Source organism: Actinopolymorpha alba DSM 45243 (assembly GCF_000373925.1).
GTDB lineage: Bacteria > Actinomycetota > Actinomycetes > Propionibacteriales > Actinopolymorphaceae > Actinopolymorpha > Actinopolymorpha alba.
Window position 1 is genome coordinate 1 of record NZ_KB892720.1, and the last position, 55,935, is coordinate 55,935.

Consider the following 55,935-nt stretch of genomic DNA (forward strand, 5'->3'; position numbering starts at 1 on the left):
GGCGATCTTCCCCGAGGTGTTGAAACTGCGGGGCGGGCTGCTACGGCTCTATGTTGAAGCCGAAATCATCAAGGTGGACCCGGAGGCGGCGAAAGAACGCCACAAGAGGGCNCGCGAAGACCGTGGCGTGGCCGTCTATCCCGATGAGGACAACGTCTCCACCATCCGCCTGCACGGCATCCCCCACGACAAGGCCGCGCAAGCTTGGGCATACCTCGACGCCATCGCCCGCACCATGAAAACCGGCGGAGACGAACGCACCCTGCCGCAGTTGCGGGCCGACATCGCCATCTCCCTGCTCTCCGGCGAAGCCGACGTCCTCATCTGCGACAGCGCTCCAGAAGTCGGCACAGAGAGAAACCCTTCCGGCGAGGACTGCGACTGCGAGAACGGTGCCGGGGAGGACGGCGGGGACGCCGGCCCTTGTCAAGGTTCCTTTGACGACCTGCTCGACGAGCAGGACAACGCCGACCGCCCCGCCCAAGGCGAAGCTGAGGGTGCGCGGGACGATTCTGCTGCCGAGTCAGATGGGTGCCGGCACACCGCGTGCGACCACGACCACCACCTTTCGGGCTGCCCGTGTGAGGACTGTAAACCCGCCACCTACACGCATCCGTTGGACCGGCCCAGGCCGCAGGCCCGCGACGACAGTGCGGCCGGCAAAGCTGCTGGTGAAAGCGGCGCCGATCGGGAACCAATCCCGGAGCAGGAGATCCCGGCCGCGTTCCGGTCCTGGAGAGCGGCGGTCAAGGCGAAGCTTCAGCTGAACGTGCCGATCACGACCCTGTTCGAGCTGGCGGAGCGGCCAGCGGAGCTGGGCGGGTTCGGGCCGGTGCTCACCGAAGTAGCGCGGCGGTTGATCGCGAACCATCTCGATAACCCGGATGCGATGTTCACGATCGGTATCACCCACCCGGTGACGGGGCAGTTGTTGAGTTTGCATCCGATGGCGCAACGTTTCTTACGCGGTCTTCCGGCGGAGTTCGTGCAGTCGTTGAACCAGCGCTGCACCTGGATGCTCTGTAGGCGCCCAGCCATCAACTGCGACCTCGACCACACCAAGCCCTACTCCGAGGGTGGCGAAACCTCGGTCAACAACGTGGCACCACTGTGCCGTCGACACCACCGCGTGAAAACCGAAGGCGACTGGAAGGTCGAGCAGACCAGTCCGGGCCACCTTCGATATACCGATCCGCACAGCCGGGAGTACCAGGTGACTCCGCCACGCCTCACCGACCCCGTAGAACCAGACAATCCAGATCCCCCACCCTTTTAGCCAACGCGGGGAAGCGGACAAGCGAACAAGGCAGCAGGCTCGAGAACCCTTATAGAAAAGGGATTTCGAGCCTGCTGGCATGCCTGCTCACGGTCACCCGGTTCCACGAAAGCCGGCGCGACGTCACTCCTGGGATTTCGGGCGTACGGCAGACTTCTGGCGTACATCGATCATCAGGCTGAACGCGAACGCCAGCACGATCGCAACCGCACCCACGATCACGAGGCCGGTGTCGCCGAGCACATCAAGCTTCACGACGACAACCAGGGCGACGAGCGCGCTGACCACCCCCGCCGCGATCTTCCAGTCGTCGCCGATAAGGAAGTCGTACCAGAACCACCCGAAGGACTTGAGGATCTTCACTTCGCCACCTCATCGCCAGCACGTCCGAGGGCCCCCTCGTCCTCCCGGCCCGGCCCACGGACGCGGAGCGTCGCGATGAACACCCGGCTGAGCATGAACCACACAACGATCAGGACCAGGATGGCGAGGTCGCGGCCCGGCCAGACGAGACTGTCCCGACCTGGTTGGAAGATCCCGACCCCCTGGACCACCCAGTACGTACCAAATGACGCGAGCATCAAGCCGACGCCGTACTTCAGGGCATTCTCGTTGATCATCGAGAGTGGGCGTCTCACCGCCACCGCCAGCCCGAGGACGGCAACCACCGCGGCGACCGCGCCCACACCCGCGGCCGGCACGTTGTCAGCGTTCAGGCCGAAGGTGATCACAATGAACACCACCTCCATGCCTTCGAGAAGGACCCCTTTGAACGACACCATGAAGGAGAACATGTCGAGGTCACCACCGGTCGGCGCGGCGGCCCGCGCCGCCTCCGTCTCCTCCCGGTAGATCGCGTTCTCGTCGTGGATTGCCTTACGTCCGGACGAACGCAAGATCGCCTTGCGCAGCCATTGCAACCCGAAGATCAACAACAGGCCGCCGATAACCAACTGCAGCGCCGCCTCAGGAATCCAGCGCCCCAGGGCATAACCCGCGAGAACCGTGAGGATCGCCAGCGCCGCGAGCGCGGTGGCGGTGCCGGTCAGAGCCGACCGCCAGCTCCGCGTGAACCCCATCGCCATCACGATGGTCGTCGCCTCGACCATCTCCACGAAACAGGCGGCGAAGGTGGTCGCCACAAGTCCCCACGTAGCAGGAGTCATGGGGCACTTCCCTCAAACCAGAAGTGAAACGAATGTTGTATGCAACGCTAGTTACAGGAGGTTGAGCCTGTCAAAGCTCTTGCGTCCCCTACGCTGCGCAGGTGGCTCACGATCGACACCCGCTCTCCCGACCCGCACTCATCGAACGCCTCACTGCCGCGATCATGTCCGTCGAGCGCCCGCATCCTGTACGCGTCGCCGTCGACGGTCCGGATGCGGCGGGCAAGACCACCCTCGCGGACGAACTCGCCTCAGCGGTAGGCAATCTCGGTCGTCCGGTCATCCGCGCGTCCATCGACAGCTTCCACCAGCCCCGCGAGATCCGCTATCGCCGTGAGGATTCGCCGGAAGGCTGTTACCACGACACCTTCGACTATGACGCGCTGCGGAAGGAACTCCTCGAACCGCTCGGGCCCGACGGAGATCGCACCTATTGCCAAGCGATCTTCGACTACCAGACTGACCAGGCCCTAGCCCGAACACACGATCGCGCACCAGACAACGCGATCCTGCTTCTCGACGGCGTGTTTCTCCTACGCCCAGAGCTGATCGACATCTGGGATCTTCGGATCTACGTATCCGTCACGCCGGAGGAAACGCTGCGCCGAGCCCTCGAGCGCGACGCCGTGCTCTTTGGCTCCCGCGAAGAGGTCGAGCGGCGCTATCGCAGCAGATACCTTCCAGCGCAGCAGCTCTACCACGCCGACGCCCGTCCCCTCGACAACGCCGACATCGTCGTCGACAACGACGATCCCGCGCGACCGGCGGCAGCACGCCTCAGCCAGTCTGAGCGATCATGATCCAGCTGGCCTGAATATCAGGGCTCCGGGTCGCCTTTTATGGGAACGATGACCCGAACGCGACGCCGCGGTCCGTGGCCGGCCAGCGGGGCACGCCCACGCTAGGGTTGGCGGATGGCAACGTCTTCCCCGCATGCGGCCAAGGTCGTCCTGATTGGGCCGGCCGACGCCGACAAGGTGGTCGCGGCAGCCGACTGTTTCGATCATCAGCCACGACCGGACGCCACCCAGCGCTTTCTCAACGCAGCTGACCATCACCTGTTCATCGCATACGTGGGCGACGAACCAGCCGGGATGGTCACGGGCGTGGAGCTGACCCACCCTGACAAGGGCACCGAGATGTTCCTCTACGAACTCGGTGTGCGGGAGGAGTTCCGTAACCGCGGCATCGGGCGGGCTCTGGTCCGCGCGCTCGCCGAGCACGCGGCGGCGCGGGGCTGCTACGGCATGTGGGTCCTCACCGACGACGACAACCCCGCGGCGGTCCGCGCCTACACCGCGGCCGGCGGCAAACTCGGGGGTCACCCGCGTTCGATCGACTGGACGTTCCAGGCGACCTAGGTGGCGCCGGGCTGATCCACCCCCGCGTTGTCTCCGCTCCCTCTCAAACTGTCCCCGCTTCTCCCGGAAAGGATGTCTCATGCCCAGGCCGCCCCTACCCGCGAAGTACGTCGACCTGCTCAAGAAACCCAACCCCGCCGTGATGGCGACGGTCCGGCCAGATGGCATGCCCGTCACCGTCGCAACGTGGTACCTCTGGGACGACGGCCGGATCCTGCTCAACCTCGACGCCCGCCGCAAGCGCCTCGAACACGTCCGCGCCAATCCCCGCGTGTCGTTGACGGTGCTCGACGGCGACTCTTGGTATCGACACATCAGCGTCCAGGGCACCGTCACTCTGGAGCCGGACGACGACCTGAGTGGCATCGACCGACTCGCCCAGCACTACACCAACAAGCCGTACCCCGACCGCAAGCACCCGCGAATCACCGCCTGGCTCACCATCGAGAGCTACCACGTCTGGGGCTGATCCATCGCCTCAGGCACGGGACGGACGTTAGGCGATGATGATCTCGACGCCGTACTTCCGGCACACGTCCACGATGGCTCGGGGCGGCTCAGCGTCGGTCACGAGCACATCGACCTCGGCGATCGAGGCGAGCGCGACGGTCTCGGTCCGCCCGAACTTCGAGTGATCCATGACGGCCACCACCGTGTCGGCGATGTCGATCATCGCCCGGCGTACCTCCGTCTCCTCGATATCGAAGTAGCTGAGACCCCGCTCCGGCGTCAGCCCTCCGCATCCGACGACGAACGTATTGACGTGGAGCCGCTTCAACGCGTCCGTCGCGAACGAGCCGACGGTGCAGAGTTCGTGGACAAGGACGCCGCCGATCAGCATCACGCGGTTGGGTGAGCCCCGGAACTCAACCGCGGCGTTGATGGAATTCGTCACGATGGTGAGGCCAGAGCGCTCGGCGAGGGCCCGCGCGACCTCCTGTGCGGTGGTGCCAGTGTCGATGCCGACGCTCTGCCCCTCACCGACGAGAGCCGCCGCCTGCTTGGCGATCCGGTGTTTCTCGTCCGCGAATCGCACCGTGCGCGACTCGAACGCCGACCGCTCGACGCGGACCGCGCCGCCGTGGACCCGGCGGAGCACCCCCTCCTGCGCGAGCTTGGCGAGGTCACGGCGGATCGTCATCTCGGAGACGCCGAACTCCTCCTTGAGTTCGGACACGTCGAGTCGTGCGGTGCGAGCGAGCTGGCGAAGGATCGCCTCCCGCCGACGCCCCGCCTCCGCGCCTGGCGTACCGATCGTCATCTGCAGTCTCCCCGAAGCCACGTACGACCGGTGGTCGATCCGGCCTGGTACTCGATCCAGCATGGTCGATCTGGCATGGTGGTCGATCTGGCATAGGTGTTCGACCGAACGCCGTTGTCGACACCTCCGCTAGGCACCAGCTGGCTCAGCCTCGACGGCACCGTCGTGCCCCTGCCTCATCGAACCACTTTCCCTGGTCATCGGGCCGCGCGAGCACCGTGGTTGACCGTTCTGGCCAAACCGTTGACGCCTCCTCCGCGCCGTCCTAGTTTGCCGTTCGTTCGCACATTCAGCGATGTTCCGTCGATCGCGTTCACCGGACGAACCTCAGCACGACGAGTACGCGGAGACGATTCCCACCTCCGCACCTCCCGCAGGACCAGTTCGCATCTCCGCATCTCGGTCACCGCACCAGCCAAATCCGGCGCGCTCAGCGGACGCACCATGCTCCACCCCGACCCACAACTCATCTGGCGAAGGATGGCGACGACATGGGGGTTGTCGAAAGTCACGGCGGCAGTCTGTCCCGGCGGACGGTATTAGGACGAGGAGCGCTGATCGCCCTCGTCGGATTCACAGGTTCCGGATGCAGTGCGTTCTCGATGAAGCCGAGCAACGGCACACCTGGCAAGACGCCGCCGGCGTCGGCCGGGCGGGAAGCTCCAGCCCTTGCCGCACTGGTCAAGGAAGGGAAGTTACCACCACTCAAGGAGCGCCTCCCGAAGGCGCCACTGACCATCGAGCCTCTCGATGGTGTGAGTACGTACGGCGGGACCTGGCAGGACCTGCTTCTTGGCACCAACACCACCGACCTTTATCGCAAGCTTGCCTACGACACGCTTGTCCGTTGGGATCCTGACTGGCGAAAGGTGATCCCGAACCTCGCCGAATCCTGGGAGGTCAGCACCGACGGGCGGGTCTATACGTTCCACCTGCGTGCGGGTGTGAAGTGGTCGGACGGGCATCCGTTCACCACTGACGACATTGAGTTTGCCTATGAGGGAATCATTTCTGACCAGGAACTCACGCCAACAACGTCCCGCGAGTTCGTGAGTGGCGGACAGTTGGCGAAGTTCAAGAAGATTGACGACCACACGTTCAGTCTCACGTTTGTCGAACCGAACGGGATGTTTCTGGAGCGCCTCGCGGCGCCCGGTTTTGCCACCTCCCGGATCATCCTGCCGGCCCACTACCTGAGGGAGTTCCATCCGAGGTACGGCGCCAACGTGGAGGCGAAGGCCAAGGAGCAGGGACATGACAACTGGCGCGACCTCATGTTGAGCAAGGGCGGAGGCGGCACGATCTCGGCGCAGTACTGGGCCAGTACCGAAATTCCGACGGTCTTCGCCTGGCGGGTTTCGCGTCCGCTCGACAGCACGAATCGACTCGAACTCGAACGCAATCCCTACTATTGGAAGACCGACGCGGAGGGGCGCCAGCTCCCCTACATCGACCGGATCGCGTTCGACGTCGTGAGCAACCCAGAGGTGCTCCTCCTCAAGGGCAGCAACGGCGAGGTCGACTTCAACGCCGATCCCTTCACAATCGCCACGCTCAAGAACAAACCAGTCCTCGCCCGGGGGCGTGAGAAGGGCAAGTACGAGTTCGTCAACGTGACCGACAGCCGCAACAACTACGTCATTCTCGCGTTCAATCTCAATCACCGGAACCCCGCACTGCGCACGACGTTCCAGAACAAGGACTTCCGGATCGGGCTGTCGTATGCGATCAACCGGACCGAGATCATCAACGCGGTCTTCCAACGTCAGGGACGATCGTGGCAGGCGGCTCCCCGCAAGGAGTCCGTTTACTACCAGGAAGACCTGGCCACGCAGTACACCGCGTACGACGTGGACAAGGCGAACCAACACCTCGACCAGGCAGGTCTTCGCCGCCGCGACGGCGACGGCTTCAGGCTGGGGCCCAACGGCCGCCGGCTCACATTCGCCGTCATGGTCGGCGGCGACTCCCCGGAGTGGGTTTCGACGGTCGACCTCATCCGGGGATACTGGCGAACGGTCGGCATCGAGGCACAGATATCCACCGTGGCCAGGGAGCTCATGATCGAGCGCCAGCAGGCGAATCAGTACGACGTCCTGGCCGGCAGCGGTATCTCTGGGATGAACGACGCCCTCCTGGACCCGCAGTGGTACTTCCCCTACCGCGCCAGCACCGGCTTCGCCCCCGCCTGGGGTGCGTGGTACGAAAGCGGCGGCAAGGACGGTGAAGCTCCGCCCGCGGCGGCTCGTGAGCAGATGCGGTTGTACGACGAGATCATGAAAACCGTCGATCAGGGTAAGCGGCAGGAGATGTTCCTGCGCCTCCTCGATATCTCCCGCCAGGAGTTCTACGTCATCGGCACCGTGCTTCCCGAAGGCAACTACGGCATCGTCAGGAAGCGGTTCCGCAACGTGCCGAAGCACCTCATGTATGGCTGGCTCTATCCGATGCCCGGACCCACCCGGCCCGAGCAGTACGCGATTTCCGGATAGTTCGATCGCTGGGGCTGCTGCCCTGGCAACGGGGTGCTTGTGGAGCGGGTCAGCGGAAGCCGTACCGGCCGTAGAGCCGGACGAACCGCGCGGGCAGCAGCCGCGCCCGCTCCACGAGACCCTCCGATGTGCGTTCGAACACCGTCACGTCCTCGTCACCGCCCAACCCGATCGGTTGGACAAGCCGGCCACCCACTCTCAGCTGATCGATCAGCGGAGGTGGGACCTCGGGGAAAGCGGCAGACACCAGCACGGCGTCATACGGCGCACCCTCCGGCACACCGAGGGTGCCATCACCCACGAGCACGCGCACGTTGTTGACGCCTTCTCGGGTGAGGTTCGCACGGGCTTGCGCGGCGAGGTCGGGCCAGTGCTCGATGCTCGTCACCGCGTGCGCCAGCTGGGCGAGGAGTGCGGTCTGGTAGCCGTAGCCGGTCCCGATCTCGAGGACGTGCTCGGCTCCGGTCAGGCCGAGCCCTTCGATCATGCGTGCCGACAGCGACGGTTGCGTGGTCACCTGGCCATGTGGAATCGGGATGGGTACGTCCTCGTTCGCGGCGTTCGCGTGACTTCGGGGCACGAAGCCAGCGCGCGGGACCGCGATCATCGCGGCCAGCACCCGAGGATCCTCGACGCCCGCGTGCCGGGCCGCCTCGACGAGCTGCTGCGCGGCTGCCGGCATGACCGCACCTCCGTCCCAGCTTTATGCGGAGCTCCCCCCGTGATGTGCCAATCGTCCAATATCTGGGAGGCTGAAGAGTGCGAAGAGCCGTGGGTCGACGAAGTTCGTGACGTGTGCGATGCCTGCGGTTGTGAGGGTGAGCACCTGGAGCGAGGTGAGGTGGTGAATGCCGTCCTCACTGCGTAGGTACGTCGCGAACGCCGGCTGTCCGTTCGCATACGTACGAACCAAGCGCAGGTCGCCCGGTTGGGCGGCGCACTGCGTCGCGAGGTGGCGGCTGACGGTCTCAGACCCTTGGAACCACGCAGCGAACGGTGGCATCTCCCAGGAGACCTCGTCCGTGAACAGTTCGGTGAGGGCCACGACGTCCCGACCCTCAAACGCCGTGACGTAGCGGTCGAGAAGCTCCCGCTGGGCCGCTGAGGTGGGCTCAGCGAGCGCATCCTGGCGCGGCGATACCCGCTCAAGGTGGCTTCGGGCGCGCCGCAGTGTGCTGTCCACAGCGGTGGTCGTGGTGTGCAGCATCTCGGCGACCTCGGCCGTGCGCCATTTCAGCACGTCCCGCAACAGGAGGACCGCACGTTGACGGGGTGGAAGGTGCTGGAGGGCGGCGACAAATGCCAGCCGAATGCTCTCTCGCGAGGTGACGATCGCCGCGGGATCGGATCCTTCAGCACCGACCAGAGCGTCTGGTATGGGCTCGAGCCATGGTACGTCGGGCATGGTCGCGGCGTCGTCCAGGTCCGTGGTCGGGCCGCCGAGCCCGGTGGGGAGCGGTCGTCGACCACGGTTCTCGAGCGCGGTCAGGCACACACGGGTCGCGATCCGGTAAAGCCAGGTTCGTAGCGATGACCGTCCCTCGAACCCGTCGTACGAACGCCACGCGCGCAGGTACGTCTCCTGGACCAGATCCTCGGCGTCGTGCACGGATCCAAGCATGCGGTAACAGTGCGCCAGCAGTTCGACGCGGAAAGGGTTGGTGAGGGACGAGAACTCCTCGCCGCCCGGATCGTCCGGCATGACCAGGTCGTTCGCCCTCTCCACGCGCCGACTGTACTGCTGGCGAGCACCCAGAGCGAAGAGTCGTCCTCGGTACGAAGGACCCGGGGCAAGGAAGAAAGTCACCGCTCACCCGACGGATTTTCCCCGGCTGGCTGGTCCATTTCCATGAGGCAGGTGAAGGTTCGCGCACGTGCGCGCGGACCGCGTACGTCGCTGCCCTGGTTCGTACGACCTCGAAGGAAAGGATCACCGATGCGGGAAGCGACCACGCCCGGACCGCAAACGCGGGCGGGGCGGCGGGAGTGGATCGGGCTGGCCGTGCTGGCGCTACCGACACTGCTGTTGGCAATGGACCAGAGCGTGTTGTACCTCGCGCTGCCGCGCCTGAGTGAGGATCTGGGAGCCAGCAGCACACAAGCCCTGTGGATCATCGACATCTACGGGTTCATGTTGGCTGGTTTCCTGATCACGATGGGCACTCTGGGCGACCGGATCGGACGCCGCAAGTTGCTGTTGACAGGGGTGGCCGCGTTCGGTCTGGCCACCGTGCTGGCCGCCTACTCCGCCAGTCCGGGCATGCTGATCGCCACCCGGGCGGTGATGGGTATCGCCGGAGCGACGCTGATGCCCTCGACACTGGCGTTGATCAGCACCATGTTCAAAGATCCCAAGCGGCGCGGTGTGGCGGTGGCTCTCTGGTTCAGCTGCCTGATGGTGGGAAGTGCGCTCGGTCCGGTGATCGGCGGGGCAATGCTCGAAAGCCTCTGGTGGGGTTCGGTGTTCTGGTTGGGCGCGCCGGTGATGGCGCTGCTGCTCGTCCTTGGGCCAGTGCTGCTACCCGAGTATCGCGACCCGGCGGCCGGTCGGATCGACCTGGCCAGCGTCGTGCTGTCCCTCGGCACGATCCTGCCGATCATCTTCGGCATCAAGGAACTGGCGAAGGGTGATCCGGACGCGGTACCGGCGCTGAGCATCGTGGTGGGGGTGGCGGTCGGGGTGGCGTTCCTGCTCCGGCAGCGCCACCTGCCCAACCCGCTACTGGACCTGCGCCTGTTCGACAGTCGTGCGTTCACCGCCGCATTGCTGATCCTCCTGCTCGGCTCGTTCGCGATGGGCGGGGTCTACCTCCTCGTCAGCATGTATCTCCAAGTCGTCGAAGGGCTCTCGCCACTGCGAGCGGGCCTTTGGCTCGTCCCCTCGGCCGTCGCGATTGTCGTGGGCTCCATGCTGGCGCCGGCGATCGCGCAGCGGGTCCGGCCGGCGTACGTCATCGCGGCTGGCCTGCTGGTGGCGGCGGTCGGATACTTCCTGATCACCCAGATCTGCGGCGCCGGCGGACTTCCCCTTCTGGTGAGCGGGTTCGTCCTTGCCTTCTTCGGTTCCGGCCCGATGGGAGCGCTCGGCACCAACTTCGTCGTGGGATCCGCTCCGCCAGCGAAGGCCGGGTCGGCGGCATCGGTTTCGGAAACCGCCAACCATCTCGGAATCGCCTTGGGCATCGCCGTCCTGGGCAGCCTCGGCTCCGCTGTCTACCGCGGCCAGCTGGCCGGTCCGCTCCCGGCCGGCATACCAGCCGAGGCTGCTGGCGCCGCGCGCGAGAGCATCACCGGAGCCGTCGCGGCGGCCGAACGGCTGCCGATCGGGCCCGCTACCGAACTGTCGCACACCGCGCATGCGGCCTTCACCGCCGGACTGAATGCCGCCGCTGCTGTCGGCGCCGTCCTCTTCGTGGGGCTCGCCGTCCTCGCGGTGGTCGCCTTCCGTCACCGCCACCCGGGCGGCGACTCGCACTCACATCTGCCGTAACGAAACGGCATTCGATCAACAGGAGACACCGTGGCGAAAGTTCTGCTCGACATGGCAATGTCGCTGGATGGGTTCATCGCTGGACCGAACGATGAGTACGGAGGGCTCCATGACTGGTTCTTCGGCACCGGAGATGACAGCGCCAGCGCCATTGTCAAAGAGTCGATCGAAACTACCGGCGCGATAGTGATCGGCCGGCGGACCTACGACATCGGCGACCGTGATGACGGGTTCGCGCAGACCCCCTATCAGGTGCCGCACTTCGTGCTCACGCATCGGGCCCCGCACAAGGTGGCCAAGGGAAACCTGACGTTGACTTTCGCCACCAGCGGTCTCGAAGCCGCTATCCAGGAAGCGAAACTCGTCGCTGGCGACAGGTACGTCACGATCGGGGGCGGCGCGGACATCGCCCAGCAGTGCATAAGAGCGGGACTCGTCGACGAGATACAGCTCCATGTCACGCACGTACTCCTCGGCGCCGGCATCCGCTTGCTGGATTTGGGTACGGGGCGCATCGACCTGGCACGAACGAGAGTGATCGAGTCGCGTGGTGCGACGCATCTTCGGTTCCGCGTGCTGAAATAGGGTGGCGCAACCCCGTCCACGACCGTCTGTGCCGCGGGGCGCAGGAGATTAGTTTGAGTTACCCAGGAGATCCCGCAGCTCCAGGGCGCGGAGCGGCCTGCCCTGCCCGTTGAGCGTGAAGGTCGTGTTGACGTCGTGCCGTGGGCCCTGCCCCACGATCTGCCAGTGGATGTCGCCCCAGGTGACGTCGACCTTCGGCTTCAACGGCTGGTCCGGTGGCGTTGTGCTGACGTACTTGTGCGTGATCGTCTGGTTCGGATAGGGCTTGCCGCCGTCGGGCGTCGTCCGTTTGGAATTCGGGCGGCCGTCACCGAAGTCCCATTCGAACTTCGTCGGACTGGCCCAGATCTCGACCTGAACGGTTGGCGCCTGGGGAAGCGTGACCACCTGGTGGTAGGGCGCGTCGTCGGCCCAGAAGATGGTGTCGAGGTTGACCAGCGTGCGGCCGTTGGTCGGCTGGATGTTGGCGACGGGCCTTTGGACATGTGTCTTGAGCCAGTCGAGCACCATCTGGTCAGACACGACCTGCATCTTGTTGTAACGGATGGGCTCGTCGTAGGCCATCATGAGCGCGGGCCAGGAATAGACCTCCTCCTCCGGCGGCGTGTGGCCGAAGCCCAGCGTTCTGACCTCGGTCGGAGTGACCTTCTCGACCAGCTCGATGTGCCCGGAGTTGTGGACCGCATCGCCCGGCTGCAACTCGCTCCAGCTGATCGGATGGGCGATCGCGTACATCGACGTCCAGGCGGTGTATCCGGGTGGATCGCTGTGCCAGGCCATGGTCACGAAGCCGGAGCAGTCGGTGCGGTAGTGGGTGCCGTGCCGGTCGGGGTAACCCCCGCTCTGGCAGTAGTTGAGCCGGGCGTCGATCCAGTCTCGGCCTCGGGCGATCGCCTCGTCAGGCGTGATCGGCTTGTTGCGGTCGGCGGCTGTGCGGTTGTAGCCGTTGTCAGGCTTGTGGGGCGTGGCCGCCGGCGGGTTGCGGTTGGGGCCGTCACACGGGAGGCCGACGGCCTGCGCTGGCCGCGCCGGCACCGGGACTGCCGCGCCAACGAGGAGGAGTCCAAGGAGTAGGAGAGCCAGCGGAACGACACGTGTCCCCAGAGGACCTGACGTACGAGACATGCGAACCCCGTCACCCGCCTGTCCTGCCGTGCGCAGTGGAACCGTTGCGCGGAGCCTGCGGTCAGTAACGGGCAAGACTCTACTGAGTGACCCCGCCTCGGCGAAATACTTGTCCACAACCCGAGCCAGTAGGGTTCAGCGCATGCGAACTGTGGCACGGGGACCGCAGCGATCAGTTGTCGCCATCGTCCTGGCCGTCCTGTCAGCTGGTCTGGCCAGCGGGTGTAACGCTGGCCAGAGTTTCGAACCCTCCAGGCTCGACAGTTCCGATTCGACCGCGGAGCAGACGCAGAGCCCGACGCCAACCGTCACTGCCACACCGACGACGACAGCGCCCACAGCCCAGGCGCTCGACGTCTGTGCCCTCGTCTCCGCCAGTCGCGTACAGGAGATTTTCGGACGCCCGAAGGCCCCGACGGTCGACAAGCCCACGGGGCGTCAGGATCCCGGTGTCCCAGGCATGGGCCCGGTCTACCGGTGTACGTACCGCTGGGCGCCCGGGCAGACCTCCGAGATCGTCAAGGTTTCCTTGACACCTGACTCCGGGCAACCAGATGCGAAGGCCTTTGTCGACACGGTTCTCGGGCCCGACCACCAGCAGGTCGACGGGGCCGGCGACGTCGCTGCCATCAACACCAAGGAGACCTTCGGCCACGGACTCGCGGCCGTCGTCGCCGCCTCCAAGAACGGTAATACCGTCGTGGGTGTCATGCTCCTCGGACCGCTCGACACGAAGCCTGAGGCCTTTGCCACCTTGGCCAACGAGTTCCTGACGAAGCTGCGTTGAGATTGAGAACGACTGTGCGGGCCCCATGGCTGGCATGAGACCCGCACAATCAATGGTCACTCCTGCTTATGCTTCGTCGTCGTTCACTCCCCATAGCGGAGCGATCTGCGCCTCGGCGGCACTTTGCTGGGTGGCCGCGCTGATCGAAGCGATCGGGCCAGCCCAGTGCAGGCCGTACTGGTCGAAGCGGTTCCGACCCTTGGAGTAGGACGCGGACGCCTGCTTTCGCAGGTAGGACTGGTACGGCCGATCCTTCAGGGCGGCGTTGAGTTCGCCCAGGTTGCGCACGTACACGCCCTTGAACGTCGGACCGTCCCCGCCACAGCCGTTCTGCTCGCAGGGCTCGGTGAGGACTCCACCCGGATTGAGATACGCGCTCCGGGTCGACGCATCGGCCAGAACCTTCGCCCGGTCAAGATATGACCGGTCGTTCGTCGCTGTCGCGAGCTCGGTCAGCGCGCCGAGAACGATGCCCTGGTTGTAGGTCCAGGTGACGTCGCCGTTGTTCTGGCAGGTGGCCGAGTTGAGGCCATCGTTGATGAGATTCTCGGAATTGATCATCCCGCTGGCATCAAACCACTGCCAGATGTTGAGCGCCTGGTCGAGATACTTCGTGTCGCCGGGGATCCGGTTGTGCAGGCTCGCCGCCGCCTTGATGAACAGCTCGTTGGTCACGGCGTTCTTGTAACGGCGGTTGATGTTCCACACCACTCCGCCACCGCAGACGTCGTCCCGCGAGCTCCACATGTAGTCGGCGTCGAACTTCGCCGTCTCGAGATAGCGAGGATCACCGGTCAGGTCGTACGCCCTGATCCACGCGAGCGCCCACCACCCAGTGTCGTCGATGTAGTCGTTGGTGAAGTTTCCACCCTGGGCGTGGAGGTTCTTCTCGTAGGTGTTGGCGATGATCCATTCGTACGACCGATCGCCGGTGGCCAGTTGGTAGTCGATCACCGCGGTGAGTGCGTTCGCGGAGTTCCACCAACCAGTCGTCTTCCACAAACCGGTGTTGGCGTTGTAGAGCTTGACCAGCGCGGCGACGGCACGCTTGGTCGGCGTACCTTGGGTCGCGGGTTTCTCGACCTTCGTCCAACCGGAGCAGACGATATCCGGTCGGTTGCCGGCCTTTCCGCAGGCACGGATGACACCGACGCGGCCGCCAGCCTTGTCGTTGACGCCGAACATCGTGGTGGTCGTGCCGCGCTTGCCCGCGGGAATCGTCGCATAGCCGAGCCTGCTGTCGGCGACGGTCGCACCGCCGTCGAAGGACCGGTCGAGCCACACCTCGTCGGTGGGGTCACCGTTGTTGATGGACGCCCAACCCATCGCGTCCCTATCCGAGATGTGCAACTCGATCGAGCGGCCGTAGATGCCGGTGCCGTCGGCCAACCGGTCTTCGGTGGCCTCGCTCACCGGGGCGCCGTCACAGAGTGGATCGCAGATGTCTGCCTCCGCGGGGTTGGCTGGCGCCGCTGATCTGGTGGTGGTCGCGGCGCCCGCGTTGGGGACCGTGACTGACCTTGAAGGTGTGGTCTGCGCCTCAGGTGATCCCGAGCCGGTCTGCGCTGCCGCAACGCCGGACAGCATACCGAGGCCGATCGCGAAGGCACCCGCCGTCGTCAGCAGGAACCGTGTGGGCAGGGCAAGAGATGACGTCGTCAAGAGCTCCTCCAGAAGGATGCGGAAAGTCCGCCAACCTCGTCGGGGGGACTCCCGGGGACGCTAGGCCCTGCTCAGAGGGCACACAAGATCCACGACCGGACATGACCGGAGGCGGATGCCCGACCGCTGGCGATCCCTGGTCCGCGGAGGGGGTTGGTCGCCCAGGAGATTTCAGAAACTGTCGGCGAGCCGGAACGCGAGCTCGGTCTCCCAGTCGTTCATGTCTGGCACCTCGGCGGGGTTCGAGTGATAGAACTCCAGGCGGCACCCCCACCTGTCCCCATCAGCCTCTTCGGACATGTCCCACCTCAGACCGCGCTCGGCCGCCCACTCCAGGAGGGCGCCGGTGACGCCGACGAGCTGGTCGGGATGGCCGACGTGGGTGACGGTGGCGTACCGTCCAGCCGGCAGGACGCCCGGCCTGATCTCGCCTTCGCCCTCGACCGCCGAGTTGACGGGGAAGCCCACCTCGATCTCGAGCTGGCGCTCCATGTCGATGCGGTTGTACTTGAAGAACGGCGGACCCGCGGGCTGGATGCCGCGTGCTCCCAGCCAGGCGAAGATGTCGGGGATGCGGTCGGCGATCTCGGCAATGGTGTCCATCGAGACGACGCCCAGGATGCCGACGTACGGCTGCTCGGCGCGGTCCACGATCTGTGGCTCCGGTTGCATGGTTGCTCCCATGGCTTGATAGACGGTGCGGCTCGGTGAGACTCATCGGTTGGAGTACCCGCGGAGCGGGGGCCGGTCTCCGCCACCTTGCCGGCCGGGTCGGTCAGCGCGAGACCAGCAGCAGCGTCTTGCCAGTGACAGCGCGCGCCTCGATCGCGGCGTGCGCGTCAGCCGCCCGCTCCAAAGGGAACGTCTGCCCGATCACGGGCTTGATCCGACCCGCCGCGGCCTCGGTCAGCGCGCGTTCCGCCAACCGCTTCGCGTCCTCGGGTCCGAAGCGCACCTGCTCGATCCCGCGTACGGTCACCCCGCGACGCTCCGCCTCCACTGGGTCGACCACGGCGAAGCCACCCGCGGGGCTGCCGTGCGCGGAGAACCGAGCCCCGGGCGCCGTCAGGTCGAACGCCGCCAGCCCGATCTCACCGCCGACACCGTCGAACACCACATCGACGCCGGCACCGCCGGTCGCCGCGCGAACGCATTCTGGCCAGGAAGGTTCGGAGTAGTCCACCACGGCGTCGGCACCCAGGCCCGCGAGCAGGTCCAGCTTGCGCGTCCCTCTCGCGGCTCCGATGACCCGTGCCCCAGCAGCGTGTGCGAGTTGTACGAGCAGGACGCCGAGCCCACCGCCCGCCCCGGTGACCAGGACCCACTCCGTGGGCCGGATGTCCGCCGCCTCCACAAGTCCGAACGCCGTCGTCCCATCGTGAAGAAGCGCGGCCGCCACCTGAAGGTCCAATCCCTCGGGCGCCCGAATCAACGCCTCGACCGCGGCTAGTGCCTGCTCGGCGTACCCACCGAAGTCGATGGTCCTGGTGGCCACCTGCCGGCCGATCCAACCAGGATCCGCCCCCGCTCCAACGGCCCGCACCCGCCCGGCGACCGCGCCACCCGGCACGTACGGCGGCGTCACTGTGAAGTACTTCCCGGCCCCGCCGCGGCGGATCTGCGTCTCGACGAACAACGTGTCCGCCACAGCCACGTCAACCACGACTTGCCCAGGTCCGGCCACCGGATCCGGCACCTCCGTGGGCACAAGCACCTCCGGGCCGCCGAACGCGATCGCCTGTATCGCCCGCATGCCCACCGCACTCCCTTCAGGTTGCGACACCGGAAGTCTTGTACCTCAACCAAACCTGAGGTCAAGAAGGTGCGGGGTACGTCACGCCACGGCCACCCGGTGCGCGCGCCCGGGGTGGGGGCACGTGGTGACCGCGGTCGCATGGCATCATGAGAGTGCCGCCAGGCGGTCCCCCTCGCAGCAGTTCCGCGGGACCCGCCGGCCCTCGATCTGAGTGGCCGGAAATCTGCGCCGGCCCAATCTGACGGCCTGCGATCTGAGCCGATGCTGGCTTGAGCCGATCCGCGCTCCCAGGCATCACCCGGCGGGTGCCCCTTCTCGCGGCTCCGCCCCCTCATCACTGCGCCTCCCCCACCCCTGCCCGAAAGGAGCCCCTATGCGATCCGAACTGGAAAGGTACGCCGAGGACCTACTCGGTCCGTGTCGTACGACAAAGGACTGCTCGTGGAACCACGGCGGCTCCCGCGTGATCAGGGTGCGCGACGCCGAGGGGTCGAGCTGGTACGTCAAACAGCATCCCCACCAGGAGTTGCACACCCGCGAGGTCGCGGCCTACCAACGGTGGGTACCCGCGCTGGGCAACCGGGCGCCGTGGCTGCGCGCGTACGACGACGAGCGACGCCTGCTCGTGCTGTCAGAGGTTCCGGGCGACACGTTCGTCAGCGTCGACACCGGCGTCGACCCCGGCGTCGACGCGGGCCACCGCACCGACGTGGACGTGTACCACCAGGCGGGCACGCTGCTGCGGCGTTTGCACGACGCGGAAGCACTCCCTCCGTACGGCGACTACGCGGCCCGCAAGCAGGCGACGTTGGAGTCGTGGGCGGCGCGCGCCGACGGCCTGCTCGACCGCCGCGAACTCGACTTCGCGCGTTCCGAACTCCGGTCTCTGGACGGCATCCCGGAGCCAAGCCTCGTGCCCTGCCACCTCGACTACAGTCCGCGGAACTGGCTCGTCGCCAGTGGGCGGGTCCAGGTCATCGACTTCGAATGGGCGGGACCTGAGGTCTGGGTATCCGACCTTGCCCGGCTCTACTTCGGCCCGTGGCGCCAGCGCCCGGATCTTCGGGACGCGTTCCTTGCTGGGTACGGCCGCGACCTGGACGGCGACGCTCACGGCATCCTGCTCGCCGGGCACGCACTCACTGCGGTCTGGCACGTGATCTGGGGGCACACCCACGGGAACGCCAGCTTCGCGGCGAGTACCCGTCAAACCCTGCAAGCCCTGATGCGCAGGGAATTCAGCTGGTTCTAACTCTCCGCGGGGAGACCCAGCTTCTGGCGGAGGTGGCGCCGCCGCGCTTCCAGCGACTCGATGAGCGCCTCCTGCTCCTCCACGGTGGTCAGCGCCGACGCCAGGTCCGCTGGGTCAGTGGGCGAGTCCCAGCGTTCCGCGATCCGGCGGCGAACGTCGTTGATCGACCTCCGCAGCTCCGCGAGTTCCTCTTCCACGCGCTGGAGTGCTTCGTGGACTGCCGCCTGCGAGTCGCCGGCCATCCCCCTGCCTCCCGATCTCCATACGTCAGGTCAGAACCGACTCCAGGTTCTTCGGCACACTCGCTCTGACGTCTTCCCATTCCCCTTCGGTGATGTGGGCTCGGAGTGCCTGCAGAACCGTATGGATCAAGGGCTCCACCCCACCGGGAGCCTCAAACCGGCATTCTCGGCGGATCCGTTCCAGGAACTCCTCCCGCCCCATCTTCACGGGTACCTTGTGCGGCTCCCAACCCTCGTAGTAGATACCGCGGACGAGCATCGGGAGTTGAGCCGCGAGCTGGGCGGCCTGCTCGACGGTCAGGCGGTCGCGCAACGTGTGCAGCAATGCTCGGAGTGCGGCGTACGACTGGTTCCGGCGTTCCCTGGGCCAGCCATAAGCCTCTTCGATGAGATGAAGAATCCGATTCGTTTTGTCCACCGTCGTGTTGAACGACGCGAAACCGGTTTCAGCCATGTCGTGTTCCCATTCCCTGTCGTCTCATCCGTTCTATCGTGTCGTCTCATCCCGTTCTTTCGTACGCCCATATCGACCCGGCCTCACACCGCGAACGGATAGGTCTCTGGCGGCTCTCCGCGCTCCCACCCGGTGGTGCGTTCGAGCGGCTCGACAGCTCGGGTTTCGTCCAGGTGGATCACCGCGTCGAACTGCTCCGCCGCCCGGCTGTGGAAGTAATGGCTGCGGCGTTCGGTGTCGGGGTGGTAGACGACACCGACGGCCCGCTCGAGCCGCGGCGACCGCAACGCCTCAGTCGCGCGGCTCGCACCGTCGAAGGTGAGCAGGAACTCCTTCTCGCCCGTCTCGTGGAACAACTCCTCGACGCTGTCGGGAAGTGCCGGGCGTAGCCATTTGCGATTGACCGGTCCGTCCCAGTCGTCGGCCGCGGTCACCGTGCCGGTGTACGTCGTGAACCCGATGGAGACGCAGTCGCCGGGGTGTCGCTCGCGGACGAGCTGACCGAGGTTGAGCTCACCCTGTGCGGCGAGTTCGGTGGCCCGGGCGTCACCGATGTGGGAGTTGTGTGCCCACACGACGATCTTCGCCTGCTCTCCACGCTGCCGGCCAAGGTGCTCCGCGAGCGCGTCAAGGGTGTCCACCATGTGCCGGCCACGGCGGTTCCAGGAGTAAACCCGCCCGCTGAACATCGTCCGGTAGTACTCCGCCGCGGTCTTCACCGTTTGAGCGTTCTGCTCGGCATAGAAGAATTCGTCCTCGGCGGTCAGCCCGCCTCGGCGGGTGTACTCGAACTCATGCCCCCGAAGGTCGACGAGTTGCGCGATCATTTCGTCCTCGCACGTCTCGCCCGCGCCGAACGCCGCCGCGAAACCGTACGCGTGACCGTCGTCGCCGCTCACGTGGTCGAAGCAGGAGTAGCGCTCGCGGGCACGCGTCGCGGCCTCGGGATCGACCCGGTCAAGGTAGGCGATCACCTCGTGCATCGAGCGGTAGAACGAGTAGAGATCCAGGCCGTAGAAACCGGTCTTCGCGCGTTCGTCCCCCAGCCGGTCGTTGTGGTCGCGCAGCCATGCCACGAAGTCCAGCAGCACGGCGTTGCGCCACAACCACGTCGGGAACCGCGTGAAGTCGCCCAGCGACTCCTCCGCCGTCGCGTCACCGCCACGGCCGCGGACGAAGCGGTTCACGCGGTACGCATCGGGCCAGTCAGCCTCGACCGCCACCGCGCAGAAGCCCTTCTCCTCGATCAGTCGCCGGGTCATCCGCGCTCGCGCCTCGTAGAACTCATGGGTTCCATGGGACGCCTCGCCCATCAGCACCAGGTGCGCCTCGCCGACGAGACCGAACAACGCCTCGTCGCTGGGAACCCCTTGCTCCACTGGCGTGGCCGCCAACCGGATCGCGGCCACGTCGGTCGCACCGATCGCCGCCGGCCGGCTCACCCCGGCGGCCCTGAGAAGGTCCCGGACATCCTCATCGGTGGTCTGGGAGAAGTCCCAGTACGCCTGGCTCACCGCGGCGTACTGAGCGGGCGTGGTCGCGCAGACCACCTCGTCCACGAGTGCGGACAGCTCCTCGACGGTCGACTGGGGCGCCGCGGGTACGCCAACGACGATCCTCGCCGCCCCGAGCTTGCGCAGCGCCCGGATGGCCGCCCGCATGCTCGCACCGGTGGCAAGACCGTCGTCGACCAGGATGACCGTCCTGCCCGCGCCCTGCAGATCGCTCGGAACAGTCAGCCTGGGACGGCCTTCGCGGTACGCCCGCTCCCGGCGGAGGAGTTCGCGTCCCTCCCGTTCGACGACCTGCCGGACGTTCTCCGGCGAGATGCCCAGACCGCGAATGACGTCATCATTGAGGACAACCACCCCACCGGAGGCGATCGCCCCCATCGCCACTTCCTCGCGACCGGGAACTCCGAGCTTGCGGACGACGAACACGTCAAGCGGGGCACCAAGCGCGGTCGCGACCTCGTACGCCACGGGCACTCCGCCCCGGGGAAGTCCCAGGACAACGAGATCGGGCTGATCGCGATATCGCTCGAGGGACCTGGCCAGCACGCGACCGGCGTCCCGGCGATTCTGGAACAGGTGTTCAGGCATGTCTGCCTCCTGCTCAATAGCAGGCCGACACCATGCGCCCCGGCGTCGCCGCAGCCTGGAAGAAGGACAACGGAGGGCGTACGGCCGGTTTCTTGCGAGCCTACCCACCGCGCTCCGCCGTGATGCGGGAACGTTCCTCGCAGGCTGCGCCATGGCGGGGAGCCACCCAAGGGGGTGGGGCCCGGGTTGTCACAGGTTTCTCGGCTAATTGACCGAGAAACCTGTGACAACCCGGCGAGGCCTAGCGTGCTGGGGACACTAGACGTCGACGAGGCTCTTCTTACGGCTGACCAGCACCTCGTCGATCAGGCCGTACTCCACCGCCTGCTGGGCGGTGAGGATCTTGTCGCGCTCGATGTCACGGGCCACCTCGTCGATGGGGCGGCCGGTGTTCTCGGCGATCATCTCCTCGAGCATGCTGCGCATCCGCAGGATCTCGTTCGCCTGGATCTCGATGTCGCTGGCCTGACCACGCCCGCCCTCGGTGTAGGGCTGGTGGATGACGATCCGGCTGTACGGCAGCGCCGAGCGCTTGCCCGGCGCGCCCGCGGCCAGCAACACCGCCGCCGCCGACGCCGCCTGCCCCAGGCACACCGTGTGCACGTCGGGGGTGATGTAGCGCATCGTGTCGTAGATCGCGGTCAGCGCCGTGATCGAACCACCCGGGCTGTTGATGTAGATCTGCACCTCACGGTCAGGATCCAACGATTCCAGACACAACAGCTGGGCCATCACCGCGTTCGCGATGTCGTCCGTAATCGGCGTACCGAGGAAGATGATGCGGTCCTCGAACAGCTTGCCGAACGGATCGACCTGCCGGTAGCCGTAGGGCGTGCGCTCCTCCCAACGCGGGATGAAATAGTCCATCCGCGGGGACAGGTCAGGGGTGCTCATCGCGCTGATCCCTCCAGAATGCTTATGCGAGGTCACGAAACAGGTCCGCCAACGGCGACCTGCCCCGCATATGTCACCACGTTGTCGATGAAGCCGTACTCCCGAGCCTGCTCAGCGGTGAACCAACGGTCGCGGTCAGCGTCCTGCTCGACCTGCTCCACCGTCTGACCGGTGTGCAGCGCGGTGAGCTCCTGCAGTTGCTTCTTCAGGTGCAGGCTCTGCTCGGCCTGGATCTTGATGTCGGACGCGGTGCCACCAAGGCCACCGGACAGCTGGTGCATCATGATCCGCGCGTGCGGCAGTGCGAACCGCTTCCCCTTGGTGCCCGCGGCGAGCAGGAACTGCCCCATCGACGCCGCCAGACCCATCGCCAAAGTCGCGACATCGTTGGAGATGTACTGCATCGTGTCGTAGATCGCGAGCCCCGCGTCGACCGAACCACCAGGGCTGTTGATGTAGAGCCAGATGTCCTTTTCGGGATCCTCGGCGTTCAGGAGCAGCATCTGGGCACAGATCGCGTTGGCGTTCTCGTCACGCACCTCCGAGCCCAAGAAGACGATCCGCTCCTTCAGCAGCCGCTGATAGATGTGCTCGTCAAGGCCGCCCTGACCGTAGCCCGGCGCCTCCTGCGCGTACACGTTCATATCCTCCGCCTACGTCCTCGGCCCGTGCCCCGCGCATCACCGCGGGTCCGGGCACGCCGATCGTGCGATCTCCCTTGAGGCTAGGCAGGTCGCCGCGAAACCGTCCTCCTTGTTCGCTCACGGCGGATTCCCTCCTACTTGGACCGGCGGATCCGCTGGTCGGCGATCGGCGCGAGCACCGCGCACAGGACGGCGAGGAGGATCGGCAGGAACCTGATGCCGACGGCATCGTCGAAGATCAGCATGCCCAGGATCCCGATGATCTCCGACAGCACGATGCCGGCGATGAATCCGCCGACCAGGGCCAGGGCGGCGACGGCGACTGTTCTCATCGTGAACTCACTTCCTTGAACTCGACGGGCGGGGCGGATGGTTCGTTCGGCGCGGCGCTCCTGCGACGCCGTTGGGAGCAGGCTGGGGAGCAGGCTCTTGAGTACGCCAGGGACGCTAGGAACGCCGATCACCTGCCGACAACGCACGCCAGAGCGATCCCGCCCTCCCCCCACGGGGGGACAGCGAGATGCCGCTCGGGGGCGATCCGGTGAGCCCGGCGCCGGATTACGCTCCCTCCCATGACGCGGAGGAATCTCGTCGTCGACGCGGGTATCGCGGCGCTCGTGCTCGGCATCTCCCTGGGCGTGCTCGCCTCGCAGGGCATCGGGATGCCCGACCCCAGCAACCGCGATCTCGACGCGCGCGGAGTTCTCCTCGTCCTGGCGTCCGCACTGCCGCTGGTCGCCCGTCGCATCTCCCCGATGACCGTCTACGCGGTGGTGAGCGCGGCGAGCCTCGCCCTGCTGGTGTTCGACTACCCGCTTGACGTCCCGCTCGCTCCGCTGGTCGCGTTGTACCAGGTCGCGGTGGCGTTCAGCGGCGACCCGCTCCGGCGGTGGCGCTGGACCGGAATGGCCGCCGCCGCGGCGTTCGTCCCCGCCACCGCGGCGGCCTACGCGGCGACCGGCGAGACCGCACGGCCGGTACCCGACCTGCTGATCGTCGCCGCGATGGTCGCCGGAGTGTGGGTCGCCGGCGACCGGACCCGCCTACGCCGCCAGCGGGTGGTCGAGTTGGAGGAACGCGCACAGCGGGCCGAGCGCGAAGCCGACCGTGAACGCCGGCTCGCCGCCGCCGAGGAACGCACCCGGATCGCCCGCGAACTGCACGACTCCGCGGGCCACGCCATCAACGTGATCCTCGTCCAGGCCGGAGCGGCCCGGCTGCTGCACGAGCGCGACCCGGAGGGCTCCCGCCGGGCGATCGTGACGATCGAGGAACTCGCCCGGGAAACCGTCGGTGAGATCGACCAACTCGTCCGCGCCCTCCGCGAGGACGACCGCACCGAGCCGGCCCCGCCAGCCGACCCGGCCGCCCTCGAGGAACTCCTCGAACGCCATCGCGCGAGCGGCCTCGCCCTGGTCACCGACCTCCGCGGCCCGCGCCCCGCGCTTCCCCGCAGCGTGGCGTGGGCGTCGTACCGGATCCTCCAGGAGGCGCTCACGAACGCCGCACGGCATGGCCGCGGCAGCGCGGAGGTGGCCGTCGGGTTCGGACCCGGGGCCGTAGAGATCACCGTGACGAACGCCGTCGCCGCCGGTCCCGCCGGTCCCGCCGTTCCCGCCGTGCCGAACGGCCCGGTCCGGGAGGGCGGTGGGCACGGCATCGTGGGCATGCGGGAGCGGGCCACGCTCCTCGGCGGCACGCTGGAGGCCGGCATCGAGCGCGGGATCTTCCGGCTCCACGCCCACCTCCCCTACAGCGAGGTGACGTCGTTATGACCGCAACCCTCAGGGTCCTGATCGCTGACGACGACGACCTCATGCGGGCCGGGCTGCGCGCCGTCCTCTCCAGCGACGAGACGGTGGAGGTGGTCGGCGAGGCCGCGGACGGGGGCGACGCGATCGAGCAGACGCGGCAGCTCGGGCCTGACGTCGTACTCATGGACGTCCGGATGCCGAACCTCGACGGCATCGCCGCGACCCGCGAGATCGTGGCCGCCGTTCCGGACGCGCGGATCCTCATCCTCACGACGTTCGAGGACGACGACTATGTCTTCGGTGCCCTGGCCGCCGGCGCGTCCGGCTTCCTGCTCAAGCGGACCCGCCCCGAGGACCTCATCGCCGCCATCCACACGATCGCCGTCGGCGACTCGCTCCTCTCGCCGTCGGTGACCCGGACGGTGGTCGACCGGATGGCGCGGATGCCGCAGCCGGACCCGTCGGCCCCCCGGCGCCTCCGCGAGCTCACCCCACGCGAGCGGGACGTCCTCGAACTCGTCGCCCGCGGCCTGTCGAACACCGAGATCGCCGCCACCCTCGTGGTCGAGGAGTCGACGGTCAAGACGCACGTGAAGCGGATCCTCGCCAAGCTGCACCTACGCGACCGGATCCAGGCGGTGATCCTGGCGTACGAAACCGGACTCGTCCGCCCAGGCGAGGCGGCCTCCCCTCACCACGCCACGGGAAGCTCGGCCAAGCCGCCGGTCAAGAGGTGGCTTCGGTGACGCAGGTCCTCGGCGGGCACCGCCAGCCGTAGGGTCGGGAACCTCCGGAACAGCGTGCCGAACAACACCTGCAGCTCGATCCGGGCGAGCGGCGCGCCGAGACAGAACCTCGGGCCGTGTCCAAACGACATGTGCGGGTTCTCGGCCCGGCTCTGGTCGAACGTCCCGGGCACCGGGAAGTGCCGCTCGTCCTGGTTGGCGTGCCGCAGGTCGAGCACCACGAGGTCACCCGCCCTGATGGTGGCGCCGTCCACGTCGATGTCGGCGCTGGCGTACCGCGGCAGGCCGATCGCCCGGGGCGTTTCTCCGGGGCACGTCGTGTCGGTCGGCGGGATCGGGAGGCCGAGCCGCAGGATCTCCTCGACCGTGCTGTCGACCAGCGCCGGATCGTGGCGCAGCTTCTCCTTCTGCTCAGGGTGGGTGAGCAGGAGTACGACGCCGGTGTCGATCGCGTTCACGGTGGTCTCGTGGCCGGCGAAGAGGAGCCCCGCGGCCAGCTGCGCGGCCTCGACGTTGTTGTAGACAGGACTACCGTCCTTGTCCGCCGTCACCAGGTCGGTGATGACGTCCTCGGCGGGCTCGCGGCGCTTCCTGTCAACCAGAGCTTGCATGTATTCCCACAGCGCGATCAGCCCAGCCATCGAGCGCTCTCCGTCGGTCATGTCGGCCGCGTCGTCGGACCAGCGCCGGAAGTCCGCCCGATCCTCGAACGGCACGCCCAGGAGCTCACAGATCACGAACGCCGGCAGGGGAAACGAGATGGCGTCGTGGAAATCGACCGGCCGGGTACGGCGTTCCATGTCGTCGAGCAACCTGTCAACCAGCTCTTGCACGCGTGGCCGCAGGATCGCCAGCCGGCGGGCGGAGAACGACCGCGTGAGGAGCTTGCGCATCTGCTGATGGTCGGCCCGCTCGGTGGGAGTCGTCTGCACGGGCCGGCCGAAGATCATCGATTCGGAGTAACGCGACGCCTGATCGGGCTCGGCGTGGGATCTGCCGAGACGTGGATCGGCGAGCAACCGCTTCACCGTGTCGTACCCACTGATCTGCCAGGCGGGGTCGCCCGTATGGGTGGTTGCTCGGCTGACGGTCGCGTTCATCGATCACCTCCGGACTAACGGCCGCGCCGCGGGCCCAGTGGCTCACTGGGTCAGCGGCGCGGTCAAGCTGATGAGTACTCGCAAGAGTACACAACTAAGTAAACAACTCAAGGTATACACCTATGCGAACACATGAGGGTCGAAAGGTGAAAGGGTGGCAGCGTGCCGATCAGCCACGAGCGTCCTCTCCAACCCCGTGTCGGGGGCCCACCCCCGCCGCCGTCCGACGTTCTCGACACCCCGGGCACGGTCCGGCGCCTCCGCCGGGCCGAGCGCCGGGACCAGATCCTGTCCGCGGCCACGCAGGCGTTCGGGCGGTCGGGGTTCGCCGCGACCAGCCTCGACGCGGTGGCGACCGAGGCCGGGGTCAGCCGGGTGATCCTCTACCGGCACTTCGAGTCCAAGGCAGACCTCTACCGCGCCGTGCTCGACCGGGCGAACGCGCGCCTCGCCGCGGCGTTCCCCGACGGTCAGCCGTTCACGATGGCCTCGATCGACGCGCTGCTCGACGCGGCGACCGCCGATCCGGCGGGGTTCCGGCTGCTGTTCCACCACGCGGCCCGAGAGCCCGCGTTCCGGGAGGAGATGGACCGCTTCCGGGAGACCGCGGTGGCCATCGCCCACGACCACCTGGTCGACCTGATCCCCGACGACTCGTGGGCGCGGTGGGCCGCCCAGCTCGCACCCACCGTCGCGATCGACGCGGTGATCGCCTGGCTCGACGCCGGCCGCCCCGACCCGGGGCAGGCAGCGGACCGGATCCGGCAGCTGCTGGCGGGTCTGATCCAGGCAGCCGCCGCGAGGCCCACGGAACGCCCGTAGTCCGCGGGACGAAGGCTTTGGCGAAGGGCGATGCGACAAGTGGGGGTGGTCCCCTGCAGAATGCTCGGCGAAGTCGAATCGAGAGCAGATCAGGACGTGACGATGGCTACTCAGGACTCGGCGGCTGTTCAGGACTCGACCGCTGTTCAGGGCTCGGCTGCCCAACAGGTGTCGGCTGCCCAGCAGACGGCCGCGATCGATCAGCGCATCGCCGAGGAGCTTGGCGTACGCCATGGCCAGGTCAAGGCGGCGGTCGATCTGCTCGACGGCGGCGCCACCGTGCCGTTCATCGCCCGCTACCGCAAGGAGATGACCGGCGCCCTCGACGACGCTCAGCTCCGCACGCTCGAGGAACGCCTGCGCTACCTCCGGGAGTTGGAGGAACGCCGCGCCGCGATCCTCGACTCGATCCGCGAGCAGGGCAAGCTGGACGCCGCGCTCGAAGCGCAGATCCTGGCCGCGGACTCCAAGGCCCGGCTCGAAGACATCTACCTGCCGTACAAACCGAAGCGTCGTACCAAAGCGCAGATCGCACGGGAGGCCGGACTCGAGCCGCTCGCCGACGCGCTCCTCACCGATCCGACCCGCGCCCCCGAGGCGACCGCGAAGGACTACGTCAATTCCGACCAGGGTGTCGCCGACACTGCGGCTGCTCTCGACGGCGCGCGGGCCATCCTGGTCGAGCGGTTCGCCGAGGACGCCGACCTCATCGGCACGCTCCGCGAGCTGCTGTGGTCACGCGGCCAGCTCGTGTCGCGGGTGCGTGAGGGACGTGAGGAGGCCGGCGCGAAGTTCGCCGACTACTTCGAGTTCGCCGAGCCGTTCACCAAGCTTCCGTCGCACCGGATCCTCGCGCTCTTCCGCGGCGAGAAGGAAGAAGTCCTGGGCCTGACCCTCGAGCCTGAGGAGGAGGGTGCCGACGCGGCCATCGCGGCCGTTGACCGCGCACCAAACTCCTACGAACGCCGGATCGCCGAACGCTTCGACATCGACGACCGCGGCCGCCCGGCCGACCGTTGGCTGGCCGACACAGTGCGCTGGGCCTGGCGCACCCGCGTTCTCGTCCACCTGACCATCGACCTGCGGATGCGGCTGCGCCAGGAGGCTGAGGACGAGGCGGTGCGAGTGTTCGCGGGCAACCTGCGCGACCTGCTCCTCGCCGCTCCTGCCGGCACTCGCCCCACCATGGGGCTCGACCCGGGGTTCCGTACCGGCGTGAAGGTCGCCGTGGTCGACGCCACAGGCAAGGTGGTCGCAACGGAGACCATCTATCCGCATGTGCCGGCCCGGCGCTGGGACGAGTCGATCGCGATCCTCGCCCGGCTCGCGCACGCCCACCAGGTCGAGTTGGTCGCCATCGGCAACGGCACCGCCTCCCGCGAGACCGACAAGCTGGCCGGCGACCTGATCAAGGCGCACCCGCAGCTGAAGCTCACCAAGGTGGTCGTCTCAGAGGCGGGGGCGTCGGTCTATTCGGCCTCGGCGTACGCCTCGAACGAACTCCCCAAGCTCGACGTGTCGCTGCGCGGCGCGGTGTCCATTGCCCGCCGGCTGCAGGACCCGCTGGCCGAGCTGGTCAAGATCGACCCGAAGTCCATCGGTGTCGGGCAGTACCAACATGACCTGTCAGAGGTGAAGCTCTCGCGGTCCCTCGACGCCGTGGTCGAAGACTGCGTCAACGCGGTGGGCGTCGACGTCAACACCGCCTCCGCACCGTTGCTGACCAGGGTTTCCGGCATCGGTTCGGGCTTGGCCGCGAGCATCGTCGCCCACCGGGACGCTAACGGCCCGTTCCGTTCCCGAACGGCGTTGAAGGACGTGCCACGCCTTGGCCCCAAGGCGTTCGAGCAGTGTGCGGGCTTCCTGCGCATCCCGGCGGGTGACGACCCGCTCGACGCGTCGAGCGTCCACCCCGAGGCCTACCCCGTCGCCCGCCGGATCGTCACCTCGACCGGCAAGACCCTCACCGAGTTGATCGGCAACTCCTCCTGGCTCCGCCAGCTGTCACCGAAGGACTTCGTCGACGACACGTTCGGCCTCCCGACCGTCACCGACATCCTTACCGAGTTGGAGAAGCCAGGTCGCGACCCGCGTCCGGCGTTCAAGACCGCGACGTTCGCCGATGGTGTCGAGAAACTCGGGGACCTGGTCGCCGGCATGGTGCTGGAGGGAGTCGTCACCAACGTCGCGGCGTTCGGGGCCTTCGTCGACGTCGGCGTCCACCAGGACGGGCTCGTGCACGTGTCGGCCATGTCGCGGACCTTCGTGAGCGACCCGCGTGAGGTGGTGAAGCCCGGCGACATCGTCCGGGTCAAGGTGCTCGAAGTCGACATCGCCCGGAAGCGGATCTCGCTGACCCTGCGGCTGGACGACGAGGTCAACCCCGCCGGCAGCGACGGCGGGCGTACGAGCGGACGCGGCTCGGGCACACCCTCCGGCGCTGGGCGGCGCGGCGGCGGCAAGCCAGGCGAACGCCGGGGCGGCAACCGCCAGGAGCGCGGGCGCTCCGGCAATGACTCGGGTGCCGGAGCGGGCGGCAGCATGGGCAGCGGCGCGATGGCCGACGCTCTCCGCCGCGCCGGTCTGATCGGTGGCGGCAACACCGACAAACGCAAGCGCTGACCTGCTCTGCGTTCACCTGACCGGACATCGTGGAGACCGAGCGGTGCTATAGGCCCGCTCAGTCTCCACGTTCTGCCCAGCTGATCGGGAGCCTGTGCGGTCGGGTGATTGTGCCGGTCAGCGCAGGCCGGCACGGTCGAGTTCAGCGAGCAAGGCGCGCTTGCGCTTGTGCGTTGCTCGAAGCTCGATCAGATATGCCCCGAACTCCTTGGTCTGTCCGCACCGTCGCGCGAGGGATTTCGCCTCTTTGAGCAGCGCCGCCGCGTCGCCGTAGGTAGCCCGCTTCTTGGTTTCCATCGCCGCCTCAGCCGCGGACTGAATGATCGGTATCGCATCGGCGGGGTGGGTTCTGCCGCGTTCCCGCGCCAACCGGAGCCGGAGCCGACTACGACATCCGCCAATCCTTGCCGCCGACCAGGCAGCGTCGACGTCACCTTCCCAGAGGAGGACCTCGACCAGCGTTGAATGACCGGCGGGCTCGAGGTACGACGGGCCGGAGATCTCCTTGGCACGAGGCTGGCCGCGTAACAGTTTCAACGCCCGCTTTCGCCACGTCGCCCACGCGTCACCGGCCGCGGCCTGCAGCGTTTGGTACGCCTCTACCGAAGGGCGGTCGGCGAAGTTTGCCCAGAGGAGTTCGATAGCGTCACGCCGCCGGCCCGCACGGAGGTGGCACTCGGCGGCGAGGGCACGCAGTCGCGAGTCCGGCTCGAAGTCCTTGAGTCCACGTCGCAACCACTCCAAGGCGTCCTCGTCGCGACCGTCAGCGCAGAGCCGCTCCGCGATCCGCCAGATGTCGTACGAGCTGTCGACATCCCGGGCGAGCACCTCCACCAACGCATCGGTCCCGCCCTCACATTCGGCGAGCCGCTCCATGAGGCGAGTGATCGTAAAGCCACTGCCGTACTCGTCCCGCTTCTTTGCCGGCAGCCCTCGCCACGCGGACTCCACCAGCTCGCGATAGCGAGCCATACCGGCCGGTCCAAGCACATTGGCATAGGTCGGCAATGCGGTCAGAAAGATCTCCCAGTCGCTCGCGAGCGCCAGCTGGGCGAGGCGTTCGGCCAACTTAACCGGGTCCGGCCTGGCAGCGACACAGGCGGCCAGGTGAATCTCCTCGGCCCGGTCGATCGCCGCCCGCAGGCCTCCATCGGAATCATCAACCAACTCGGCCGAATCTTCGAGTAACTCCAGGGCGTACTCCGCCAAACCGACCACAGCGGCGGCGGATCCCTGCTCGATCAGTTCCTCGACCTGGTCGAGCGCCTCATCGACATCCCGAAAGTACGCCGCAGCCTCCCGGTAGCTCACGTAATCAGCGACCTCAGCCGCCTGATGGAGGCGGCCCCGAAGCTTCGTGTCGTCGTACGAACGACCTGGATCCCGGCCGGCCGCACGTTCGAGCCGGGCCAGCAGCAACGGGTCGGAGGCGGCGGCGTTCAGTAGTTCATCGGCGAGCCAGGCCGAGTCCTGGCCCGCGAGGAACTCCCGCAGCCTGCTGTCCGCGGTTGTCTGACCGCCCGAACCGACCCGCTTGCGAATGCGACGACCTACCATGCCGCCCTATTCTGCCGACACACTCACCACGCGGACCTGCTGCGCCGCACCTCACCCAGAGACGCTCAGAGACCGGCGCGAGCAAAGCGTTCGAGCAGGCTCGGCTTCGTGTGATGCTGGCGGCGTAACTGATCGAGGCGTTCGGCAACCACGTCCACGCGTCCTTCGCGCTCGCCCAACGCGCGTAGATCGGTGAGGAGTGCGACTGCTTCGTCGTACTTCTTCGGCTTCTTCGTGTCGATGAGTTCGCTCACCCGCTGCCACGCGGGTTCCTCCTGCGCCGCGAGGGCCCGCAAGCGCTCGTCGCGGGCAACAACGGCCGCCCGCTCCTGGCGGTCCCGTTCCCGCGCCTGGCGCTCCTTGGCGCGCCGAGCGCGGTGCATAGACCGGCGTTCCGCGGCGAGAAGCAGGTCCCCGACCATTCGCCCCTCAGCCTCAGATTCGTCAGGGATCGCCTGATCATCGTGGAAGCGGCGCACGAGCTCGGCACTCACGTGTGCATCGTCGCCGCGAACCATCCGCAGGAGGAGTGCGTCCTTATCCTGCGCGGGGAGAGCCTCAATCCATCGGCGGAGCTCTCCCTCGCTTGCAGCTGTCGAGCGCGGCTGAGGGCTGGCCTCCGATGCCACCGCGAGCAGATCCTCGTCAAGGCGAAGGAAGTCCACGAACGCTCGTAGCGATGCGCTCAGCGTGGTAAGACCGGCCGGCACCGGCGGCTCCACCTCGTCATCGTCGAGTGCACCCGCCTGCACGCACAGCAGCCAGGCGAGATAGAGGAGGCGTCGATCACCAGCGGCCAGCTCACCGCGGACCGGGATGATCGAGGCCAACCAACCGTCGCCGCCGTACTCGAAGTCTCCATCCTCATCCTCGGAAGCCAATGCGAGGATCACGTGGTCGCCTTCTGCCCACACCGAGGCCGCCTCTCCGGGACAGTAGGCCTGAGCAGCGTCGAGGTCGAGCAGTTGAGAGGGCAATCGGATCATCAACTGGCGGGTTCCCCAGTTGGCGAGATAGAGAAAGGCGTCGAAGTACTTCTCCATCAATGCTGAGGGGTTGCCGCGGAAGTTACCCCAGTCGTACGTGTTGACAAAACTGGTTGGAGTGATGGTCGCGCGAGTCGAAAGCGCGCGCAACTCCGCCAACTGACGATCGTCCAGCGCCTGATCCACGGCCAGAAACTGATAGTACTGGTACTCACTCATGCGGTCCCCTTGCAATGCGTGGCCGACGGCCGCCAAGCCTAGCCGGGTCCACGGGCAAGCTACTCACACACACGACGGCGGCGCGGACACAATTCCCGCCGTGGAGAAGAACTTCCGGCAGGGAAAGTGCTCGCGCCACCGACTATGTGGTCGAGGTTCGCGTCTGCGATCAGCAGGCTCGCGCTGTTACCGCAGGGCTCCCATGAGCTGACTGCAGGCCTGCTCGCACCGGCGGCACGCCTCGGCGCAGATGCGGCAATGCTCGTGTCGGCCCGCGTGCCGCTCGCATTCCTCCGCGCACGCACGACACATCGCCATGCAGGCTTCCAGGATCGTGCGCGTCATTGCGGGGTCGTAGCCGGTCTGGCGGGAGAGGATGCGTCCGGTCGTGTCACACACATCCGCGCAGTCCTCGCAGGAACGAATGCACTTGCGCAGCGTCGCCATGACCTTGTCTGACTCAGCCATGCAGGCGTCCGCGCAGGCGGTACATATCTGTGCACAGGAATAGCATTCCTCGATGCACCGGGCGAGCATGTCGCCATCCATTTTCGCCATCTCGGCCGGATACGCCCGCAGCATTTCACTGACGACCATCACTGTCCCCCACTTCCGGCGTTCCCGCCGCCGTGGCCGTCGGCCACAGCTTCACCAGCGGCACGCTCTCGTAGCGGATACCCGTCGCCGCGGATCCACACGCGCACAGAGCTGACGCAGCCTGGGTGACACGAACTCGAGCGACCGACCTCGACCGCATTGCGGTGGACGTTAATCCGACCGAGAATGCCTGCCCATCACCACGAAACGTTCACCACCAAGCCAATCTCCGCGATATGTTTTTCTGCGCCATCAGCAAACACTCCGCACGGTTCGGTCACTAACGCATGCGAGATCTTCATTTTGACAGACAGTTTCTTATCAGCGCCATTTCTGGGTAACGCAGCAGCATTTCTGAGCAACACCGAGGGATTTTGCCGTGGACATCACCCGAATTCGATCGCTCCTCATCATCGCGGTCCTGTCGTTGGCCGCGATCGCGCTCGCCCTGGTCCTCGGACTGTCAGGGCTCGCCTCCGCACACCCGCCAGCCGCCCGTTCGGCCATGCCCACGATCCCAACCTTCGCCACCTCGCCGGCCGCGACAGACCCGTCCGAAGAGGCCGCCCGCGCGATCGAGGCGCGGTACCAGGCGCTTGGCGGACCCACCGGCGTACTCGGACCACCCACGTCCGCGGTCACACCGGTCACCGGAGGCTACTTTCGCTGGTTCATGAATGGGCGTATCTACTACTCCACCGCCGCGGGTGCCTGGGAACTCACCGGTGTCATGTTGGACCATTTCCTGGCGCTCGGTGGGCCTGACGGGTCGCTCGGACTCCCGACGAGCACGACGTACCAATCTGGCAGTGCAACCGTCCAGAACTTCGTCAAAGGGCGGGTCTACTTCACCAGTTCGAGAGGACCCCACGCCGTTCTCGGAGCGACACTGGCACGTTATCTGACCCTGGGCGGCCCGAGCGGTCCCCTGGGAGTACCGAACAAAGGTGAGTACGCCGGAAAGAAGGCCGGCGTACGCGTGACGAACTTCCAGCACGGCCGGATCTGGTATTCAGTCAGCACCGGCGCATGGGAGGCGCTCGGGCCGATCCTCCACAAATACCTCACGATCGGCGCCGAATCCTCGTGGATCGGACTCCCGACCAGCGCGGCCAAACCCGGACCGAATGGCACCTGGCAACGTTTCCAGAACGCGACGATCCAGTATTACCCCGCCAAGCGGGCGGCGTACGTCAGGGTTCCCTGGTCCACCGCGATGACGGTTCCCACCGCATCAGACCTGCCCTACACCTATCGCAGCGGTTGTCCCGTCAAGCCGGCCAACCTGCGGATGATCCGGCTGCCGTTCCGGAACTTCTCCCTTGACGATCAGTACGGCACGATCGTGGTGCGCTCCAGTGTGGTGCCGGAAGTCACCGCCGTCTTCAAGTCCGCGCAGGCCAACAACTGGGCGATTCGCCGTATCGTCCCTGTGGACAAGTACAAGGGCAGCGACGAGGCGTCCATGCGAGCCGACAACACCTCGGCGTTCAACTGTCGCAAGGTCACCGGTAATCCTTACCGGCTCTCCCAACATTCGTACGGCAACGCAGTCGATATCAACACGTTCGAAAATCCGTACGTCACCGCCACCAAGGTCTATCCCGAAGGCTCGGAGACCTATCTCAACCGTAACAACAAGCGCAAGGGAATGATCCTGCGCGGCGATCCGGTCGAATCGGTGTTCCGTGGCTTTGGCTGGCCGTGGGGCGCGCGGTGGAGGTACCCCGACTATCAACACTTCTCCGAGAACGGGGCCTGACCGGTGATCCAGATCCGCCAGGTGGTCGCCGCGCTCGCACTCGCGGTGGCGGTGGCCGCGACCGCGGGCTGCGGCGCCTGGCCGGCGACCGAGACCTCGACATCCGCGAATCCGCCGGCACCAGTCGCAACCGAGCGGCCCACCAGGACCGACGCGCCACCCGCGGCCGCCTCGGCGCCGTCGTCCGCACCAGACCCTCGGCTCCCCACTCCTCCGGCGACAACCTCGGGTCCGTTGACCGCGGCCAACCTGCCACCGGCCAGCCGGATCGGCCCGGGTTTCCAGCCGTACTCCGAACCAGACGCCGCCGAGGAGAGCTTCGTCTCCAACGGCGCGCCGGTGCGCGCCCGGAAGCCAGGTGACGTCGCGCTCTCCATCGTGCCGCTTGGGTGCCCCGGCCTGGATCGCCTCGATCCGCTCCCCGTCCCTCGGCACGCACTGGAGCAGACCTACCGGACACCCGACGGCCGGGCCGCGGTCGCGCTCGCCCTGGAGTACGCCCATGAGGACGCGGCGGCCGCGCTGGTCAGCGGGCTGGCAAAGATGCTGGAGCTCTGCACCTCCCCGGCATCGCGGACAGGACTTACCACCCCGCGGCTGGTGGCCGACCTGCGACAACCGGACGTTGACACGTTGTTCGACGTCCGGCGTGAGGTTGGGCCGGGTGCGGACGGCGCGCGTTGGGACGAGACCGTCGTACGAACTGGCCGGCGGGTCGGGCTGGTTATTGTCGAGCGCCGAGCCAGCGCTATGCCCCTCGACCAGACCACCATGGCCACCGCTCTCCGGATGCGCCTGGGCACGTAAGGTGACGCGCGGCTCCGTGACGATCACTTCCGAATAAGTCGAAGCATGGTAGGCGTTCACACGATATTCACATTGGCGCACATGCCTCGAAACAGCGCATTGCGACCCTCGGCATGGCCGGCAGCCACGAGTCGGCCTGATGGAGGGATTCTCGTTGAGTTACAAGGCCGAGTACATCTGGATCGACGGCACCGAACCCACGGCCCGCCTGCGGTCCAAGACCAAGATCCTGCCCGACGGTGCAGACCTTCCCATCTGGGGGTTCGACGGATCGAGCACCAACCAGGCCGAGGGCCGGGCGTCCGACTGCGTCCTCAAGCCGGTCTTCTCCTGCCCGGACCCGATCCGGGGTGGTGACAACAAGCTCGTCATGTGTGAGGTGCTCCTGACCGACATGACGCCGCACCCGTCCAACACCCGGTCGGCGTTGGTTCCGGTGGCTGGGAAGTTCGGCGCGCAGGAGCCGCTGTTCGGGATCGAGCAGGAGTACACCTTCTTCCAGAACGACCGTCCTCTCGGCTTCCCGGCGGGCGGATTCCCTGCCCCACAAGGCTTCTACTACTGCGGTGTCGGCGCCGACGAGGTGTTCGGGCGGGAGATCGTCGAGGCGCACCTGGACGCATGCCTCGCCGCCGGCCTGTCGATCTCCGGCATCAACGCCGAGGTCATGCCGGGCCAGTGGGAGTTCCAGGTCGGGCCGCTCAGCCCGCTCGACGTTGCCGACCAGCTCTGGGTCGCGCGGTGGCTCCTCTACCGCGTCGCCGAGGAGTACGGCATCGCCGCCACGCTCGACCCCAAGCCGGTCAAGGGCGACTGGAACGGCGCGGGCGCGCACACGAACTTCTCCACCAAGGCGATGCGGGAAAGCTACGAGCCCATCATCACGGCCTGCGAGGCGCTCGGCGAGAAGGCGCAGGAGCACATCAAGGGATATGGCGCCGAGATCGAGCACCGGCTCACCGGCCTGCACGAGACCGCGCCGTGGAGCGAGTTCAGCTACGGCGTCTCCAACCGTGGCGCGTCGGTCCGCATCCCGTGGCAAGCCGAGGTTGACAAGAAGGGCTACCTCGAGGACCGCCGCCCCAACGCCAACTGCGACCCGTACACCGTGACCCGCCTCATCGTCGACACCTGCTGCGAAGCGCTGGAGAAGGCCGGCCACGTGTGAGCACGCCCTGATTCGTTCGTACTACCCGTGCGACACCGCGCGGGCGTACTCCTTGAGCCGCGGTTGGGCGGTCGTACGCCGATACGACCCGTCAGCCGCGGCTCTTTCCTTGCGTGGACTTGCCTCTAGCGGGTGGAGACGGCCTTCAGGGACAGGAAATCTGCGACCTTCGCCAGCGAGAGCACCTGGCGTACGAACACCGCCGGCATCCCGGCGCGCGTTTCGTCATGGAAGACCCGCGGCTGCGACAGGGTGTATCGCCGGCCCCGGCTGAGCAGCTCGCAGCCACCCGCGGCTTCGACGTTCATCACCCAGTCGGCCTCCGGACCATAGGTGAGGGCGATGACGAACCCATCCTGCTGGCGAAAGACGTTCACGGGCGTGCGGAAAGTGCGGCCAGACCGCCGCCCCTGGTGAATGACCAAGCCGAATCCTGGCAGCCATGGCGCGACGAACCTGACGATCCGGTTGATCCCAACCCGGTTGGCCCGGGCAACGGCTCTGGGCAGCGGCATCGCGACAACTCCTCAGGTGTGGAATTTGTCGTACGCCGGTCAGCCTAGCACCGCAACTCATCACCTGTAGAATTTTTCGTCGATGACACGAGGACGCAGGCCCGGCCAGAGCGGCACCCGCGAGGAACTCCTACGGGTGGCACGACGCCAGTTCGCCGAGAAGGGGTTCGACCAGACCTCGCTGCGGGCGATCGCCCGCGACGCCGGTGTGGATGCCGCGCTCGTCACCCACTTCTTCGGGTCCAAGGAGGGCCTCTTCCGCGCCACGATCGAGTGGCCGGTCGACCCTGACGACCTGGCCCGCCGGATCATCGGCTCCGGCCCGCGCGGCATGAGCCGACGCCTGACGCGGGCCTTCCTCGAACTCTGGGAGGACCCGCCCACCCGCACGCCCCTGCTCGCGGTGATCCGCCGGGCTGCCACCCAGGAGGAGTCCGCGCGACTGGTGCGGGAGTTCCTGCACGAGCGGGTCTATCGTCAACTCGCTGTTGCGCTCGGTGGTGGCGAGGATGCCGCACTCCGCATCGACTTCGCGATGTCGCAGCTGATCGGGCTCGCGGTCCTTCGGCATGTGCTCCGGATCGAGCCGATCGCCTCCCTGCCGCTCGACGAGGTGGTGGAGCAACTCACCCCGGTCGTGACCCGCCACCTTCGAGCCCGGTAACCAGTCGCGAATCTGAGGCCGGCTGGATCTCAGCCTTCTCATATGTGACAAACCTCAGGTGACGCACAGCCGGGTCTCAAGTCCACCGGCCAGAGTCGGGGACATGAACGAAGCCATGACCCCGCACAGCACTCCGGCTCCACCTGCGACGCCGTACGCGTCAACGTCGGCCACGCCAGCGACGGCTCAGCCGAACCTCCCCATCCCTCCCGCCCGGGAGATCCCGCCTCAGGCCTCGGCCGCGGCTGCGGCCCCAACCCCGACCGCGCCACCACCACCGCCGGCTGCGCCGCCCGTGCCCCCGCCCGCGGCCGCGCCCCCTGGGCCCGGTGACCATCGGTGGAACCGTGGCCGCAGGACCGGTGCGCTGGTGGCGGCCTTCGCCGCGGTCGCGATCGGCGCCGGGGCGCTGGGTGGCGTGGCCGGTGGCCTGGTGATGTCGGATCGCACCGTGGTCGCCGACACAGGTCTGGCCACGTCGACCCAGTCCGTCGCAAATACGACGACCAGCGCCTCCACCGTCGCCCAGATCGCGAAGAGTGTGTCGCCAAGCGTCGTCGAGATCAACGTGTCTACGTACGCCGGCCGCGCCACGGGTTCGGGCGTCGTCCTCTCCGCCGGCGGTCGGATTCTCACCAACAACCACGTCATCTCCGCAGCGGCCAACGGTGGCACGATCACGGTGACGTTCAACGACGGCAGCAAGGCCAGGGCCTCGATCGTCGGCACCGACCCCAGCAGCGACCTCGCCGTCATCCAGGCCGAGGGAGTGAGCGGACTGACCGCCGCGAAACTCGGCGACTCCTCCAAGGTCCAGGTCGGCGACCAGGTGGTCGCGATCGGTTCTCCAGAAGGACTCCAGGGAACGGTCACCTCGGGCATCGTCAGTGCACTCAACCGCGAGGTCACCGTCGGCTCCAGCGACCCGACGCCGAACGGACCGTTCAGCCGCACCAGCTCCGCCGACCAGAGCGTCACATACCATGCGATCCAGACCGATGCGTCACTCAATCCGGGGAATTCCGGTGGGCCATTGATCAATGCCGCCGGTGAGGTGATCGGAATCAACTCAGCGATCTATTCACCGGCATCGAGCAGCAGCGAAAGCGGAAGCGTCGGACTTGGATTCGCCATCCCGATCAATCAGGCCAAGACCATCATTGACCGGATCGAAGCGGGTGGGACCAGCTGAACTACCTGGAACGAAAGCCTTGGAACGAAGGCTGGAACCACCGCGGGCGCCCGTGGGGTTTCCGATCCACCCCGCACCGGGGCAATGCGGAAACCCCCTCGTGCCCGCGTAGCATGGTCTGATCACGAGCCAGCGGCGTTTCACGCCGAAGCATTTCGTAGTTCGCCGTGGAGTGCCATGGCCACTGACCCTTGGGGCTTCCTCCACCACCAACGCGTGGATTTCCATACCCGCCCGATCGCGGAACGCCTGCGGGACTGGCGGTTCGTGCTCGAGCCACCCGCACCCGAGGTGGTCCGATCTCAGGCGGAGCGCTGCATGGACTGCGGGGTGGCGTTCTGCCACGCCGGCTGTCCACTCGGCAACCTCATCCCCGAGTGGAACGACCGGATCGCCCGCGACGACTGGCGGTCCGCCATCGAGTCACTGCACGCGACCAACAACTTTCCGGAATTCACCGGCTGGCTGTGCCCGGCGCCCTGCGAGCCGGCCTGCGTCCTCGCGATCAACAGCGAACCCGTCACCATCAAGCAGATCGAACTGTCGATCATCGAACGCGCCTGGACCGAGGGATGGGTCTCGCCCCGGCCGGCGCCCACCCACACCGGCAAGCGGGTCGGGATCGTCGGCTCCGGCCCGGCCGGTCTCGCCGCCGCCCAGCAGCTCGCTCGGGCCGGACACGACGTCACCGTCTTCGAACGCGACGACCGGATCGGCGGTCTACTGCGGTACGGCATTCCTGATTTCAAGCTGGAGAAATGGGTCGTCGACCGGCGGCTCGCCCAGCTGGCGACAGAAGGGGTGCGGTACGAAACCGGTGTGAACGCCGGGTTCGACCTGACCGGCGACGACCTTCGACGGTCCTTCGATGCCGTCATCCTGGCCACCGGCGCCCACCTGCCACGCGAGGTCGGGCTGCCCGGGCGGCATCTGGCCGGCATACACCAGGCGATGTCGTACCTTCCGATGGCCAACCACGTCCAGGCGGGCGATCTCGACCTCCCGGCGATCACGGCGGCGGGCAGGCATGTGGTGATCATCGGCGGCGGTGACACGGCGGCCGACTGCCTGGGTACGGCGAACCGGCAAGGCGCTCTTGACGTCCACCAGCTCGACCACAACCCGCGCTTCCCTCAGCAGCGGAACGAGACTGTGAACCCCTGGCCGCAGGTGCCGCGGGTTCACAAGTCCTCGCCCGCGCACGAGGAGGGCGTGGTCGAGGGTTGGTCCCGGGAGGCGGTGGAGTTCCTCGGCGACGAACGCGGACGGGTCCAGGCGATCCGGCTCGTCACGGTCGAACGCCGCCAGCGGGCCGACGGCCGGCGCGCGTTCGTCCCGGTGTCCGGCAGCGAGGAGGAGATTCCCGCTGAGCTGGTCCTCCTCGCGGCCGGCTTCACCGGCACTGACGTACTCACCCTCCTCGACCAGCTACGGGTGGCGGTCGATCCTGACCTGGGCACGATCGCGCTCGGCGCGAACTGGGAGACCTCCACGCCCGGTGTCTTCGCCTGCGGCGACGCCCAGCGCGGAGCGAGCCTGATCGTGTGGGCGATCGCGGACGGCCGGGCCTGCGCCGCCGCCGTCGACGGCTACCTCACGGGCCACTCCCACCTGCCCGCCCCGGTCACGCCGTTCAGCCGTCCGATGTAGGGGCCACGCGCTCCGCCCCTACCCGCGCGGTCCCTTGCCCGTCAGGCGTTCCCACAGGAACTCGTACACCAGCGCCTGCATGAACGCGCGCTGCTCGTTGTCAGCGGCCGCGCCGTGCCCGCCCTCGATGTTCTCGTAGTAGGACACGTCGAGCCCCAGCTCCCGCGTCCGCGCCACCATCTTGCGCGCGTGGCCCGGATGCACCCGGTCGTCCCGGGTGGAGGTGACGAAGAGCACCGGTGGGTACGTCTGGTCGGCGCGGACGTTGTGGTACGGCGAGAACCCGCGGAGGAACGCCCAGTCGGCCTCGTCATCCGGATCGCCGTACTCCGCCATCCAGGACGCACCCGCGAGCAGTTGGTGGTAGCGCCTCATGTCCAGCAGCGGAACCTGGCTCACGACAGCGCCGAAGAGCTGCGGGTAACGGGTCAGCATGACGCCCGTCAGCAACCCGCCGTTGCTGCCGCCCTGGACGCCGAGGCGGGACGCGGTGGTGATGCCACGCTGGACAAGGTCACGCGCCACCGCGGCGAAGTCTTCGTACGCACGAAGTCGGTTCTCGCGCAACGCCGAACGATGCCAGTCGGGGCCGTACTCCCCGCCGCCGCGGATGTTGGCCACGACATAGGTGCCGCCGCGCGACAGCCACCCGCGTCCAAGCGCACCGCTGTAACCAGGGGTGAGCGAGATCTCGAATCCGCCGTAGCCGGTGAGCAGTGTCGGGCCGGGCAGCTCGCCGCCCGCATCGCCCTCCTCGGCCGGCTGACCGCTGGGTTTCACCAGGAAATAAGGGATCTGGGTGCCGTCGTCGGAGGTCGCGAAGAGCTGCTGGACCGACATCCCTTCCGCGTCGAAGAAAGCCGGCGCCTGCTTGAGGATCTCGACCTCTCCGCCGAGGTGGCCGTACCGCAGCGTGGCCGGCTCGGTGTAGCCACTGGAGTTGAGGAAGTACTCGTCACTCTCGTCAGGATCGGTGTCGACGATCGCGGCGTCACCGAACTCGGGAACACCTGGCAGGGGTGCGCGTTGCCAGGCCTCGCCGTTCGCGGCCGGGGTCAACACCTCCAGGCGGCTCTTGACGTGGGACAGCGAGTTCAGGATCAGGTGGTGACGTGTCCAGGCCCAGCCGCTCAGCGACGTGTGGCGTTCCGGCTCGAACACCACTGTCAACTCCCGCTTGCCAGCGAGGTAGGCGTCGAAGTTCGCGACGAGCAGGGCCCCGGCGGGATAGGTGGTCTCGCCGAGGGTCCATGGCGTGCGAGGGCGGATCAGCAGCCACTCGCGATGGATGTCGACGTCAGCGTCGTTTGGTACGTCGATCCGGACGAGATCGTCACCGTTCCGGACATACTTCTCTGTCGAATAGAAGTCGATCGCCCGGAACACGTAATCGCGTTCGTAGCCTTCGGTGGGATCGTGACCAGCCGAGACCGACACGTCATCGGGCTTGCCCTCAAAGACCGTGACGGCCTCCGACAAAGGAGCGCCGCGCCGCCATTCCTTCATGATCCGGGGATAACCCGAGGAGGTCAGAGAGCCGGGGCCGAAGTCGGTGCCGACGTAGATCCGGTCGATGTCGATCCAGCCGACCCGGCTCTTGGCCTCCGGTAGCGAGAAGCCATCGTCGACGAAGGCGCGGGTCTCGAGGTCGAACTCCCGGACCACCGTCGCGTCAGCCCCGCCCCGGGACAGCTGCACCAGCGCGCGGCCGAAGCCGGGGCGGAGTACGGCCGCGCCCTGCCACACCCAGTTCTCACCATCACGCTCGGCAAGCGCGTCGACGTCGATCAGGACCTGCCAGTCGGGGGTGGGCGTGCGATAGGAGTCGGGCGTCGTACGTCGCCAGAGGCCGCGCGGGTTGTCCGCATCCTGCCAGAAGTTGTAGAGGTACTCCCCGCGACGGCGCACATACGGGATGCGGTCGTCAGAGTCGAGAACCTGCCGGACCAGGGTACGGATCTCCTCGAACCGCTCGCTGCCGGTCAGCGTCGGGAGAGTCTCCTCGTTGCGCTCCCGCACCCACGCGAGTGCGGCCTCGCCCGTCACCTCCTCCAGCCAGAGATACGGGTCGTCCTCGGATATGCCCGCCGCGACCTCGCTGTGTTGATTGATTCGCTCGCTCCGCTCGCTCATGCACGTCCTCGCTCCGCTGCGGGCGCGCATGAGGCACCCAAGCCGCTGTGTTGATTGATTCGCTCGCTCCGCTCGCTCATGCACGTCCTCGCTCCGCTGCGGGCGCGCATGAGGCACCCAAGCCGCTGTGTTGATTGATTCGCTCGCTGCGCTCGCTCATGTCCGCCATTGTGGCGCAACGGTGCAAGTACCTCGGCAGACCCAAGCCGCGGCATCTTGGAGGGAGCCGGAGCCGACTTGGCGGAGGTATCTCGGCTTCTATGCCGAAACTCCTCCGCCAACTCCCCGCGACCTCGCGGGCAATCTCGCATAGTGGACGCACCTCGAACCCGACCAAGGACCATGAAGGATTTTGGTCATATAACGACGAAAACCCTTCACGATCATGGCCCGCCGCTCCGACCAAGTTGAAGGGGGCGGGAGCAGACTCGGTAGAGGTGTCGCGGCTTCTTTGCCGACCCAGCTGCGCCAGACCGGGGCGTGCGGGGGTGGCGTCCCACATTGGGTGCACATTGTCGGGTGCAAGGCACGGCATATCCCGACCAGGCAAGGCAAATTGAGCGTGCTTCGTGAAGAAATACCGCGTGAGGTCCCGCGCGTCTCAAATGGCGTACACCCAGGATGTTCGGATGCCGAGAAACCATGCGCCAACCCCGAGTTGTCTGAGGTTTCTCGGTCTCTTAGCCGAGAAACCTCTGACAAACTCGGCAGGCCCAGACGCCATGTCTCGTATCGTGGGCGAACCTGAAGTCGACGGCGCGAACCTCGAGTAGATGCCCAGTTTCCGAGCGAAAGTGGGCATCTACTCAAGGTTTCGGTGAGCTTGGCTCAGCCGATGCAACCTCAGCCTTCCTTCAGGGGGCCGATGAGCGAGAAGGGCGCACCGAAGGGGTCGAGCACATGGGAGATACGGCCATACGGCGTGTCCCGGGGTTCGTGCTCCACCCGGCCGAGGAGTTCGGTGACCTTGCGGGCCGCCTCGTCGGTTTCAGTGACCCGGAAGTACGCCATCCACTGCGGCGGAAGGTCCTGCGTCTGCCAACGACCACAGACCTGCTCGTCGCCGGCCTTCCATACGGAGTAGTCGAAGTCGCCGCCACCAACCTGCCGCTGCTCCTGGTACCCGAACACCGCCTCATAGAAGGCGTCCGCCGTAGCACCATCGGGAGTGATCAGCTCGTTCCAGGCCGCGGCACCGGGCTCGGCCCACCGGCCAGCACCCACGTGGGCGCCCGGCTGCCACATTCCGAATCCCGCACCGGTGGGGTCAGCCGCGATCGCCATCCGACCGGCCTCCATTACGTCCATCGGCCCCATCATCACCTTGCCGCCGTGGTGCGTCACAGCATGAACGACAGCATCGAGATCATGCGTGGACAGGTATGTCATCCATAGCGGCGGCACCGTCTCACCGCCCGGCTGCGGAGGCATCAATCCCGCGACAGGTACGCTGTTCAGCAGGCACATCGTGTAATGCCCCGCTTCTGATCCTTGATCAGCGAATTCCCACCCGAAAAGGCCGCCGTAGAAACGTTGCGCTGCCTCGAGTTCGGGCACTGTCGCGTCCACCCAGCAGGGCGCGCCGTCCGGATATTCGGTTCGTTCCACAGTTGTTCCCCCTTGCGATCCGGCCCCTTTCACGGATCACGCGCCCAAGAATCAGGCTGGTTTGGCGAAATCCTCGACGGAGCCGAAATCCAGGAACACGCACGGCTCGTCGCCCAGCACCATCGCGTCATGGCCAGGCTCGACCGCCACGACATCCCCTGGCGCGATCGTCTGCTCGGATCCGTCGTCCATGATGAACTGCAGGCGCCCCGAAAGGCAGTAGCCCAGGTGAGACGTCTGGCAGGATTCGGTGCGGGCGATTGGCTTGACGTTGATCGACCAGCGCCAGCCTGGTTCGAACTCGGTGCGGCTCACTACCCTTCCGCCGACGGTGACTACCTCAGCGCGTCCTTTACCCTCGAACGGCCGGGTTTCGTCTGGTTTGTCGAACCTCTTTACCTCAGTGCCAGCCATCGTGTCCTCCTCTCGTGTGTCCACACCTCCATTGCACCTCGCGCACGGGATCCGCGCGGGTGCCAGACACAATTCGGCGGGACGAGAGACCGGTTTTTCAGCTGATGCGCTGGGCGACGAGTTCAGCGATCTGGACAGCGTTCAATGCCGCACCCTTACGAAGGTTGTCATTCGACACAAACAATGCCAGACCGTGCGGGACCGTCGGATCACGGCGTACCCGGCCGACGTACGACGGGTCCTTGCCGGCGGCCATCAGCGGCGTGGGCACGTCGACCACCACGACACCAGGCACGTTGGCGAGGAGTTCAAGGGCTCGAGCCGGCGGCAGCTCCCGCTCGAACTCGGCGTTGATGGACAACGAATGTCCAGTGAAGACCGGAACGCGTACGCAGGTGCCCGATACCGCGAGGTCAGGAATGTCGAGGATCTTGCGGCTTTCGTTGCGGAGTTTCTGTTCCTCGTTGGTCTCGTCGGTGCCATCGTCCACGAGCGAACCGGCGAAGGGAAGAACGTTGAACGCGACCGGCGCCGAGAATGCACTGGGCTCGGGGAAGTCCACGGCCGCGCCGTCGAAGGCGAGCGCGGTCGCGCTGCCGGCCGCCTTGCGTACCTGCTCGTCGAGTTCGTTGACACCGGCGCCACCCGCACCGGACACCGCCTGGTAGGTGCTGACGATCAGGCGTCGCAGGCTCGCCGCGCGGTGGAGCGGCGCGAGGACCGGCATCGCGGCCATGGTCGTGCAGTTCGGGTTGGCGATGATGCCTTTCGGTACGGAGTCGACCGCGTCGGGATTGACCTCGGACACCACCAGGGGCACCTCGGGATCCATGCGCCACGCGGAGGAGTTGTCGATCACGACGGCCCCCGCCGCCGCGACGCGGGGCGCCAGCTGCTTGGCGGTCGTGCCGCCGGCGGAGAAGAGCACAATGTCGAGACCCGCGTAGTCGGCGGTCTCGGCGTCCTCGACGATCACGTCGCCACCGGGCCACGGGAGCGTGCGGCCGGCCGAGCGGGCCGACGCGAAGAACCTGACACCGTCGACCTGGCTGAGGCTCCCGGCTGAAAGGCGCTCCGCCAGCAAGGTACGCATGACGCCACCGACCTGGCCGGTGGCGCCGACAATCCCGATCCGCATGCCCTGAAGACTACGAGGGCCCCGCGCCGCCCGGCCACCCGGATTCCAGCTGCCCACCCGAGTTCGGATGGGAGGCCTATTCAAACTCGCGGAGGTCATCGTGATCAACTGGCTCGCGTTTGCTCGCGGCGACGGACGTGGGAACGATCGGGCGATGTCACTCACCAAGACGTCAATGGAGCCTGCGAGCAGTCAGGTGAGGGACATCGCCCGATCGATCCCACGACCCCCTCGTCACCTCCGGCGGCGCACTGCGTACGCGAGCAGGGCGGTCAGTACGGTCACGAGGAGTACGCCCGCCACCGGGACCACGAGCGGCGTTGCGTAGTCGGGACGCGGGAGCAGGTCGAGCGCCGCGATCGCCAGCAGCGCCGTCGCCGCGACCACGATGCCGACCCGGGCGAACCACCGCCTGGCCGCACCCGGCATCAGCCTCGCGTCGAGCGGGAGTACCGCCGCGAGGGCGCAGGTGGTGTGGTGCAGATACAGCGTGCCCGCGACCGCGATCAACGGTAGCCACGTCACGGGTTCACCAGCCACGGCCGTACGTATGATCCACCCGGCGGCGACCACCAGTTCAACCGCGAGCACCAGCCACGAGCGGGGAGCCACGGCTGGACAGAGCGCGACAACGAGGGCGACGACCAGCAGGACAGGTCCAGCGAACCCGGACGGGACCACCAGCCACAGCGCCGCGAAGCCCGATCCCCACGCCAGAAGGCGGACGCCGAGGGACCCGAGCGTGGTCCGGCGTACCGCGTCAACCGCGGTGTCAACGGCTTCTTGCAGGGAGCCCAGGGGTTTCATCGTGGTGCGGCCGCCATCCGTGCCATGTCCCGGAGTACGTGGTCGAGGCTGCCCTTGCCGGCCCAGGCGACCGTGGGAACACCGTGTTCGAGCAGCCGGGCGATGGTGGTCCGGCGCTCCATCCGCCACATCTGGTAGGCGACTTCGGACCAGGGACTGGTATTGGCCGGGCGGGCCGACTCGGGCAGCGTGTCAATCGCCACGACCGGGCGGCCCGTACGCGCGAACCTCGCCACCATCGCGACGCTGCGCGCGTCCACCAGCGGTGTGAGCACCACGAGCAGCGCCGAACTGGGAAGCAGGTGCCGGCGGAGGATCCCCTCCACCGGATCGTGCGGACCTTCGCCCGGGGTGAGGGCAAGCAGCCATTCCAACGCCAGCAGGTAATGCCGCGTGCCACTGCCGACCCGCAAGGCGCGGTTGCGCCCGCCGTACTCCAGCAACCGGACCCGGTCACCGCGGCCCAGATAGTGCCGGGCGATTCCGGCCGCCGCGCGCGCGGCGCGGTCCACGCCGACCGAGTGCAGCACGTCGAGAAGCAGCACGAGTTCGGCGTCGCGGTCAGAAAGGGTGTGCGCGACGTGGAGTTCCCGCGTACGAAGAGAGGCGCGCCAGTCGATCCGGCGAAGGCGATCGCCCGGTGCGTACTGCCGGATACCGGCCAACTCTCCGCCGTCGCCGTACATCCGCGACCGGTGCGCGCCGACCAGACCGGCGGCGTTCGGCATGGTCTCCCCGGCCTCGAACGGCTCGTCGCGGGGAAACACCTTCACCCGCAGGGGTTCCGACGTGGCCGGCCGGCTCTCCAGGAGGGCGCCGCAGGCTACGGCGCGAACCCGTGCGGGCGGAAGTGTCTGCCAGCCCCACGCACGGGTCTCGCCGTGCAGGGTGACCCTGGCCTGTTCCGCGGCGCGCACCGGAGCCGCGATCGCCGGCCACCCGCCCTGATCCCCAAGCCCAGGTGGGATTCCCACTCCCGCGTCGCCCACCCGAACGAGAGCGAGGTCGTACGCCGCTTCCCCGGAGTTGTGGACCACCACGTCGACGTATAGCTCGTCCCCCTCGACAAGGCTCTCTTGACGCGTCGACATGGCGACCGTCGGCGGGCGGCGCGGCCGGGACCGCAGGGCGAGCGCCGCACCCAGAACGAACGGCGCCGCGAGCACCGCGAGGTCGACCCGGCCAGTGACCACCGCCCCGAGCAGCAGCACGAGAACCATGACGATCGCCCGCGGCAGTGCCGCTGTCGGTGACCAGGCGTCGTCGTGAGGCTCGCGTTCTGGGGCGAAGAACCTGCGTCCGCGTGAAGTCGCTGTCATCGCCACGGACCTATGCGGTGTAGGTGGGCAGGTTTCCGCTGGCCGGGGCCGCCACGGTCGCGGTCACGTCCCGCACCACCCGGGCCGGGTCGACTCCCTGCAGCCACATCTCCGGCTTGAGCGTGATCCGGTGGGCCAGCGCGGGTACGGCGACCGCCTTGACGTCCTCAGGTATGACGAAATCCCGGCCGGCAAGGACCGCCAGCGCGCGGGCCACCAGCAACAACGCGAGCGATCCGCGCGGCGAGGCTCCCACCAACACCCGGTGGTCGGCGCGGGTCGCCCGGACGAGTTCGACGATGTAGCGCCCGATGGAGTCCTCGACCGCGACGTCTTCCAGCGCGGCCTGCATCCCCACCAACGTCGCGCTGTCGACCACGGCCGGGATGACAACCTCCTCTTGACGCCGGGCCATTCGCCGGTGCAGGACGTCCAACTCCTCCTCCGCTTCGGGATACCCGAACGACACCCGCAGGAGGAACCTGTCCAGCTGTGCCTCCGGTAACGGATAGGTGCCTTCGTACTCGATCGGGTTCGCCGTCGCCAGCACGTGGAACGGTGCCGGAAGCGGATAGGTCGTACCCTCCACAGACACCTGCTTTTCCTGCATGGCTTCAAGAAGGGCGGCCTGCGTCTTCGGCGGCGTACGGTTGATCTCGTCGGCGAGCAGCAAGTTGGTAAAGACCGGCCCACGCCGGAAGGTGAAGTCGTGGCTGCGCTGGTCATAGAGCAGCGACCCGGTCACGTCGGCCGGCAGCAGGTCGGGCGTGAACTGTATCCGCCGGAAGTCCACGCCGAGCGCCTGCGCGAGCGTCCGGGCGGTCAACGTCTTGCCGAGGCCGGGCAGGTCCTCCAGCAGGACGTGGCCGCCGGCGAGCACTCCGGCGAGGACGAGTTCGAGGGCGTCCCGCTTGCCCACCACGACACCGCTCACGGCGTCAAGCACCCCTTGACAGAGTGCGCCCACTTTCTCGGTCGAGAGCGACGATTGGTTCACAACTCCTCCACCTCTTTGATCAGCGCGGCGAGTTCGGTGGCGGAGGGCACCCGACCGGCACCGCCGCCAGCCAGGAACCCCGACATCCTGGGTCCGAGTAGTTCGGCGGCCCGCTCCGGATTGCCCGCCCGGGTGACGCCGTGGGCGATCCGGAGCCGCTCGTCGACGACGTCCGCGATGGCAGGCACCACGACCCGCCCGAAGTACTCCGGATCACCCCGGATCAGGTCGAGTCGATCCTCCCAGCGGCGGACAGCCGCGAACGGCCGGTCGGGTACGCCGTACGCCACCGCCTCCGTGTCCTCCCGGAGCAGCGCGGTGAGCGGCGGAGCGGGCGTGACGGACCTGAGGATCTGATGGCCGACCATCACGGCGAGCACGAGCGCGAGATACAGGACGTACGCCACGCGCACCCCGATCGCCATCGTGAACACCACGTACAACGCCAGCGTCGCCACCATGGCGATGGCGAGGAGGCGCGCGATCCGGCCGATCATGGCGCCACCGACTCAGAGGCCGGACCGGACGGCGACCCGGATGAGGACGCCGGCTCGGATGAGGACGCCGGCTCGGACGCCGGCCGGGGCGCCGCGAGCCCCGCGCGGAGGTCGGCGAGAATCGCCCTGGCGTCAGCTCGCATCGCGTCGTCCACGACGTCCGGCGCATAGCGCGCCTGCCGGTAAAGATCGGCGAAGCGCCGGAGCAGCGTGGCACTGACCTGGTGAGCGGCGAGCACCCGCGCCATGAGATCGGCCGGCGTATCGTCCGGGCGGCGGTTGGTGCCCGCCGCTGCGGCCGCCGACTCCAGCCGGAGCCAGCAGGCGATCACCGCGCGGCGCGGGTCTGCCGACTCGTCGTCAAGGTCGTCGAGCCCCGCCTGAACAGCGGCGCGCACCTCCTCCTCCGGCCCCGCCTCCTCCGCGGGTGCCGGCTCGGTCGTGACGGAGGGCGCCCGCCGACGTACGCCGATCCGCAGCGTGATCCGGCGGGCGAGCCACCACACCAACCACGCCAGCCCCACCGCGGCGGCCAGCCCCAGCACCAGGCCGACCGCCGCCAACCACCCCGGAACGCTGCCCGCCTCGGGGAGCGCCGGTGGTGACGGGGTCGCGGTCGGGTTCGGTGGCTCCAGCGTGGGCGGTGCCGGCTCGGCTCCCGGCCGGGCGGTGCCGGTGGGCGCGGGTAGCCTGGACGCCAGCGGGCTCGAGACGCTCGTGATCACGACGATCAGGAGAAGCAGCGCGACGACCGCGACGGTCGGCGCGTTCCGGCGTACGATCCGCTCGACGTCCATGACACCTTTCGGCGGGCGTGGCGTTCTGCTCGGAGACGGGGCGTTCCCGACACCCTAAGCGCTGATGTGCCCCGGCCTTGCCAGACAGCGGTGATCTTGCCGGAACTACTCAGTGATCTTGGGGTGCTTGGTGCTCGCGTGGACGACCCAGACGGTGTTGTTGTCGGCGTCGAGCAAATACCAGACGCGGCCCTTGCTGGTGACCTCGATCTGCCATTGCGGAAGTGACCGGCCGTCGTGATGGCGTCCGGTGGAAAGCGGCCCCTTGAGTCGCTGGTGGCGCGGACTCTGGGCCGCGGGCGCGGGGTTGTCGCGCATCAGGAAATAGGCCCACGCCGTGTTGCCAGCGGCCTGCGGGCACAGGTCTTCCCACCCTTTGGCCGCGTCGTTGGACCCGAAGCGTACGTCCCAGGACTCCTTCGTCGCTCGTGGCGCAACTCTGTCGCCGCGTCTCGGGCTCATGGAGCGGACCGGCGACGGCGGCGGCGGCGCGGAGCATCAGCATCCGAGGACTCCGGCTCCGGGACCGGTCCGTGGTCACCTGTCGTGCCTCGGAGGAGGGCCGTGGCGATCTCGGGGTCGGCGTACACCTCGGCTGTCGCCTTCCACGCCGAGATGGTCTGTGCGACGGGGGCGGTGTTGTCGAGGGCGGCTGCAGCCTCGAAGGTTTCGGTGAGGTCGGCGATGAACTCCTCGAGGACCTCGACCGGAAGGAACTTGATCCACGGGAAAGTCTGTCGCATCAGGTCGAGGAGAAGCTGAGACGTGAGCACCGGGCTGCGGAGGATGGCTGAGAGCATCCGGACTGCAGTAGCGACCACCTCGGCGTCCTGTTCGGCGCGAGCGGCCGTGGTGAGCACCAGGTCCTCGGCATCGCGGCGCGTCACCCGCAGGGCTCGACGCCGCGACCCGTTGAGTCGGGCCACGGTGTCGACGGAGCGCTGCACCAACTCCGAGAAGGTGACCTCTTCATCGGCGATGCTCATGCCGTCTAGGCTACTTCTTAACTAGTTCAGAAGTCCGTCTGTTGGCGGGAGACACGGCGTGATCACAGTGCTCGGCGAGGCGCTCATCGACCTGATGGGCAAGGACGACGTCTTCGAGGCCCGACCGGGCGGCAGCCCGTTCAATGTCGCGACCGGGCTCGCCCGGCTCGGCGTACCCACCGCCCTGCTCGCCCGGATCTCCTCCGACTCCTTCGGCACGCGGCTTCGTCAGCACCTCGAGCGCGACGGCGTTTCCCTGCGGTACGCCGTCGCAGCCAGCCAGCCGACCACTCTGGCGTTCGCCATCCTCGACGCCGGCGGCTCGGCGCGCTACGAGTTCTACGTTCAAGGAACGGCTGACTGGCAGTGGCGCGAGGAGGAGCTCCGCGACCCGTTTCCGTCCGAGGTCGTCGCGCTGCACACTGGCTCGCTCGCGCTCGGTGTCGAGCCGGGCGCGACAGTCGTGGAGGCGCTGCTCCAGCGTGAGCATGCGCGCGGTCAACTCACGATCAGCGTCGACCCGAACGTCCGGCCGCAGCTGTTCGGCGACCACGACGCGACCCGCACCCGGATCGAGCGGCAACTCGGGTACGCCCACCTCGTCAAGGCGAGCGCTGAGGACCTGGCCTGGCTCTACCCCGGCGAGTCCGTTGTCGATGTCGTACGCCGCTGGCGCGCGCTCGGGCCGACCCTGGTCGTGGTGACGCTCGGCGGTGACGGGGCGATCGCGATCGGACCCGAGGGCGGGGAGGTCAGGGTGCTGGCGCCGGTGGTCCAGGTCGCCGACACCGTGGGAGCCGGGGACGCGTTCAGCGCGGCGCTCCTTGCGGGGCTCGACGAACGTGACCTGTTGCCCACGCTTCGTCAACCCGCACCTGCGGTGCTACGCCTCACCGACGAAATAATGCGCGACGTCCTGGCGTACAGCTGCCGGGCGGCCGCACTCACCTGCACCCGCCCTGGCGCCAACCCACCATCCAAGCAGGAACTCAACGCCAGTTCGCGTTGACACTCGCATGAACAGCCAGGATTCATGGTCGAGAACAGCCGTGTCCGCGCCAGGCGACGTCATTTCGATAAACCTCCTGCACAATTCAGTTGAGCACTGGCATTGTGGTCACCGTTCAATGACAACCCCGCGCTGCGAACCCGTCGCCGAAGCCCAGAAATGGGCGCTTTCCAGGCCGCCCAAGTAGCAAGGCTCGTGGGTCCTGGCGAAACGCAGGAACTCTCGAGTCCCTCAGGCCGTTCGAAGCCTGAAAGATCACCCGAACGATGCTCAGGCGATCGGGGGGAAACATGGACTGGAAAATCCTCGTAGCCGTCATCGTCGGGGGGACGATCAGCATCATGATCATTTCTATGATCGTCGGGGCGGTCCGGAGCACCCGCGGCGGGCTCGACTGGGATCATCGTTCTGACCGGTCGTTCGCCCCGTGGGACGACGAGGAGCGCTGACGATCAGCAATTCCGGCTCGGCGACTTCCTCCACCACCGCCTGTATCGCCGGTGGCGGTCCGGCCGGCATGATGCTCGGGCTTCTGCTCGCGCGCGCGGGAATCAACGTCGTTGTCCTGGAGAAGCACGGTGACTTCCTGCGCGACTTTCGCGGCGATACGGTTCATCCGTCGACTCTGGAGATTCTCGACGAACTCGGACTTTCCACCCGCTTCCATGAACTACCGCACCAGAAGGTCACCCGAGCCCGGGCGATCCAGGGTGGCCGGACGATGCGGACAGCGGACTTCTCCACTCTGAAGGTGCGCTATCCGTATGTCGCGATGGTCCCGCAGTGGGATTTCCTCGACCTGCTCGCCACCGAGGCAAGTCGCTCTCCCCATTTCCAGCTACGCATGAATGCCGAGGCGTACGACGTACTCCGCGCGGACGGCCGGATAGTCGGCGTCCGTTACCACGATCGCGACGGCGACCACGACCTCACCGCGGCGCTGACCGTCGCCGCCGACGGCCGGCACTCGACGCTTCGGGCGGCGGTCGGCCTGAGCCCCCGGGACTTCGGCGCACCGATGGACGTCGTGTGGTTCCGGCTCTCCCGCGGGGACGCTGGGACCGCTATGGAGCGCGGCAGGGGCACGGAGCGTGAGGTCAGGGAGGCTCGTGAGGGCAGCGGGGAGGACGATGCCCTCGCGATGCGACTGGGTCCGGGGTATGCGATCGTCGTCATCCCGCGCCCGACCCACTGGCAGGTCGCGTACCTCATCCGCAAGGGCGGGTACGACGAACTCCGCGCCACTGGGATCCAGGCATTCCGTGACCGGCTCGCGCGGGTGGCGCCGTTCCTCGCCGACCGGGTGACCGAACTCACCAGCTTCGACGACGCCAGGTTCCTTCAGGTGCGGGTCGACCGGCTCCGCCGCTGGCACCTGCCGGGCCTGCTCTTCATCGGTGACGCCGCCCATGCGATGTCGCCGGTGGGTGGGGTCGGCATCAATCTCGCGATCCAGGACGCGGTCGCGGCGGCCAACCTGCTGGCCGGTCCGCTCCTTCGCACCCAGCGGACCGGCGTACCCCTTCCCGAGGCGGTGCTCGCCGCCGTCCAGCGTCGCCGCGGCTTGCCCACCGCCGCGACCCAACTCTTCCAGCGCGCCATCAGCCGGGTCGTGATCAGACGGACACTGAGCGCCGCGCCCGCGGGCGGGGAGGAGACCGAAGGTGCGGCTGGCGTGCAGGCTCCGGCCGCCGGAGCGCCGACCGGGCCGGCCCCGTTTCCTCCGGAGTGGCTTCTCCGGTTGGTGGCTGGATGGTTCGCCCGGCTCATCGGGATCGGCCTGCGACCCGAACACGTCCAGATCCGGACGCCGCCCGAGCCGGACCGCTGACAACCCCGCCCTGACGATTCCGCGAATGGGCCGATCCCGGTCCCGTCCGTCCCATGGCGTGACCGCTGACCGGCGTACGCGATAGCGTAACGAGCCGGAAAGCGCATTCCTTGGAGGGCTGATGGAGCGACTGCGGGCGGCGATCGTGGGGACCGGAGGGATCGCGGGTGCCCATGCGCGGGCTTTGCGCGCGTACCCCGATCAGGTCGACATCGTCGCGGCCACGGACGTGGACGCTGGCCGGCTGGAGAAGTTCTGCGGCGAGTGGTCGATCGATGGGCGATACGCCTCCCTTGCCGAGATGCTCGCCAGCGAACGCCTCGACCTCGTCCACCTGTGCACGCCGCCCGGTGTCCACGCCGCCGACGCGATCAGCGTGCTCGAGGCCGGCGCGACCGTGGTGTGTGAGAAGCCGCCCTGCCTGTCGCTCGCGGAGTTCGACCGGATCGCCGAGGTGGAGCAGCGCAGCCCCGGGCATTTCGTCGGCATCTTCCAGCATCGTTTCGGTACGGCGGCCAAGGCCGCCAAGCAGATCGTCGACGAGCAACGCATGGGGCGCCCGATGGTCGCGGTGTGCCACACGTTGTGGTACCGCGACGACGCCTACTACGAAGTTGAATGGCGCGGCCGTTGGGACACCGAAGGCGGCGGACCGACCATGGGCCACGGAATCCACCAGATCGACCTGCTGGGACACCTGCTCGGCGACTGGGAGGAGATCTCGGCACACGCGCCCCGGCTGGCCCGCGACGTCGAGACCGAGGACATCTCCGTTGCGTACATGACGTTCGCCAACGGCGCTGTCTCCACCATCGTCAACAGCGTCTTGTCACCGCGTCAGGAAAGCTATCTCCGCTTCGACTTCGCGCTCGGGACGCTCGAAGTCACCCATCTGTACGGCCACCGCCTCAATTCCTGGCGCTACACGCCGGCACCCGGAGCCGATGAGAAGCAGCCACCCTGGCCTCCGCAGGGCGCCGACGTACCAAGCTCGCACCAGGCCCAGCTCGGCGAGGTGCTTGCCAGCATCCGCGCGGGTGAGCGCCCCCCGACGACGGGAGCCGGCCTGCGCCGCACTTTGGAGATCGTGACCGGGATCTATGCTTCAGCATTCACCGGCCAACGGGTCCGGCGGGCCGATCTGACCGCTGCCAACGCCTTCTACCATCACCTGAACGGCTCGGCCCCGGCCTGAATGGAGCGTCGACGCATGACTTCCCTGAGCGTCACCGATGTCAACCGCGCCTTGGCAGTGATGGCGGACGAGCTGGAAATCTGCAGGTACGTCTACACCTCCGACGTGGCCCAGCTCGAGTCTCCCCGCCCGTACATCCATCCGGTACGCACCCTCGCCGGCGATCTCGTCTCGCTCTACCGTCCGCACGATCACGTGTGGCACAAGGGAATCTCGCTGGCGCTGCCGAACGTCGCCGAGGGGAACTTCTGGGGCGGGCCGACCTACGTCAGGGGCGAGGGTTACGTCCGGCTACCCAACAATGGTTCGCAGGTGCATGCTGGGTTCGACGTCGTTGATGTGGTGGATGGTGTCGCGCACATCGACGAGCGTCTGCGCTGGGTCACCCAGCAGGGCGAGAAGTGGCTGGACGAAATCCGGCGGATGCGGTTCCGGCTGCTGCCCGACAACGAGACCTGGGTGCTGTCGTTCGAGACCTCGCTCACCAATACGCG

General features: G+C 67.3%; 54 protein-coding genes (1 of these 54 only partly in view). 23 read left to right on the top strand and 31 right to left on the bottom strand.

Annotation, left to right across the window (positions count from 1 at the left end):
• Positions 1-1,015 precede the first annotated feature (1,015 nt).
• On the top strand, positions 1,016-1,276 hold the full coding sequence (locus tag B141_RS53210; protein WP_474774896.1) for an HNH endonuclease: 261 nt from the start codon (positions 1,016-1,018) through the stop codon (positions 1,274-1,276).
• Between the two features lie 123 nt (positions 1,277-1,399).
• On the opposite strand, the gene B141_RS0105670 is transcribed toward B141_RS53210, so the two are convergent.
• Entirely contained in the window at positions 1,400-1,639 is a 240-nt protein-coding gene (locus B141_RS0105670; RefSeq protein WP_020574197.1) for a hypothetical protein, read from the bottom strand.
• Positions 1,636-2,442, bottom strand: a complete 807-nt coding sequence (locus tag B141_RS0105675) for a TMEM165/GDT1 family protein (RefSeq protein ID WP_040420526.1) — start codon at positions 2,440-2,442, stop codon at positions 1,636-1,638. The genes B141_RS0105670 and B141_RS0105675 overlap by 4 nt, the downstream gene beginning before the upstream one ends.
• A gap of 101 nt (positions 2,443-2,543) precedes the next feature.
• Here B141_RS0105675 and B141_RS39070 point away from each other — a divergent pair, with 101 nt between their 5' ends.
• The 3 genes from B141_RS39070 (at position 2,544) to B141_RS0105690 (ending at position 4,272) form a co-directional block, all read left to right on the top strand.
• Entirely contained in the window at positions 2,544-3,242 is a 699-nt protein-coding gene (locus tag B141_RS39070) for a nucleoside/nucleotide kinase family protein (RefSeq protein WP_040420527.1), read from the top strand.
• Positions 3,243-3,356: 114 nt separating this feature from the next.
• Complete coding sequence (locus B141_RS0105685) at positions 3,357-3,803, top strand: GNAT family N-acetyltransferase (RefSeq protein WP_020574200.1); 447 nt, start codon at positions 3,357-3,359, stop codon at positions 3,801-3,803.
• A 79-nt stretch (positions 3,804-3,882) separates the two neighbouring features.
• Positions 3,883-4,272: a PPOX class F420-dependent oxidoreductase gene (locus B141_RS0105690; RefSeq protein WP_020574201.1), complete on the top strand. Its 390-nt coding sequence runs from the start codon at positions 3,883-3,885 to the stop codon at positions 4,270-4,272.
• A gap of 27 nt (positions 4,273-4,299) precedes the next feature.
• On the opposite strand, the gene B141_RS0105695 is transcribed toward B141_RS0105690, so the two are convergent.
• Complete coding sequence (locus B141_RS0105695) at positions 4,300-5,064, bottom strand: DeoR/GlpR family DNA-binding transcription regulator (RefSeq protein ID WP_020574202.1); 765 nt, start codon at positions 5,062-5,064, stop codon at positions 4,300-4,302.
• A gap of 491 nt (positions 5,065-5,555) precedes the next feature.
• Between B141_RS0105695 and B141_RS0105700 the strand changes: the two genes are divergently transcribed.
• Positions 5,556-7,556, top strand: a complete 2,001-nt coding sequence (locus tag B141_RS0105700; protein WP_020574203.1) for an ABC transporter substrate-binding protein — start codon at positions 5,556-5,558, stop codon at positions 7,554-7,556.
• Between the two features lie 49 nt (positions 7,557-7,605).
• Here the strand turns inward: B141_RS0105700 and B141_RS0105705 are convergent, their stop codons facing one another.
• Both B141_RS0105705 and B141_RS0105710 read right to left on the bottom strand, forming a co-directional pair.
• Positions 7,606-8,238, bottom strand: a complete 633-nt coding sequence (locus B141_RS0105705) for a protein-L-isoaspartate(D-aspartate) O-methyltransferase (protein WP_020574204.1) — start codon at positions 8,236-8,238, stop codon at positions 7,606-7,608.
• Positions 8,239-8,259: 21 nt separating this feature from the next.
• Positions 8,260-9,282: a sigma-70 family RNA polymerase sigma factor gene (locus tag B141_RS0105710; protein WP_237742624.1), complete on the bottom strand. Its 1,023-nt coding sequence runs from the start codon at positions 9,280-9,282 to the stop codon at positions 8,260-8,262.
• A gap of 210 nt (positions 9,283-9,492) precedes the next feature.
• On the opposite strand from B141_RS0105710, the gene B141_RS0105715 reads away from it, so the two are divergent.
• Together B141_RS0105715 and B141_RS0105720 are read left to right on the top strand one after the other, a co-directional pair.
• Positions 9,493-11,046, top strand: a complete 1,554-nt coding sequence (locus B141_RS0105715; RefSeq protein WP_020574206.1) for an MFS transporter — start codon at positions 9,493-9,495, stop codon at positions 11,044-11,046.
• 30 nt (positions 11,047-11,076) lie between these two features.
• Positions 11,077-11,631 carry a dihydrofolate reductase family protein gene (locus B141_RS0105720; protein WP_020574207.1) on the top strand — a complete coding sequence of 185 codons (555 nt, stop codon included), beginning with the start codon at positions 11,077-11,079 and terminating at the stop codon, positions 11,629-11,631.
• A gap of 48 nt (positions 11,632-11,679) precedes the next feature.
• On the opposite strand, the gene B141_RS0105725 is transcribed toward B141_RS0105720, so the two are convergent.
• Positions 11,680-12,756, bottom strand: coding sequence for an NlpC/P60 family protein (locus tag B141_RS0105725; RefSeq protein ID WP_026256944.1), 1,077 nt, complete (start codon positions 12,754-12,756; stop codon positions 11,680-11,682).
• 142 nt (positions 12,757-12,898) lie between these two features.
• Between B141_RS0105725 and B141_RS0105730 the strand changes: the two genes are divergently transcribed.
• A complete protein-coding gene (locus B141_RS0105730; RefSeq protein WP_020574209.1) occupies positions 12,899-13,543 on the top strand; it encodes a hypothetical protein in 645 nt (214 codons plus the stop codon).
• A 66-nt stretch (positions 13,544-13,609) separates the two neighbouring features.
• On the opposite strand, the gene B141_RS0105735 is transcribed toward B141_RS0105730, so the two are convergent.
• From B141_RS0105735 to B141_RS0105745, 3 genes are all read right to left on the bottom strand, one after another.
• Entirely contained in the window at positions 13,610-15,205 is a 1,596-nt protein-coding gene (locus B141_RS0105735; RefSeq protein WP_020574210.1) for a glycoside hydrolase family 76 protein, read from the bottom strand.
• A gap of 171 nt (positions 15,206-15,376) precedes the next feature.
• On the bottom strand, positions 15,377-15,877 hold the full coding sequence (locus tag B141_RS0105740; protein WP_020574211.1) for a GyrI-like domain-containing protein: 501 nt from the start codon (positions 15,875-15,877) through the stop codon (positions 15,377-15,379).
• A gap of 103 nt (positions 15,878-15,980) precedes the next feature.
• On the bottom strand, positions 15,981-16,958 hold the full coding sequence (locus tag B141_RS0105745) for a zinc-binding dehydrogenase (RefSeq protein WP_020574212.1): 978 nt from the start codon (positions 16,956-16,958) through the stop codon (positions 15,981-15,983).
• A gap of 376 nt (positions 16,959-17,334) precedes the next feature.
• Between B141_RS0105745 and B141_RS0105750 the strand changes: the two genes are divergently transcribed.
• Complete coding sequence (locus B141_RS0105750) at positions 17,335-18,213, top strand: aminoglycoside phosphotransferase/kinase family protein (protein WP_020574213.1); 879 nt, start codon at positions 17,335-17,337, stop codon at positions 18,211-18,213.
• Here the strand turns inward: B141_RS0105750 and B141_RS0105755 are convergent.
• From B141_RS0105755 to B141_RS0105780, 6 genes are all read right to left on the bottom strand, one after another.
• A complete protein-coding gene (locus B141_RS0105755) occupies positions 18,210-18,455 on the bottom strand; it encodes a cyclin family protein (protein ID WP_020574214.1) in 246 nt (81 codons plus the stop codon). The two genes, B141_RS0105750 and B141_RS0105755, sit on opposite strands and share 4 nt — an antisense overlap.
• A 25-nt stretch (positions 18,456-18,480) precedes the next feature.
• Positions 18,481-18,909, bottom strand: coding sequence for a DUF2267 domain-containing protein (locus B141_RS0105760; protein ID WP_020574215.1), 429 nt, complete (start codon positions 18,907-18,909; stop codon positions 18,481-18,483).
• An 83-nt stretch (positions 18,910-18,992) separates the two neighbouring features.
• Positions 18,993-21,011, bottom strand: a complete 2,019-nt coding sequence (locus tag B141_RS0105765; RefSeq protein ID WP_020574216.1) for an erythromycin esterase family protein — start codon at positions 21,009-21,011, stop codon at positions 18,993-18,995.
• Between the two features lie 258 nt (positions 21,012-21,269).
• Entirely contained in the window at positions 21,270-21,878 is a 609-nt protein-coding gene (locus B141_RS0105770) for an ATP-dependent Clp protease proteolytic subunit (protein ID WP_026256945.1), read from the bottom strand.
• A gap of 59 nt (positions 21,879-21,937) precedes the next feature.
• Entirely contained in the window at positions 21,938-22,549 is a 612-nt protein-coding gene (locus B141_RS0105775; RefSeq protein WP_020574218.1) for an ATP-dependent Clp protease proteolytic subunit, read from the bottom strand.
• A 134-nt stretch (positions 22,550-22,683) separates the two neighbouring features.
• The gene (locus B141_RS0105780; protein WP_020574219.1) at positions 22,684-22,881 is read right to left on the bottom strand and encodes a DUF5957 family protein; all 198 of its coding nucleotides are present in this window, start codon (positions 22,879-22,881) and stop codon (positions 22,684-22,686) included.
• 240 nt (positions 22,882-23,121) lie between these two features.
• Here B141_RS0105780 and B141_RS0105785 point away from each other — a divergent pair, with 240 nt between their 5' ends.
• Positions 23,122-24,324, top strand: coding sequence for a sensor histidine kinase (locus B141_RS0105785; protein ID WP_020574220.1), 1,203 nt, complete (start codon positions 23,122-23,124; stop codon positions 24,322-24,324).
• Positions 24,321-25,049, top strand: coding sequence for a response regulator (locus B141_RS0105790; RefSeq protein ID WP_020574221.1), 729 nt, complete (start codon positions 24,321-24,323; stop codon positions 25,047-25,049). The genes B141_RS0105785 and B141_RS0105790 overlap by 4 nt, the downstream gene beginning before the upstream one ends.
• On the opposite strand, the gene B141_RS0105795 is transcribed toward B141_RS0105790, so the two are convergent.
• Positions 24,995-26,149 carry a cytochrome P450 gene (locus B141_RS0105795; protein WP_020574222.1) on the bottom strand — a complete coding sequence of 385 codons (1,155 nt, stop codon included), beginning with the start codon at positions 26,147-26,149 and terminating at the stop codon, positions 24,995-24,997. The genes B141_RS0105790 and B141_RS0105795 overlap by 55 nt on opposite strands.
• Before the next feature lie 162 nt (positions 26,150-26,311).
• On the opposite strand from B141_RS0105795, the gene B141_RS0105800 reads away from it, so the two are divergent.
• Positions 26,312-26,971, top strand: coding sequence for a TetR/AcrR family transcriptional regulator (locus tag B141_RS0105800; RefSeq protein WP_020574223.1), 660 nt, complete (start codon positions 26,312-26,314; stop codon positions 26,969-26,971).
• Positions 26,972-27,073: 102 nt separating this feature from the next.
• Positions 27,074-29,593: a Tex family protein gene (locus tag B141_RS0105805; RefSeq protein ID WP_084678129.1), complete on the top strand. Its 2,520-nt coding sequence runs from the start codon at positions 27,074-27,076 to the stop codon at positions 29,591-29,593.
• 117 nt (positions 29,594-29,710) lie between these two features.
• Here B141_RS0105805 and B141_RS39075 read toward each other — a convergent pair whose 3' ends face one another.
• The 3 genes from B141_RS39075 to B141_RS0105820 all read right to left on the bottom strand — a co-directional run bounded on the left by B141_RS39075 (position 29,711) and on the right by B141_RS0105820 (position 32,952).
• Positions 29,711-31,150, bottom strand: a complete 1,440-nt coding sequence (locus B141_RS39075; RefSeq protein WP_020574225.1) for a DUF6880 family protein — start codon at positions 31,148-31,150, stop codon at positions 29,711-29,713.
• 65 nt (positions 31,151-31,215) lie between these two features.
• Positions 31,216-32,355 carry a hypothetical protein gene (locus B141_RS0105815; RefSeq protein WP_020574226.1) on the bottom strand — a complete coding sequence of 380 codons (1,140 nt, stop codon included), beginning with the start codon at positions 32,353-32,355 and terminating at the stop codon, positions 31,216-31,218.
• A gap of 186 nt (positions 32,356-32,541) precedes the next feature.
• The gene (locus B141_RS0105820) at positions 32,542-32,952 is read right to left on the bottom strand and encodes a four-helix bundle copper-binding protein (protein ID WP_040420528.1); all 411 of its coding nucleotides are present in this window, start codon (positions 32,950-32,952) and stop codon (positions 32,542-32,544) included.
• 379 nt (positions 32,953-33,331) lie between these two features.
• Here B141_RS0105820 and B141_RS45300 point away from each other — a divergent pair, with 379 nt between their 5' ends.
• The 3 genes from B141_RS45300 to glnII all read left to right on the top strand — a co-directional run bounded on the left by B141_RS45300 (position 33,332) and on the right by glnII (position 36,689).
• Positions 33,332-34,714, top strand: a complete 1,383-nt coding sequence (locus B141_RS45300) for a M15 family metallopeptidase (RefSeq protein WP_020574228.1) — start codon at positions 33,332-33,334, stop codon at positions 34,712-34,714.
• A 3-nt stretch (positions 34,715-34,717) separates the two neighbouring features.
• On the top strand, positions 34,718-35,521 hold the full coding sequence (locus tag B141_RS0105835) for a hypothetical protein (RefSeq protein ID WP_157180822.1): 804 nt from the start codon (positions 34,718-34,720) through the stop codon (positions 35,519-35,521).
• Between the two features lie 154 nt (positions 35,522-35,675).
• Complete coding sequence (gene glnII / locus B141_RS0105840) at positions 35,676-36,689, top strand: glutamine synthetase (protein ID WP_026256946.1); 1,014 nt, start codon at positions 35,676-35,678, stop codon at positions 36,687-36,689.
• Positions 36,690-36,814: 125 nt separating this feature from the next.
• Here the strand turns inward: glnII and B141_RS0105845 are convergent, their stop codons facing one another.
• On the bottom strand, positions 36,815-37,204 hold the full coding sequence (locus B141_RS0105845) for a nitroreductase family deazaflavin-dependent oxidoreductase (protein WP_020574232.1): 390 nt from the start codon (positions 37,202-37,204) through the stop codon (positions 36,815-36,817).
• 82 nt (positions 37,205-37,286) lie between these two features.
• On the opposite strand from B141_RS0105845, the gene B141_RS52160 reads away from it, so the two are divergent.
• The 3 genes from B141_RS52160 to B141_RS0105860 all read left to right on the top strand — a co-directional run bounded on the left by B141_RS52160 (position 37,287) and on the right by B141_RS0105860 (position 40,710).
• Positions 37,287-37,868: a TetR/AcrR family transcriptional regulator gene (locus B141_RS52160; RefSeq protein ID WP_026256947.1), complete on the top strand. Its 582-nt coding sequence runs from the start codon at positions 37,287-37,289 to the stop codon at positions 37,866-37,868.
• A 103-nt stretch (positions 37,869-37,971) separates the two neighbouring features.
• Positions 37,972-39,060, top strand: coding sequence for a S1C family serine protease (locus B141_RS39085; RefSeq protein ID WP_026256948.1), 1,089 nt, complete (start codon positions 37,972-37,974; stop codon positions 39,058-39,060).
• 177 nt (positions 39,061-39,237) lie between these two features.
• Positions 39,238-40,710 carry a glutamate synthase subunit beta gene (locus B141_RS0105860; RefSeq protein ID WP_020574235.1) on the top strand — a complete coding sequence of 491 codons (1,473 nt, stop codon included), beginning with the start codon at positions 39,238-39,240 and terminating at the stop codon, positions 40,708-40,710.
• Positions 40,711-40,728: 18 nt separating this feature from the next.
• On the opposite strand, the gene B141_RS0105865 is transcribed toward B141_RS0105860, so the two are convergent.
• The 11 genes from B141_RS0105865 to B141_RS39100 all read right to left on the bottom strand — a co-directional run bounded on the left by B141_RS0105865 (position 40,729) and on the right by B141_RS39100 (position 51,406).
• Positions 40,729-42,843 carry a prolyl oligopeptidase family serine peptidase gene (locus tag B141_RS0105865; RefSeq protein WP_020574236.1) on the bottom strand — a complete coding sequence of 705 codons (2,115 nt, stop codon included), beginning with the start codon at positions 42,841-42,843 and terminating at the stop codon, positions 40,729-40,731.
• 843 nt (positions 42,844-43,686) lie between these two features.
• Complete coding sequence (locus tag B141_RS0105870; RefSeq protein WP_020574237.1) at positions 43,687-44,451, bottom strand: VOC family protein; 765 nt, start codon at positions 44,449-44,451, stop codon at positions 43,687-43,689.
• Positions 44,452-44,502: 51 nt separating this feature from the next.
• Positions 44,503-44,865 carry a cupin domain-containing protein gene (locus B141_RS0105875; protein WP_020574238.1) on the bottom strand — a complete coding sequence of 121 codons (363 nt, stop codon included), beginning with the start codon at positions 44,863-44,865 and terminating at the stop codon, positions 44,503-44,505.
• A gap of 97 nt (positions 44,866-44,962) precedes the next feature.
• Complete coding sequence (locus B141_RS0105880) at positions 44,963-46,003, bottom strand: aspartate-semialdehyde dehydrogenase (protein ID WP_020574239.1); 1,041 nt, start codon at positions 46,001-46,003, stop codon at positions 44,963-44,965.
• 234 nt (positions 46,004-46,237) lie between these two features.
• Positions 46,238-46,810, bottom strand: a complete 573-nt coding sequence (locus tag B141_RS0105885; protein ID WP_020574240.1) for a hypothetical protein — start codon at positions 46,808-46,810, stop codon at positions 46,238-46,240.
• Complete coding sequence (locus tag B141_RS0105890; RefSeq protein WP_020574241.1) at positions 46,807-48,129, bottom strand: DUF58 domain-containing protein; 1,323 nt, start codon at positions 48,127-48,129, stop codon at positions 46,807-46,809. The genes B141_RS0105885 and B141_RS0105890 overlap by 4 nt, the downstream gene beginning before the upstream one ends.
• Before the next feature lie 10 nt (positions 48,130-48,139).
• Positions 48,140-49,126: an AAA family ATPase gene (locus B141_RS0105895; RefSeq protein WP_020574242.1), complete on the bottom strand. Its 987-nt coding sequence runs from the start codon at positions 49,124-49,126 to the stop codon at positions 48,140-48,142.
• On the bottom strand, positions 49,123-49,623 hold the full coding sequence (locus B141_RS45305) for a hypothetical protein (protein ID WP_020574243.1): 501 nt from the start codon (positions 49,621-49,623) through the stop codon (positions 49,123-49,125). Before B141_RS45305 ends, B141_RS0105895 begins: the two co-directional genes overlap by 4 nt.
• Entirely contained in the window at positions 49,620-50,420 is an 801-nt protein-coding gene (locus tag B141_RS39095) for a DUF4129 domain-containing protein (protein ID WP_020574244.1), read from the bottom strand. Before B141_RS39095 ends, B141_RS45305 begins: the two co-directional genes overlap by 4 nt.
• Positions 50,421-50,525: 105 nt before the next feature.
• Entirely contained in the window at positions 50,526-50,882 is a 357-nt protein-coding gene (locus B141_RS0105910) for a hypothetical protein (RefSeq protein ID WP_020574245.1), read from the bottom strand.
• Positions 50,879-51,406, bottom strand: coding sequence for a hypothetical protein (locus B141_RS39100; RefSeq protein ID WP_020574246.1), 528 nt, complete (start codon positions 51,404-51,406; stop codon positions 50,879-50,881). Before B141_RS39100 ends, B141_RS0105910 begins: the two co-directional genes overlap by 4 nt.
• 58 nt (positions 51,407-51,464) lie before the next feature.
• On the opposite strand from B141_RS39100, the gene B141_RS0105920 reads away from it, so the two are divergent.
• The 4 genes from B141_RS0105920 to B141_RS0105940 all read left to right on the top strand — a co-directional run.
• Complete coding sequence (locus tag B141_RS0105920) at positions 51,465-52,415, top strand: carbohydrate kinase family protein (RefSeq protein WP_020574247.1); 951 nt, start codon at positions 51,465-51,467, stop codon at positions 52,413-52,415.
• Between the two features lie 427 nt (positions 52,416-52,842).
• Entirely contained in the window at positions 52,843-54,246 is a 1,404-nt protein-coding gene (locus B141_RS0105930; RefSeq protein WP_020574249.1) for an FAD-dependent oxidoreductase, read from the top strand.
• 121 nt (positions 54,247-54,367) lie between these two features.
• A complete protein-coding gene (locus B141_RS0105935) occupies positions 54,368-55,441 on the top strand; it encodes a Gfo/Idh/MocA family protein (RefSeq protein WP_020574250.1) in 1,074 nt (357 codons plus the stop codon).
• A 15-nt stretch (positions 55,442-55,456) separates the two neighbouring features.
• Positions 55,457-55,935, top strand: the 5' portion of a protein-coding gene (locus B141_RS0105940) for a DUF6807 domain-containing protein (protein ID WP_020574251.1). Its footprint extends 415 nt past the window's final position; 479 of the gene's 894 nt are visible here — the first part of the coding sequence; it begins with the start codon at positions 55,457-55,459; its stop codon lies off the right edge, out of view.

Excerpts from the sequence above, each read along its gene's own strand:
- B141_RS53210 (WP_474774896.1), top strand. The coding sequence starts at position 1,016 with ATGCTCTGTAGGCGCCCAGCCATCAACTGCGACCTCGACCACACCAAG.
- B141_RS0105675 (WP_040420526.1), bottom strand. The coding sequence starts at position 2,442 with ATGACTCCTGCTACGTGGGGACTTGTGGCGACCACCTTCGCCGCCTGT.
- B141_RS0105685 (WP_020574200.1), top strand. The coding sequence starts at position 3,357 with ATGGCAACGTCTTCCCCGCATGCGGCCAAGGTCGTCCTGATTGGGCCG.
- B141_RS0105690 (WP_020574201.1), top strand. The coding sequence starts at position 3,883 with ATGCCCAGGCCGCCCCTACCCGCGAAGTACGTCGACCTGCTCAAGAAA.
- B141_RS0105695 (WP_020574202.1), bottom strand. The coding sequence starts at position 5,064 with ATGACGATCGGTACGCCAGGCGCGGAGGCGGGGCGTCGGCGGGAGGCG.
- B141_RS0105700 (WP_020574203.1), top strand. The coding sequence starts at position 5,556 with ATGGGGGTTGTCGAAAGTCACGGCGGCAGTCTGTCCCGGCGGACGGTA.
- B141_RS0105705 (WP_020574204.1), bottom strand. The coding sequence starts at position 8,238 with ATGCCGGCAGCCGCGCAGCAGCTCGTCGAGGCGGCCCGGCACGCGGGC.
- B141_RS0105715 (WP_020574206.1), top strand. The coding sequence starts at position 9,493 with ATGCGGGAAGCGACCACGCCCGGACCGCAAACGCGGGCGGGGCGGCGG.
- B141_RS0105725 (WP_026256944.1), bottom strand. The coding sequence starts at position 12,756 with ATGTCTCGTACGTCAGGTCCTCTGGGGACACGTGTCGTTCCGCTGGCT.
- B141_RS0105730 (WP_020574209.1), top strand. The coding sequence starts at position 12,899 with ATGCGAACTGTGGCACGGGGACCGCAGCGATCAGTTGTCGCCATCGTC.
- B141_RS0105740 (WP_020574211.1), bottom strand. The coding sequence starts at position 15,877 with ATGCAACCGGAGCCACAGATCGTGGACCGCGCCGAGCAGCCGTACGTC.
- B141_RS0105745 (WP_020574212.1), bottom strand. The coding sequence starts at position 16,958 with ATGCGGGCGATACAGGCGATCGCGTTCGGCGGCCCGGAGGTGCTTGTG.
- B141_RS0105750 (WP_020574213.1), top strand. The coding sequence starts at position 17,335 with ATGCGATCCGAACTGGAAAGGTACGCCGAGGACCTACTCGGTCCGTGT.
- B141_RS0105755 (WP_020574214.1), bottom strand. The coding sequence starts at position 18,455 with ATGGCCGGCGACTCGCAGGCGGCAGTCCACGAAGCACTCCAGCGCGTG.
- B141_RS0105760 (WP_020574215.1), bottom strand. The coding sequence starts at position 18,909 with ATGGCTGAAACCGGTTTCGCGTCGTTCAACACGACGGTGGACAAAACG.
- B141_RS0105765 (WP_020574216.1), bottom strand. The coding sequence starts at position 21,011 with ATGCCTGAACACCTGTTCCAGAATCGCCGGGACGCCGGTCGCGTGCTG.
- B141_RS0105770 (WP_026256945.1), bottom strand. The coding sequence starts at position 21,878 with ATGGACTATTTCATCCCGCGTTGGGAGGAGCGCACGCCCTACGGCTAC.
- B141_RS0105775 (WP_020574218.1), bottom strand. The coding sequence starts at position 22,549 with ATGAACGTGTACGCGCAGGAGGCGCCGGGCTACGGTCAGGGCGGCCTT.
- B141_RS0105780 (WP_020574219.1), bottom strand. The coding sequence starts at position 22,881 with ATGAGAACAGTCGCCGTCGCCGCCCTGGCCCTGGTCGGCGGATTCATC.
- B141_RS0105785 (WP_020574220.1), top strand. The coding sequence starts at position 23,122 with ATGACGCGGAGGAATCTCGTCGTCGACGCGGGTATCGCGGCGCTCGTG.
- B141_RS0105790 (WP_020574221.1), top strand. The coding sequence starts at position 24,321 with ATGACCGCAACCCTCAGGGTCCTGATCGCTGACGACGACGACCTCATG.
- B141_RS0105795 (WP_020574222.1), bottom strand. The coding sequence starts at position 26,149 with ATGAACGCGACCGTCAGCCGAGCAACCACCCATACGGGCGACCCCGCC.
- B141_RS0105805 (WP_084678129.1), top strand. The coding sequence starts at position 27,074 with ATGGCTACTCAGGACTCGGCGGCTGTTCAGGACTCGACCGCTGTTCAG.
- B141_RS39075 (WP_020574225.1), bottom strand. The coding sequence starts at position 31,150 with ATGGTAGGTCGTCGCATTCGCAAGCGGGTCGGTTCGGGCGGTCAGACA.
- B141_RS0105815 (WP_020574226.1), bottom strand. The coding sequence starts at position 32,355 with ATGAGTGAGTACCAGTACTATCAGTTTCTGGCCGTGGATCAGGCGCTG.
- B141_RS0105820 (WP_040420528.1), bottom strand. The coding sequence starts at position 32,952 with ATGGTCGTCAGTGAAATGCTGCGGGCGTATCCGGCCGAGATGGCGAAA.
- B141_RS0105845 (WP_020574232.1), bottom strand. The coding sequence starts at position 37,204 with ATGCCGCTGCCCAGAGCCGTTGCCCGGGCCAACCGGGTTGGGATCAAC.
- B141_RS52160 (WP_026256947.1), top strand. The coding sequence starts at position 37,287 with ATGACACGAGGACGCAGGCCCGGCCAGAGCGGCACCCGCGAGGAACTC.
- B141_RS39085 (WP_026256948.1), top strand. The coding sequence starts at position 37,972 with ATGAACGAAGCCATGACCCCGCACAGCACTCCGGCTCCACCTGCGACG.
- B141_RS0105860 (WP_020574235.1), top strand. The coding sequence starts at position 39,238 with ATGGCCACTGACCCTTGGGGCTTCCTCCACCACCAACGCGTGGATTTC.
- B141_RS0105865 (WP_020574236.1), bottom strand. The coding sequence starts at position 42,843 with ATGAGCGAGCGGAGCGAGCGAATCAATCAACACAGCGAGGTCGCGGCG.
- B141_RS0105875 (WP_020574238.1), bottom strand. The coding sequence starts at position 44,865 with ATGGCTGGCACTGAGGTAAAGAGGTTCGACAAACCAGACGAAACCCGG.
- B141_RS0105880 (WP_020574239.1), bottom strand. The coding sequence starts at position 46,003 with ATGCGGATCGGGATTGTCGGCGCCACCGGCCAGGTCGGTGGCGTCATG.
- B141_RS0105885 (WP_020574240.1), bottom strand. The coding sequence starts at position 46,810 with ATGAAACCCCTGGGCTCCCTGCAAGAAGCCGTTGACACCGCGGTTGAC.
- B141_RS0105890 (WP_020574241.1), bottom strand. The coding sequence starts at position 48,129 with ATGACAGCGACTTCACGCGGACGCAGGTTCTTCGCCCCAGAACGCGAG.
- B141_RS45305 (WP_020574243.1), bottom strand. The coding sequence starts at position 49,623 with ATGATCGGCCGGATCGCGCGCCTCCTCGCCATCGCCATGGTGGCGACG.
- B141_RS39095 (WP_020574244.1), bottom strand. The coding sequence starts at position 50,420 with ATGGACGTCGAGCGGATCGTACGCCGGAACGCGCCGACCGTCGCGGTC.
- B141_RS0105910 (WP_020574245.1), bottom strand. The coding sequence starts at position 50,882 with ATGAGCCCGAGACGCGGCGACAGAGTTGCGCCACGAGCGACGAAGGAG.
- B141_RS39100 (WP_020574246.1), bottom strand. The coding sequence starts at position 51,406 with ATGAGCATCGCCGATGAAGAGGTCACCTTCTCGGAGTTGGTGCAGCGC.
- B141_RS0105935 (WP_020574250.1), top strand. The coding sequence starts at position 54,368 with ATGGAGCGACTGCGGGCGGCGATCGTGGGGACCGGAGGGATCGCGGGT.